Below are 57,671 nucleotides of genomic sequence, written 5' to 3'. Positions count from 1 at the left end.
GCTTCGGTGAGCAGTTCCGTCACGCCCAGTGTCCTGAGGTGTTCCTCAGCCCTCCGCAACAATGCGGAAGCCACGCCCTTGCGAGCATAGTTGGGGGCCGTGTAGATCAGGTCAATCTGGCCGGTGAGTTCATAGGAAATGAACCCTGCGAGCTGGCCGGCCTCCTCTGCCACCAGGGTCTCCAGAGAGTCCAGCCGGTGCTGCCAGGTATCCAGGTTGGGAGTCCGTGATGCCCAGGCATAGCGCTGGGTTTCGTCGTAGGCGGTTGCGGTCAGCTCATGCACCGACTCGGTAAACAGCCGGACAAGCGGGCTGAGATCCTGAATCTGGTATTTACGGATACTGATGTTACTGTCGAGCGGCATTGGCGATTCCATCGGGTATGTTACTGATGAACACAGTACGACAAATCCGCCCCGTGGCAAACCGGGAATTCCATTACAAGCTGGAAGGATGGCCCCCTCAAGGTTCAGGCATTGGACGCTTGATCCGTCAGGGGCCTGCTGGCCGCCAGGGCATCAGAAGTTGACCAGGATCCCGAGGCCGATACCGTCGATGGTTACGTCACGGTCGTCATAGTAGCGCATGTACTCAAGGTTACCCGAGAGGTTGCGGGCGAGCTGGACGTTCACCCCGGCGCCGTAGGAGAAGTCTGACTCGTCGTCGGAGCGCGAGCCTGCCTCCAGTTCCACCCGGGTGAAACCAAGAATGGCATAGGGGGTGACGGGGGTCTCGTTGGCCATATTGATGGTGGCATAACCGCCGAAGAAATTATCCAACTTGACCTCAGTGCCATTGACGGTGTCATCGTTTACGCCGAATCCGGCCCGCGCTTCGGCACCGAAGTACTTGTTAGCCTGGACGCCAACCTTGGCGGAAAGCGTGCCCACGTCTGCGTCCTCCTGGGCATCAATATCGATAAAGGTGTAGTTCACGCCGGTGTAGAGTCCGCCCACACCAGATTTGTAGATGTCCTGTGCAAGGGCTGCAGATGACATTGTGATACCTGCGGCAGCCGCGGTTGCGACGAGAATAGTCTTGCGCGTACCCATGGGCAATCTCCTTTGATTGGAAGGTCAGGGTTGATCGCAATCGGAACCAGGTATGCCCGGGTCCGGTATATGACGGTCAGGTTTCAGCACATCCTGACTGTTCAAATACAGGCTGCACCAACGATCGTGATCCCGCCATCGGGATAGCCGGTGTTTACAAGGACTTTACGCTTATCCCCAAAGCTGGGTGGGGCCTGCCATTATTGGAACAGAAGAACTGAAAGTAGTTCGGGACGTGTTGGAAAGCGAAACAAGGACACGTCGCATTTTCATGAAAATGCAGTGATCTAGTGGGTTATGCCTACTAAAATGTCCTAAATGTCACAAAAAAGATCGAACCTTTTTTCTTTGTTAGCGTCATAACTAATGTGTACGGGCAATTTCACGCCCATTTAAAGAGAGGTAGTTATGAATGCAAAATCCCTGATCGCCGCTACGCTTATCGGTTCCCTGGCTCTTGGTAGTTCGTCACTTGTCCTTGCCGGCCCCGGCAACGGTAACGGTAACGGAGGACAGTCAGTTGACGCCCCCACATCCGCGGTTGTCGATCCGGACCTTACTGAGATCGAAATCAGCGATCTCCGTTATATGAGGGAGGAGGAAAAGCTGGCCCGGGATGTATACCTTACGCTCGATGAACAATGGGGCAAGCAGACCCAGGTATTTGCAAGGATCGCTCTTTCCGAGGAAGACCACACAACAACAGTGGACTATCTGCTCGACAAGTTTGGCGTTGAGGATCCCGTCGTTAACGACACGATCGGCGTATTTACCAATCAGGAGTTGCAGGCCCTTTATGACGAACTCGTCGCCAAGGGCAAGACATCCTTCATTAACGCACTTTATGTCGGTGCACTGATTGAAGAAAAGGATATGCGCGATATTCTCGCGGCCATCGACCAGACCGACGAACGCCCCATTATCATTGCCTACTCCAACCTCCTGGATGGGTCCAAGAGTCATTTGCGGGCCTTTGTCAGGGTGATCGAAGCCCAGGGCCTGACCTACGAAGCCCAACTGCTGGACCCTGAAGAAGTCCGGTTAATCCTTGAAGATAACAGTGCGGTTGAAGAGTAACCGGCCCTGAAAACAGCAAGGGCAGCCTTCCGGGGCTGCCCTTTTTTATGTCTGCGCCGCGGTGATAACAGCGCTGCGTCAGGAAACGTCGGATGTTCCGTTCTACGAAACTGTGTCGTCCGTGCTGCTGGTGAGCACGGCGAGGGTTTTCTGCACATGCTCGGCAACTTCCGCCCCCAGTGGCGTGAGGTAACCGCCATCCTTCTGGGATATCAGGCCTTTGCCATGAAGGCGTTCGGCTGCGGCTACCACAGCCGGGTCGGCAGTGTGTTGATGTACCTTGATGCCTTCCTGCGTAGAGGAAGAGTCAAACAGCGCCAACAGGTTGAGCTCGCTGAGATGGTCCTGGGAAAAGGGCATGGGGTTTTCCTTTTTTGTAACTGGAACAGCGGTCATCCCGGCAGAAAGCCGGGGACGACCCCGGTCTGTGACTTTTCGCAGTGTCGGTCAGATCCGCTGCCTTGTCCAGATAACCGGCCTTATACTGCGACACCCAGGTTCCGGAGGTAGTCGTCGTAGGTACCGCTGAAGTCAGTCACGCCATCTTCGGACAGTTCGATGATGCGAGTGGCCAGGCTGGAGACGAACGCCCGGTCATGGCTTACGAAGATCAGTGTGCCAGGGTAGTGCTCAAGGGCCAGGTTCAGGGCCTCGATAGACTCCATGTCCAGGTGGTTGGTGGGTTCATCCATGACCAGTACGTTGGGCTTCTGGAGAATCAGCTTGCCAAACAGCATGCGGCCCTGCTCTCCGCCAGAAATGACCTGCACCGATTTGCCGATATCATCGTTGGAAAACAGCATACGCCCAAGCGTGCCCCGGACAAGCTGTTCACCACCCTCGGTCCATTGGGACATCCACTCAAACAGGTTGCTGTCGTCAGCGAAGTCGTCGCCGTGCTCCTGGGCAAAGTAGCCAACCTGGGCGGCATCTGCCCATTTCACGGTGCCTTCGAGGGGGGCGAGGTCTCCCACCAGCGTGCGTAGCAGGGTGGTCTTGCCGATACCGTTGGGGCCAATGATGGCCACACGCTCACCGGCTTCGATCTGCAGGTCCAGGTTGCGGAACAGCACCTCGTTGTCAAAGCCCTGGCTGACTTTCTCTGCTACCACGGCCTGGCGGTGCAGCTTGCGGTGCTGCTCGAAGCGGATAAAGGGACTCATGCGGCTCGACGGCCGGATTTCCTCCAGCTGAATCTTGTCGATCTGCCGGGCCCGGCTGGTCGCCTGCTTGGCCTTGGAAGCGTTGGCAGAGAAGCGGCTCACAAAGGTCTGTAACTCGGCGATCTGGGCCTTCTTCTTGGCGTTGTCGGCCTGGATACGCTCCCGGGCCTGGGTGGCGGCGGTCATGTACTCGTCGTAGTTGCCCGGGAACTGGCGTAGTTCGCCGTAGTCCAGGTCGGCCATATGGGTGCAGACACTGTTCAGGAAATGGCGGTCGTGGGAGATGATAATGATCGTGCTGTTGCGGGCGATCAGGATCTGTTCAAGCCAGCCAATGGTGTTGATGTCCAGGTGGTTGGTGGGCTCATCCAGCAGCAGCACGTCCGGGTCAGAGAACAGTGCCTGGGCCAGTAGCACGCGGAGTTTCCAGCCGGGAGCGATCTCGCTCATGGGCCCGTTGTGCTGGTCCAGCGGAATACCCAGGCCAAGCAGGAGTTCCCCGGCCCGGGACTCGGCGGTATAGCCATCGAGTTCCGCGTATTCATTCTCCAGCTCACCCACCGCCATGCCGTCTTCTTCGGACATCTCCGGCTTGCTGTAGATGCGCTCCCGTTCAGCGTGCACCTGCCAGAGCCTTTCATGGCCCATGATGACCGTGTCCAGCACGGTGTAGTCCTCATACGCGAACTGGTCCTGGGGCAGCTTGCCCAGACGCACGTCCGGGGCAAGCATGACCTGGCCACTGGAAGGCTCGAGCTCACCACCGAGGATTTTCATGAAGGTGGACTTGCCACTGCCATTAGCGCCGATCAGGCCATAGCGGTTACCGCCACCGAACTTGACAGAAACGTTCTCGAACAGGGGCTTGGCACCGAATTGCATGGTGAGGTTTGCGGTAGAAATCAAAAGAAACAGTCCTGGAAGGAAGAGGGCGGCCCGGCACAAGGGGCTGACCTGAAAAATTGGGTGCGTAGTGTACAGGTAGTCGCCGACTGTTGATAGCCTGGTAACGGCAATCCGGATTCAGGGGTTTGTACTTATTAAAATAAATTAGGTAACGGGGACTTTATGGGTTACTGTGGGTCGGTAGAAAAGATTTGTTTCGAACTTCAAGAATAAGACGTTTCTCTGGTTATTACTGGTAGTCCACCGTCCTGTTTTCGAGTCTTCATATTTTTTCCGCATATCGCTGACCGGTTATCATTCTGATGAACTGGCTGCAACCAAAATTAATGATTACAGGATATTTCTATATGTCTATTACTACCGGTACTGTCAAGTTCTTCAACGAAGCAAAGGGCTTTGGTTTTATCACTCGTGAAAGTGGCCCGGACGTGTTTGTTCACTTCAGCGCCATCCAGGGCAGCGGCTTTAAAACCCTGGCAGAAGGTCAGCAGGTTGAATTCAACGTCAGCGATGGCCAGAAAGGCCCGCAGGCGGACAATGTAGTCGCTATCTGATATAGCCAACTACATGATCTGAAAAAGGCAGCTTCGGCTGCCTTTTTGCTTTGTGTCTGAAATAGAAGCCGCTGTTCTGGCTCCCGTGCCGTTAGATATCAACAGCCTGCCGGTGTTCTTGACATTCGGGTGTCAGATTTCCTCACCGAAAGCCGAGCGATGGAACGCCACGGCCTCTTCAGCCTCCGCAATACCGGGTTCCTTGAGAACGGGTGCCTCGCCGCCGGCGAGTACTTCCAGAACGGCATGCACACCTCGGCCCAGGGAGGTCAGGTTATAACCGCCCTCCAGAACGCAGGCGATCCGCCCCTGGCAGTGCCGGTCCGCGATGTCCCGGACAATGCTGGCCATCATCCTGAAACCGTCATAGGACACGTTGAAAGCCATATCGTTGCGGTGGGGGTCGAAACCGGCTGAGACCAATACCAGGTCTGGCTTGAAGTAATCAGCGGCAGGTACCAGGAGCTCCCGGAAAACCTTTTCAAAAGCGATGTCGCCCGCCGCCTCCGGCAGGGGAACGTTGATGGTGTAGCCTTCCCCCATACCCTCACCCACGTCCTGTAACAGCCCGGAACCGGGATAGAAGGGTGCCGCGCAGTGGGTGTCGAAGAACAGCACATCGGGGTCTGCCCAGAAGATTTCCTGGGTTCCGTTGCCGTGGTGGGCATCCCAGTCGACGATCAGAATGCGCTCGCAGCCGAGTTTCGCATGGGCATGGGCCGCAGCTATGGCGACGTTATTGAGCAGGCAGAAGCCTCGGGCACGTACCGGCTCGGCATGGTGGCCCGGTGGTCGCACCAGGGCAAACGCACTGTCTGAGTTCCCGGCCATGACACTCTCTACGGCGGCAATGGCATTGCCTGCGGCCGTGGTAGCTGCATGGATGCTGTCCGGTGATACAGCGGTTGTGTCCCTGTCCAGCCAGGCGCGTTGGCCCTCCAGAGAGAAAAGGTGGTCCAGGTAGGAGGTGGTATGAACCCGGGAGAGCTGTTCATAGGTTGCCGGAGCAGCCCCCTGCTCAATTCGCACGCCGGGCACCGGGTAGTTGTCCAGCCAGGCCTTGATTGCGGACAACCGGCCCGGATGCTCAGGATAGCTCCACTTGAACTCCAGGTTCTGAAGAATCGACCGAACACGTTTCTCAACCCGGCTCGGAATGAACGGCAGGTCAACCTGGGGATTGTGTCCCAGCATGACTTCATCATAGAAGACACTGACAGTTCGATCGCCTATCACGGGGTTTTCCCTTCCCATAGGTTGGTTTATCTCCCTTCAGACTAGTCGGCCCATGGCCAAATTGGGAGTAAATCAACGATGAGTGGGAGGTGGGGCTGTGCTGGCTTGCGGCGTTTACTGGCTGGTATCAACAGCGGTGGGGAGGTTGCCGCCCAGCATGTTTTCCACAACAGCGGCGTTATAGAAAGCTTCCACTGTGAGAATCCGGTCGTCCTCAACCCGGAACCAGAGGGCAAGCCTTACATCGCCGATTGGCTCGAAGTGGGTCTGGTAATCGAGGATGGCGAAGACATGCTCGCCGTCAGCGCTGAGCTGGCGGACAATCAGGTCCTTCTGGATGGCCGCCATGCCAAACTGGTAAGCCAGCATGTCATCGCGACTGAGGAAGCGCATATTGGGTCCAACATATTCGAAGCCTTCAGTGGCCAGCAGCTCTTTCGCCTCATCGAATCGCTGGGCGTGTATATGGGCAATAAACTGCGCGACCAGCTCTTTAGGTTTCATGAACGGATTCCCTTTGTCTCAAGCGTTGCTGATGAGTGGCGATATGGCCGGGTTTTACAGGTTGGAGGTGCCAGAAGCGTTGTACCTTGAGACCTTCCCCGGAAAGTGTACAACGAAGGTGAGATTTTCGGTTGCCCGGGAACCTGCGTCAACCCCGGCCCTCGTCACTTTCGTCAAGCGCCGCTGAGCCCGCAGTGGGTTCTGGCGTCACGGGGCTGAAGGGCTCGCCGTGCTCGTCCTGTAACTGATAATCATAGGCCGCCTGAAGACCGGTTTGCTCTTCGCCGGCCTCGTCGGCTTCCTGCTCAATATAGCGGGGATACAGGGGGGAGAACATTGCGACGATGATTCCCGCTGCTGAAAACATTGCAAACGCGAAGGCGTAGCTGAACTCATTCACCAGTATGCCAACCAGTGGAGACCCTGCGGCCTGTCCCAGGGAGATTGCCACAAAGGGCATGACCGGTCCCATGGATAGCCTTCCGGGCAGCAGGCGGATCCCGGTCATGAGATAGAGCCCGGTCAGGCTCATGTACGCCAGGCCGAACACCAGCCCAGAGAATACAGAGATCACCATCTGGTCGGGGCTTGCAGCGAGCAGTGACAGGCTGGCAGCCAACATCACCAGCATCAGTGCGTGGGTGATCGGCGGGTTATTGCGATCGGCAAGGTCCGCCACCACGGCACCGCCGAGGCCAGCAACACCGACTGCGAGCCACAGCCAGCCTGTCATGCTGGCTGGCAGGTTTCCGAGGGTGACCACCAGGTCCGGCGCGAAGACCCAGTAGGCAGCGGAAACAAAGCCCATCACAAAGGCAAACAGCGACAGCCTGAACAGCCGGGACCATTGGGCAAGGGTGATGCCAGGTGGGGGTGCGGCGTTTGCCGGGGTGACCCGCGATACCGAGGGAATGAAATACCAGGTGGCAACGATGCCGATAACAGCAAGGACAGCGAAGGAGGCATAGGCATAGCGCCACGCATCGGCGAGGAAAAGTACGGCCGGCACTGACACTGCCACGCCGATGCTGGTACCGGCGTTCATTACCGAGCTCACCCTGCCATGCAGGGAGCGCTTTACCAGCGCCTGCATGGCCGCCGTGAGAGCAGGCATCATAAGGCCTGTACAGATGCCGCAGGCAAAGACGCCCACCCCAAGGGACACGGCTCCGGACGCCTGGCTTATCAGCGCCAGCCCTGCTGCACCAAAACCACCCGACAGGAGGGCGGTGTTGCGTGAGCCAAGCCGTGTGGCAGCCCGGGGGGCAACCAGGCTGGCCAATACAAAACTGATGAGTGGCAGCGCGCCAATCAGGCCGATCACCTCCGGCGACAGGTCCAGTGCGCCCCTTATCGGCGGAACGAACAAGCCGAAGGCGAAGCGCGCCAGCCCATAGCTAATGGCGATGAGGGCTGCCCCCAGAAGGGCAAACGCTGTGCTTGAAGGAAACTTCATGCTGCTCCCGCCGGTCTTTTGGCGAACTTTCCGGATCAGGGTGTCCCCGCCTGGTCCGGGCGGATGCTGTAATGCGGCTACAGGGTGCACAGGCAGCCACAGCGTTTTCAAGTCAGCGTAGACCGCAATGAAACGAACGGCCAACGTCGACTTTTCACGACTATGACGAGTTTTGGGGGAGGGAAGGTGACCCGAGGCCCGGGCAAACTGCTCCGGGCGCCGGTGTGTGATTCAGGGGTGAAGAGGTCTGTGGCGGGGCGGTTCAGATTCCGTAGAGCGCCTTAAGGTGGGCCATGAACTGCGGCCTGTTCTTGGCAGCATCGGCCTGGACCTTCTGCACTGCCGGCCTTTGGGCCATGCGCTTGAAGTAGTCGTGTAGTCCCGGCACTTCAGCCAGTGGGTCACGGTCAAGGAATGCCTTGCCGACGTTACGCACGATGGGCAGGTTCAGAATCGCTGCAATATCCGCCACAGTAAACTTGTCGCCATAGGCAAACTGGTCAAACGAGGACAGTTTCGGCAGTGCTGCCGCAGCCTTGTCGAGACCGGTCTCCACTTCTTTCAGTACGGCAGGGTGCGGCTGTGTGCCCCCGAGGAGGTTCGGGATCAGGCGGCGGGCCACCAGCTCGAAATACAGTTCGATGAACTGCGACAGTTCCTGGACCTTGGCAACGTCAAACGGTGACTGGGGTATCAGGGAAGGCTCCGGGTAGGTGCGCTCGATGTATTCCAGAATGGGGCGGGATTCACTGATAAAACCTTTCGGTGTTTCCAGTGCCGGCACCTTGCCAAGCGGGCTCTTGTCCAGGTATTCCGGCTTGTACTTCGGGCCGACGCCGGTATAGGAAAGCACTTCCTCAAACTCGACACCTTTCTCCAGAAGGGCAAGCTTGGGCACGTTGTAGTAGTTGCTGGCAGAAAAACCGTGGAGTCGAATCATTGTTGTTCCATTGGTTGGTGGTGGGGCGTTGTTTTTTGGGTCAGTATAGGGGGTACGTCACCGCAAACACCACCCGTAAGTGTCTTTGCGACCAGCTCCAACCACGGGCGGCATAGCCCGGTTTTCCTTTACGGTTATTTATCCGTTCTAAGGTTGATTTGTTTTGACCCGGTGAGGGAGAGTTGCCCACTCTTGCCCTTGTCGACATATTCGATCGTTCCGCCAGACTTCAGAAAAGCAGCAGTCTGCTCTTCAATCATGGCTGTGGTTAACGTGGCCTTTACCGGTTTCTTGCTCATATTGTTCTCCCGATCGACGGTTGGCTTGTTTGCCACCGTCAAACACTCATTATATCGGAAATCGCAACAAATTGCTGGGCTGGTCGCTCGGGCAGTAATCCGTTGTGATGATAACGGGTGTCGGTTACTACGGACGCCGGGCTGGCCGGCATCCTGTGCAAAGTGGAGGCCTTTCCTGTAGGGTGCGCCGTTTTTCCTGAAGGCCTGACCCTATGACTGCTGAGTCCGTTCCCGCAACGGGAGCCAAATCCCGCCTCCTGACCGATAGTGATCCCGTGGTACTCACGCTGACCATCGGTTTTATCCTCCTGTTTGTTGGTGCCTCCGTGGTGGACAGTAACTACGTTGCCGGCCTGATTGGCAACGGTTTCACCTGGACCGCCAAATACCTGGGGTCGTTCTTCCAGGTATTGTTGCTGCTGACCTTCTTTATCGCCATTGGTACGGCTATGAGCCGTGCCGGCGCCGCCCGGCTTGGTGGGCTTGATAAGCCAGAAATCAGCCGCTTCCGCTGGTTATCGATGATCCTGTGCACCTTGCTGGCAGGTGGTGGTGTCTTCTTCGCCGCCGGCGAGCCGGTGTATCACTTTGTGGTATCACCACCTGCCTCCGGCGCTGAAGCCGGCACATCCGCGGCTGTGGCGCCAGCCATGGCCCAGTCGTTCACCCACTGGGGCTTCCTGGCCTGGGCCGTACTTGGGTCGCTGACGGCACTGGTGCTGTCCCGGGCACATTACGGCCAGGGCAAACCACTGCAGCCACGCACGCTGCTGTACCCGGTATTTGGGGAGAGCGTCATCCAGGGGCGTCTGGGTGGCGTAGTGGACGCTTTCTGTGTCATCGCCGTGGTGGCGGGCACCGTGGGACCGATCGGCTTCCTGGCAACACAGATGAGCTTTGGCCTGCATGAACTGTTCGGCGTTACCGATGGCTATGGTACCCAGTTGACCGTACTGGCGGTGCTGGCCGGGGTGTATATGACCTCTGCCATGAGTGGGCTGCACAAGGGTATCCAGCTGCTGAGTCGTTTCAACGTGCTGCTGGCCCTGGCCATCGCAGCAGTGATCCTTGTGTTCGGACCGACCCTGTTCCTGGTGAATACCTATACCCAGTCCATGGGTGAATATATGTCCTCATTCTTTGCCATGGCCACTATGACGTCGGAAACCGCTCCAGCCTGGTGGATGAAGTGGTGGACGGTGTTCTTCTTCGCCTGGTTTATCGGATACACCCCGCTGATGGCGGTGTTTGTCTCCCGGATCTCCCGGGGCCGGACAGTACGGGAGATGATCGTAGCGGTGGCCGTGTTAGCGCCGATAGCGACCACGATATGGTTCACCCTGCTGGGCGGCTCCGGCATCTACCACCAGCTGGCCGGCACCTTTGACCTGACCGAGGCACTGGGCAATTTTCAGTTTGATGTGGCGACCCTGACCGTAGCCCAGGCCCTGCCAGGTGGCACCTGGATGGCCGCTGCCATACTGCTGTTGACCACGATTTTCGTGGCCACCACGGGTGACTCCATGAGTTATTCCATAGCCATGGTTGGCGCCGGGCATGACGAGCCAAACCCCTGGATCCGGGTGTTCTGGGGCGGCGCGATGGCCCTGATGGCGGCAATCCTGTTGTACATGGGCGCCGGCCAGATCGGCGTGCTGCAGCAGTTTATTGTGCTGACCGCGATACCCGTTTCCCTGATCATCCTGCCGTCCCTGTGGACGGGGCCAAAAGCCGCGATGGCGATGGCACGGGAGCAGGGCGTCGCCTGATACCGGTTCAGGCATATCTGGTGCGATCCGGCAAGGCCACCCGTCTTAATTGGGGCCCTGTCGGTTGCCCGGTCAGAAGAAGCTGTTTATTCTTTTGAGAAGGCCCTGATCGGGCTGAATGAAAACGTACGATTTTACGTAACGAGGGGCTCATGGAGGAACTACGAGGATCCTTATTGTACTCGATCAGATACGACCTGGGTGGCTCGATTGTAGAAGAAGGAGTTCTAGACACATGTCTGGCTCGCATGAGGGAGGTGTTTCCTGATCTTCGTCCCAGACTTTCTGACCTTTCCGTTTTCAATTTCAGTTATCTCGCCCGGGCAGATCAGAAATACGTACTCGCAGAGGAAGAGATAATTTTCAAGGGACAGCATTGGCACTTGAGAACGGAGTTGGATCCAGCAGGTACACTTGGTTTCTGGCTGCAAAGCCCAAAGTACGAGGCGAAAGAACCTTGCGAACTAGCCAAAAGACTTCTTGGCTCACATCAGCAGTTCCTTGATGATAAAAACCTTGACTATCTGATCTATCTTTCGCGCAATGGTGAGGTCAGGGGAAGGTTGAGTTCGTTCGAGATTCCGGCAGATCGGGGTGAACTTGATTTTGGTCGTCGAGTGGACCAGATACTCTCACTGATCAGTGACCAGGTCGCCCAACGAAAGCGGTATAAGTTTCATGATTTTCGCCCGATCTTTCTATTAAGCGATGATGCGTTCGCCAGCGAAGAGACCCGAAATGCGTTGGTGTTCCTTGACCAAAACAGCGCCATAAAACAGGGTTGTGGTCTGAATAGCTCTGCAACGGATGAGCCCTTGCGCGGTTCGGAGGGGCGGTATGTTGCTAACACCTGGTCGTTTGTCGTTCGGGAGCAGTGCTGGACGAATGAACTGGAGCAGATGTTTTCCCACGCCCATTCGCACTGGTTCCAGATCCATGGCTCTATCTTCGAAATCAGGGACCTTGAGGCTTATATTGACAGAACGGTAATCAAGCGTCGTGAGCTCAATGTTGCTTATCTGCAAAGCTTCGGGAGATTTCTTGAGGCGCGTAAGAATGAGATGTTCTCCAGTATTTTTGCGGCACAGAATTCAGACTTTATCACCAAGAATGCACAGTATAGAGACGATCTTGAAATATTCATGACTGACTTCGGGATCGATAAACAGATCGGAATTCTGAAGGACTTCGCTGAAAGGATCAGTAATTATATTGTTGAGCAGAACAATTATTTGTCTCTGCTGGAAAGTCGGGCGCTCAACCGAAACACCAAAATGCTGGAAGTGCTTTTCTTGTTGAATACCGCAGCCGGGATTGCAGCATTTGCTCCGTCGATTTTCTCCAGCGACATTCAACCAGAGTTTGTTTTTGACCTTCCGCGTATGCTTGCCCTGCTGATACTGTTTGGATCTTTCATCTTCTACTTTGGGGTTATTTTCCTGGGGAGTCAGCTTAGCCGCCGAGAACAGGTCGCAGTTGCCAAAAAAGACTGGATGAAGATGATTGATGACTAACCGTGTTGCTACTGAAATTCAGTACCTGGAATGCCTAGCTCAGGATCCTGCTGCCTCTTCTGGAGTCTGGGATATCCTGAAGCTGGTTGATCAGGAGTTTGTTCCTCCCCTCTCTGCGCGCGAGGGCACGAAAGATGTGGTTTTCGGGAAAGATTCCAAGGTTATCGCAGAGCCACATCAATATTTTGCGACTATGAGCCAACAACCGGTATTTTTGGCCAGGATTGGGCCGGAAATTGCGGGCTTTCTGTCCTTCAGACGCGATTATCCCTATGACGCGGCCGCTTTCAGGTCATCGGCCTATGTCACCACCATTGCGGTGGCTCCAGCTTTTCGTGGCAGGGGTGTCGCCAACGCCTTGTATGAAGCCATTGAGGATTATGTAAGACAAGCCGAACCCAACGGCATCGTCAGTGTGAGGTCATGGTCTAGCAACTCATCGCATCTTCGTTTGCTGGAAAGTCGCGGTTACGAAACCAGGCTTCAGTTATCAGAGGATCGGGGGCCAGGAGTGGACACGGTTATTGTTGCTAAGGCAGTCTGAACGCTTTTTGTTGAAGCGATCAAGGTACCTGTAGTTGGCTGAACTGGTCTAACCGGCCAGGGGTCTAACTTTAGCTCAGGCAGCACCCACGAATTGACCCTGAGTCGGATGAGCTGATCAAGAGGGACAACCATGAGCTACGCCAGCCAATACAACGCGGACGCACCCAGTCGCGAAGAGATTGACCAGACACCGGGGCCGCTGGTGCTGGAGTTTGGAACCGGTTGGTGCGGTTTCTGCCAGGCCGCCCAGGCCGACATAGCAAAAGCCTTTGAGTCCCACCCGGAAACGCCCCACCTGAAAGTCGAAGACGGCAAAGGCCGCCGGCTGGGGCGGACCTTCGGGGTCAAGCTCTGGCCGACGATCGTCTTTCTGAGGGACGGGCAGGAGGTTGATCGGGTGGTGCGGCCCTCCAGTTACAGTGCTGTTGAGGCCGGGCTCGATCAGATCAGTTGAACGATCAGGGTAGGGGCGCTGGCTGAGACCAGCGCGTTATCCGCCCGGGTAATGCCCGTCACAAACGACTGATCTCATTGGTGCGCAAGAGCTTCACGGTTGCCTGGTCACGCGGCGGCGGAAGGCGCCAGCTCGATGGGCAGTGACTCATCGGCACTCCATTCGTACCAGCTGCCCAGGTAATTCCGCAGTCGGGTAAAGCCTGCCATTTTCAGGGCTGCAAAGGTGTTGGAGGCCCGTGATCCCTTGAAACAGTAAATGATGATGTCATCGTCCTTGTGAATGCCCTTTGCGGCCAGAATGTCGGTGATCTCGCTGGCGGATTTGAAGCTTGGAATGTCACTGTCATCCAGCAGCTCGTACCATTCCAGCCAGCGAGCTGTCGGAATCCGGCCCCGCCGGGGCGAATAGTCGACACCATCGGCGTCGTATGGGGAAGAACCTTCGCAGAACCACTCCCGGGCATCGCGGTTATCCAGCAGGACGACGCTGTCGTCTTCAATAGCGGCGAGCACATCATCCCTGGTGGCGATAATGTCGTTATTCACCATCACCTTGAAGTCGCTTGGCGCTACAGCAACCGTTCGGTTATCGGTGGCCAGGCCCGTTGCCTTCCAGCCGGCCAGGCCCTTGTCCAGGATGGCGGTATTATCATGCCCCAGATGATTGAGCAGCCACCAGCCGCGACAGGAACTCCCGAAGCGAGTGGTCAGGCCATCTTCGTAGAGCACCGCTTTCTGCCCCGGCCGGAGGCCGACGCCGGAAAGTATGTCCTCGAATTTCTGGTAGGTAGCACTGAGTTCATCCTCTGAGGTGGTTGTCAGATGGTAAAAGATATCCGGTACGTTGACGGCCCCCGGAATGTGTTCTGCGGCGTAATCGGCGGTATCCCGGACATCGATCAGAAGGATATCGTCGTTATTGTCGAGTGTGGCTTTGAGTTCAGTGGCGGTTAGTACGATGGATTCGGTCATGGTTCACTCCTGGAAGTCTGTCTGAGCCCGGGCAGGAAAGCATGTCGGACAGTCTGAATGCCTTGCTGACGGACAGTGCAGGTTCAGGTCTGCAATGGGTATGCCATTGACCGCCCGTCGGGAGAGACCCTGACGAAACATGGCCAGGCCCCTGGCCGACGCGGGGTGTGATGGGTGAGCGCCGTCAGCGGGACTTGTGCAGATCCGGGACGATCGCAATGACACTGTCAGACATTGTTCGCCACTTGAGCAAATCCCGGAATCTTGTATCCGTATAAGCAAAGTTTTAAATTGGCCTTAGAACAAAAAGAGCGAACGACATGAATGCGCATTGTCTGGCTGCATGCACACTGTGGCTGATGCACTGATGAGGCGGGAAGAAGAGCTGATCGCCCTGCTCGGGCAACTGCCCGTTGCCTGCATGCTACTGCGCGAGGCCGACCATACCGTGGTGGCCGTCAACCCGGCGTTCGAGGCGTTGTTCGGCTGGAGTGCTTCCCGCATGATCGGTCGTTCCTACGCTGAGCTGCCTTTATGGTCCAGTTCGCGGCAACGCGAGGATTTTCGCCGGCAACTGTTAACCAGCGGCCGCATTCAGCAACATGAAACCCACTTCCAATGCGGCGATGGCCAGACCAGACCCTGCCTGGCCTATGTCGAGCAGGTCCGCATCGGTGACCAGTTGTACCAACTGGCCACGGCCCACGACATGTCCGAGCGGAGCAACGCCAACCAGGAACTGAAGCAGAGCGAAGCCAAGTTTGCTGCCCTGTTCATTGACTCCCCCGAACCCTATGTACTGTTTTCCAAACGTACTGCAAAGATAATCGAGATCAACCACCGGTTTACCCAGGTGTTCGGCTACCAGTCACAGGATGTGATCGACAGGAATGCCAACGAATTCGGGTTCTGGCGGTATCCGGAAAAACGTCCGGCGGTCATCGACAAACTGATGCGCGAGGGTTGCCTGCGCAATGAGCCGGTTGACCTTGTCGCCAAGGATGGTCGCGTGCTGAACTGTGAGGTTTCCAGCAACTTCATCCTGGTCGGCGAGGAGTGGTGCACCCTGTCCAGCTTCAAGGATGTCACCGAGCAGAGAAGAATCGAGGCGCGCGTCAAGCATCAGGCTTATCACGATGCGCTGACGGATCTCCCCAACCGCCTGCTGCTACACGACCGACTGCAACAGTACCTGGCCCTCAGTGAGCGCCATGGCCTGAGTTGCGCGCTACTCTTCTTCGACCTGGACCATTTCAAGCGCGTCAACGACTCCCTCGGTCACGGCTGTGGCGATGCGGTCCTGCAGGAGGTAAGTCGCCGCCTGCAGGAGCGGGTGCGCAGGGCTGATACAGTCGCCCGCCTGGGCGGCGACGAATTCGTCATCCTGCTTACCGGCCTGTCCGGCAAGCCGGAACAGATTGCCGAGCAGGCGCGGGTCAGCGCGGCCGAACTGCTCGAGGTTGTGTCCGCCCCCATGCAAATCGAGGGTTACGGACTGCAACTGAGCTGCAGCATCGGTATTGCCCTGTCCTCAGAGCATGGCAACACTCCGGAAGACCTGCTAAAGCATGCCGATACCGCGCTGTATGGGGTGAAGGCCAGCGGACGCAACAACATCGCCTTTTTTGAGCCGCAGATGCAGGTGGCCGTCAGCCAGCGTCTGCAACTGGAAACCGAGTTGCGCAACGCGCTGCTGGAGGGGGAATTCCTGTTGCACTACCAGCCGCAGGTCGACGCCTGCACGCAGCGTATAACAGGCGCCGAGGCCTTGTTGCGCTGGCAGCACCCCGAAATGGGAATGATCGGTCCAGGCACCTTCATGCCTGTGCTCGAAGAGAGCGGCATGATCCTCGAAGCCGGCCACTGGGTCCTTGAGCAGGCCTGCGACTTCATAGCCCGGCTTCTCGACCAGCGGTTGATCGCCGCTGACCAGTTCTGCCTCTGTGTCAACATAAGCCCCCGGCAGTTTCGCCAGGCCAGCTTTGTTGCCCAGGTGGCAGCAGCCATTGCCCAAAAGCAGATACCCGTGCAGTGCCTGAAACTGGAAATCACCGAAAGCATCATGATCCACAACATATCCGACACGGTGGAGAAGATGAACGAGTTGCGGGACATGGGCATCCGTTTCGCGATTGACGATTTCGGGACCGGCTACTCATCGCTGAGCTATCTCAAGCGATTACCGGTAGACCTGCTCAAGATCGACCAGTCATTCATCGACGACTGTACCCATGATGGTAATGATGCCGAGATCGTCCGCGCTATTATCGCCATGGCCCGCAGCCTGAAGATGGAGCTGATTGCCGAGGGCGTGGAAACCGCTGAACAGCTGGCTTTTCTGAAGCAGCATGGGTGCCGAACCTATCAGGGTTACTACTTCAGCCGGGCTGTCAGCGAAGAAGCCTTCTGTGCACTGCTTGGTCCACCCGCGACCCGTTGATCGACCCCGAAGTAACCTGGGACGTTCGACTATTTTTCCAGGTGCCTGTCCCAAATACCCCAAATACACCGTTCGGTGTTCCGCCCAGACCGCGCCATTGGTCGCGGACGACGATTGACATATTTGATCGATTCATTCGCGCCACACGTATTCGTTACCGTGTTGTTCTTCATCAACTCATAGCCGAGCGGAACTCAAGTGAGAAAATTTACAGGCCTACTGCTGGCCATTTGCGCACCTGCATTCTTTATTCAAACCGCATTAGCACAGGAAGAAAAAACGGCGTTGGTGCCATTACCCTCGCTCGACGATTTCACGCGGGGTGAGGACGGCTGGGGCTTCGGCCTGGGCCTGGGTGTTGAATACGAATCTGCCTACGAAGGGTCGGATGAGTTCGACTTCGAAGTCAGTCCCGCTGGCGCGGTACAATGGCGCAAGGGCGATGATATCTTCTTCTGGGCCGGAGAAGTGTTGGGGTGGCGTGGTCTTCGGTCTGATACCTGGCTATTGCAGGCATCAGTAGGCTTCGAAGAGGGACGCGAAGAAGGCGATTCTGATGACGGTCGGCTGGACGGACTTGGCGATACAGACGAGGGCGTTGAATTCGTGCTGCAGGCACGTCGTGCGTTCGATGCTGACTGGCGTTATTGGTTGGATGGTCGAATTGTGACCGGTGAGACTGGAAACCTGGGTATTGTGGGGGTGGGTCGTCGCTTCGGTGAGCGGAACGATGGAACCGGCTCTGAACTTTCAATCGCGGCGGTATTTCACGATAGCGATCTCGCCAATGAACAGTTTGGCGTAGACCCAACCCAGGCTGCGGCATCAGGACTGGACGAGACTGAACTAAGCGGGGGCTTCCGCTCGATTGGCGTCAATTACAATTATCGTGCTTACATCAACGATAACTGGCAGATCTTCGGCGAAGCGCTCTATGAGCGCTATAGCAGCGATATTGCAGATAGCCCGATCACACGCAACAACTATGAAGCCGAAGTAGGTGTCGGGTTCATTTACGTCTTCTAGGCTGCTGAACGCCCTCGCTGGAGCATATGGATTCTGTAGCGAGGGTACCGGAGGACAAGCAATCGGGACGACGAAGCAATCGCGACGAGAAAATAAGTCTGTCCCGGTTTTCTACTATTCGTATTCGCAGCACCCTGGCGGATTCCAGCCTGTTGGCGAAACCGTTGAGGCAATCCCGTAACACTGTCTGCGCTGCGCCGGGCTACCTTAATCATTCGCCAGCCATCCACACACCCGCCGACCTGGCTGGACAAAACTGCCTGATGTTCAATCTCCACGACCGGCCGCGGGTATGGGAGTTGGGCGACGAAGAGGTTGTAGTGAGCGGCAATTACCGTACCGACAGCAGTCTGGCCATTCGCCAGAGCCTGCTCAACGGCGCGGGCGTGGGTTTGGTGCCGCGCTTTCTGGTGCAACAGGAACTGGATAACGGGGCACTGGTGGCCTTACTGCCTGAATACCCACCCAAGCCCTACACCCTGTTCGCGTTGTTTCCCCCGGGGCGCAAACAGCCCACCAAAGTGCGACTTTTGCTGGAACACCTTGATGAGCACCTCGGTGATGAACCGTATTGGGAATGAGCCGTTGCGATGACTCGGTGACCGCGCTTGCGTGATTGTTTCCATTTTGGAAAAAGTATTCTTCAATGCTCACTATTTTTCGATGGATAACTGTTCCCTAGAGTGATCAGCAACACGTCACGACTATGGGAGTCATCACTATGAATATTCACCAAGCCCTGGACTGGCGCTACGCCGTCCGCGAATTTTCGCCGGAAAAACTCGATACCCGTACCGTAGAAACACTCCTGGATGCGGCCCGGAAAAGTGCGTCGTCATACGGTTTGCAGCCCTACAAGCTCCTTGTGGTGGAGAGCAGGGCGGTGAGGCAAGCATTGCTGGCGCACTCTTTTGGCCAGAAAAAGGTGTTGGACTGCTCGCACCTGATCATTTTTGCAGCGCAGACAGAGATTGGCGACCACACCGTCGATCGCTACGTGGACCAGTTCGAGAAGGCTCGCGGTGTGCCTGCAAGCGACATCGCGGGCTATGTGGAGCATATGAAACAGGCGCTGGCGGGTAAAACGCCGGCCGAGAAACAAGCCTGGGCGCACCAGCAAGCCTACATTGCACTGGGCACCCTACTGACCGCTGCCGCCACCATGCAGATCGACAGCTGCCCCATGACCGGATTCGACCACAAAGCGTACGATGAGGTACTGGGACTGGCGAAGCTTGGACTGGAAAGTACCGCTATCGTAGCACTGGGTTATCGCAGTGTCTGGGATACCGCAGCCCGGTTACCAAAGGTCCGGTTTGATTATGAGGAAATTGTGCTGACCATTCAGGGGTAGGTTACCGTACCAAAACGAGCGCCAGCTTCAGATACCTGGCGCTCGTAAATGGCTCACGCTTTCCCCGGCGTGATGGCCTGATTTTTAACCGCCCTTTTGAGCAGAGGTTAAGTTACCTGTAGCAGCCTGGATGGGGGTGTGGTGCCGCAATGCCTGTCTATATCGATTCTGTTGAAGAGGCTTTTGGCGGATCGCGGCCATATCCCGTCGCCAATGACGATATTGAGCAGTACAGGAAATTGCCCGATAGTTACCGGCAGGCCAACCACTGGAAAGGAATTCCATGCCCCGTCCCCGAGAGCAGCTCGTCGCGGTCAGCGACACTCCCTACTATCACGTAGTTTCACGCTGCGTCCGCAGAACCTTCCTGTGCGGTTATGACCGGGAAACCGGCACGGATTACGAGCACCGGCGCCAGTGGATTGAAGAGCGAGCCAGGTTGCTGTCCTCCCTGTTCGCCATTGATCTGTGCGCCTACGCAGTCATGTCCAACCACTACCACCTGGTGGTCAAGCTGTGCCCTGAGCAGAGTGAAGCCTGGACGGACGACGACGTACTGGAACGTTGGTGCAGCCTATATAAAGGCCCGCTCATCGTTCAGCGTTACCTGAAAGGGGAGCGCCTGATGGAGGCCGAACGCCGGTTTCTCGAACGCACGGTCAGCGTCTACAGAACCCGCCTCACAGACCTGAGCTGGTTCATGAAGTGCCTGAACGAACCCATCGCTCGCGAAGCCAACCGGGAAGACGGCTGTACCGGCCATTTCTGGGAATCACGTTTTAAGTCACAAGCACTCCTGACCGAGCAGGCCTTACTCAGCTGCATGGCCTACGTAGATCTGAATCCAGTGAGAGCCGCCATGGCCGAAACACCGGAATCCTCGGACCACACCAGCATCAAGGAAAGGCTGGCACCGCAGATTAATCTTGCGCAGGCGATCCAGAACCAGTTGGACTCCGGCTACCTGCGCCAGTTTCCGGTTTCCCTGAAGCCGCTACTGAACTTTGAGGGCAGCGAGCGGAATGGTGTTCAGCGAGGGATTCTGTTCAGCTTGAGAGACTACCTGGAACTGGTGGACTACACAGGCCGCCTCATCCATCCCGCCAAAAGGGGCACTATCCCAGCGCATACCCCACCGATTCTGGCCCGCCTGGGCCTCACACCCGATGAATGGTTGCAAGAAGCCTGTGAATTCGAGGCCCGCTACGCCCGGAACCAGAGGGCAGAGCAGGGCAGGCGACGACGAGCGGCATAACGAACCCACCCTCCAAGGCAAAATGTCGAGACTGGTCACAACCAGGGCGGTTGCGTGGATTCAATTCGGAAATTTATGCCTGATTTTGGCGAGACTGTTCAAAACATAGGCAAAGCTGCTGGGCAGTGTGTGATCACGACTGAGGTGGCAGTCTCGGCACGCGGTTCATTGGTTTTCTTCCTTGGCAGTGCCTGTCCATGGTTTTTTCCGCAGCGTGTGATCACGACTGGAGCGGCAGCCTCGGCACGCGGTTTATTGGTTTTCTTTCTTAGCAGTGCCTGTCCTTGTTTTCCGTTTCTTAGTAGTGCCTGTCCTAGATAGCTGCCGTCCCGGTTCTTACGGTTCTTGAAAGTCTGGCTAGGAGTCTGCGCGGCAGGAGCCACCTTCTGGCATAATACGTAAAAATTCTTCAGCACCGGAGAATCCGATGGGAACCACCTTCCGCCCCTATTCACCTGATCAGGAACTGCTTCTTCCCCCGAGCCTGAACGAGTGGCTGCCCGAAGGGCATCTGGCCTATTTCATCAGTGACGTGGTCGAGGAACTGGATCTGAGTGCCTTCTACGCCCGGTATGAAGGGAGCGGTCGGCGCAACTCGCCTTTCGATCCGCGGATGATGTTGAAGGTGTTGATCTATGCGTACGCGACCGGCGTGTTTTCATCACGAAAGATCGCCCGGAAGTTGGAAGAAGATGTCGCCCTTCGGGTCCTGGCGGCTGGCAATTTCCCCAGACACCGCACTATCTGCGATTTTCGCAAGCAACACCTGGCTGCGTTCAAGGCCGTATTTATTCAGGTGGTCCGGATCGCCCAGGAAGCGGAATTGGTTACTCTCGGTACGCTGGCGATTGATGGCACCAAGGTCCGGGCCAACGCCAGTAAGCACAAGGCCATGAGCTATGACCGCATGCGGGAGGAAGAAGCCCGTCTGTCAAAAGAGGTTGATGAGCTTTGTGGCCAGGCTCGCCGTGTGGATGAATCGGAAGACCAACAGTTTGGCCCGGATCAGCGGGGCGACGAGTTACCCGAAGAGCTTCAGCACCGTCAGGGGCGGCTGGACAAGATCCGGGCAGCGAAGGAGAAACTGGAAGCGGATCAAAAAACGCAAGATGAGGCCAAAGGCCGGCATCCAGACGATGATCGCCGCTCACCCAAGGGTGGCCGGAACTTCAAGAGAGATTATGGAGTTCCGGAGGACAAGGCCCAGAGTAACTTTACCGACCCCCAAAGCCGGATCATGAAAACGAATGATGGGTTCCAGCAATGCTATAACGGCCAACTGGCCGTGGATGGCGAGTTCCAGATCATCGTGGGCAACCGCCAGGGTAACAACCCCAGTGATAACGGCTGTCTGGTGCCGCTGCTGGGCGAGGTAAAAGAAACTCTGGGAAGTTACCCGGGCCAATGTCTGGCTGATGCGGGTTATCGCAAAGAGGAAGACTTGCAGGCATTGGAGACAAAAGGCATAGATGGCTACGTCTCGCTGCGCCGGGAAGGCAAAAAAACCGGAGATATAAACGCGAGCCGGTACCCGGCGACGGCCCGCATGGAGGAGAAGCTTACCACGGCGGAGGGGCGAGCAGTCTACGCTCAGCGCAAGCACATGGTTGAGGCGGTGAATGGCTGGATCAAGAATGTCCTGGGCTTCCGGCAGTTCGGCTTGCGGGGCCTTCAGGCGGTGCAGGGTGAATGGGATCTTGTCTGTCTGTCGCTCAATCTCAGGCGCATGAGTTCACTGATGAGGCTGGCATAAGTCGCTGAGGCAGCCTTTGGCTCACGGTAGGTACAGCTGGGGCCCTGCGATGCCCCTTTTAACCGGTTAACTGGCTGGATCGAAAGCGATGATGGAGCCGATCCGATATCGCGAACACTCCTTCCGGCCAGACAATGATCCGGTCTGGCGGAAACGAGGGCTCAAAACGTTTCTGCCGCGCAGACTCCTAGGCTTGGACACCATTGACCTGTTATTGTTATCCAGCTATAGGAATCTGGATCTCATGGACCCATTCTGGCTGTATCGTGGCTATTAAAAGGATCATGTTCGTGAATCATAGAGGTCTCGTTTTTCACTGGACAAACTTTGCTTATATTTTTTTCCTTTTATTTCTGGTTTTTGCTTGGGCATCTGGCGTTGATCGCCCTGATAATCGACTCATACTTATCCTGATCCCATCCGTTATCGTTGGTCCATTCATGGTAACAAAATACTTTATGGTGAAGGAGCACTATGCCGCGCCATTTGGCTCAGGAGAGCTGTTCGTCATGTATGTGGTCGCCTCATTTCTAGTGCTAACCTTCGGCTCACTTACTGCCGGTATTGTGGGAAATATTCTGGATGTATCTCCCTTGGATAGCCGATCGCGAAGCATGATTGGCGGCATCAGTGTTTTAGCTTTGCTGGGTTGGGTTTTTTATCCGAGCAGAGGGTGGGAGCGGTGTTTGGAAAACGAGAGGGACATCCGGGAAGCATATTATTCATATTCGGCAGGGGATCCAGGACAAGCCGAACCGCAACCGGCAGAAGAGCTCGAGAGGCATCAAGAGCCCCAGCAGCCCCCGGTTAATGAGGCGCCTCAGCGCCAAACGCCCCGGCAGGCCCCGAAGCACCCGGCGCCTAAACCTGGAGAATCCCGCGAATCTATAGAATTGTCTAGTCGTCGTAGTCAGAAGGAATCCCAGACGGCTCATACCGGCACACCGAGCGGCCCCGCTCCTTTCGACACCGGTAGCGGTCCTGCGACTCAGTCGGTTCGCGTTCCTCCCTATTTTTTCACGGTGCTTGTTAGTGACCTAAAGTTTCCTAGCAAGCACCTGTCACGATCAAGTCGTGACATCTTGGATCTGTTCAATGGTGCTGCTGAATCGTACTTCCGCGAGGTTATCGTGCGGTTAACGTCGTATCGGCGAGCATTTTGTCGCGATGCTGATCAGGATTATTCGGACCTATGCAATATGGTTCTTCTGCCGTTTTATGTCACGGTGGGAGCTGAGGCCTGCCGCCGAATTGGGGTGCCGGCCTCATATGCGGCGCAGACGTTACTACAGTTATTCCAGCACCACTGTGAGCACTTTGTTAAAAGGTATGGGAATGCAGTTGATGAACGTGCCATTGCATCGCTACTCGCTGCAACAGAGGGCATGCTTTCTATGGCGCCTCATGTGGGCGACAACGAAGCTACTCTCTCCTGTCTGAGGATGGAGATGAGGGAAGTTGTCTTTCAGGTAATCAGTGGGATAAGGGGTCGCTAGAGCAAGGCACGACGAACTGACCACTACAAGGAAGCAACAGAGACATTGTCGATGAAGTGCCCGCTCTTTCTCAAGATAGTCCCGCTAACCGAGGTAGATAAACGTAATCAACCGTCCAGAGGATAGGGCTTTCGCTTGGCCTGAACTTGCATCGCAATCGTTGAGTGCCTGTCTTTAGATTATTTTCTGGGGGTATTACACTGATCCCCTAATGACCGCCCCGAAGTCTCCTCTACTGTTCACTTGCCCGGGGCTGGTCTCGGCCTTAGTTCGGAAAACTGACCAGTAACTGGCGGAAATGGCGAAATTCTGCGCATTCTGGTCTGTTTCAGCTTTTGAGGCATCTGGACTAATGTTGCAGTGACGATGGTTGCACGTTTTCTTTTTAAGAGTGCCTGTCCAAAGTTATCTTATTCCTGGCGATCCAGCAGACCTCAATGAAATGGACCATTCTGATCTGTAATTGGAAGCTGGCATTGAATCACTTTATTATCGAATTCGGTGACCGCCTGGACGGCCACCTGTAATGGGGCGGGCAGTCACACAAATTTATTTACAGGCCCATATTTTTAGCGATTCGCGCTGTTCCAAGGCGTTTTTATAAGTCTAGAGTAGAGGTTTGTTTTTTCTTCTAAAGGCTTTCTCATCTTGATCTCACCTGCTGCATCAAAGCCATACTTGAATAATTTTACCGAGGTGCGCCTTCTTTCACCGCTTACTTCGATCCATTCAATTTGGATTACGAAATCTAATAGCTTTAATTCTTTGTATTGGGGATCTTCGTCACCGTTCTTCAAAATATTTTCATGAATAGGTGTGTCAAACTCAACCCTATAATGAACCGAAGATTCTGACGATATAACTGGGGTGCTCGTACCTATCGCGTCAATCTTTTTTGCAATATTGCTCCTAGGGTTGCCTTCGTTGTTCTGAAGTATTCCATTCAAAGAGGTGATTAATATATCTTTGTTTCCGCCGTTCACTATTGTAAACTCGGGCCGTAAGTTAGGATAATATGAGTCAAGACGGATAAGAAACAACTTTCTTGAATGTCGGAACGCAGACCAATATAGATTAAATAGGCCAAGTAGTAACGCTGCTAATGAGATGTAAAAAACGTAGTCTTTCAAAAAAGGTCCGCCTTTTTACTCTCTAAAGATTAAAAAAAGATAAAGACGCAAGTGATCGTATCCATGATCGAACTAAGCTGAATTGCGACCTATTTTGTGTGGTCCTCATCTCTTTACAAAGCCCGGTCAGAAAACCGACCGGGCTCCTCGCACTACGTCATCTGTCTACCAACCCCTCAACCACACTTGGAGTCGCCACAAGAAAGACAAGTAGCACACCCATCCATCATAACCACAGCCTGGGTATGACACTTGTTACACAGTGTGGCATTGGCCGGATATTCGCTAACGGATTCATCATTGGAAGGCGTCTTCTGAGCCGTCTCAAACTCAGCCCGCTTCTCCGCCAGGATGCGCTTGGTCACCTCGCTCATCTCTTCACTTTCGATGAGACCAATGGCCTTCAGGTGCCGCTCGATGACAGCGCCGATCTCGGCCACCAGCGACGGCATGAACACGCCGCCTTTCTTGAAGTAGCCGCCGTTGGGGTCATAGACCGAGCGCAGTTCTTCCACCAGGAAGGTAACATCGCCGCCCTTGCGGAATACGGCGGATATAACCCGGGTGAGGGCGATGACCCACTGGAAGTGCTCCATGGACTTGGAGTTGATGAACACTTCATAAGGCTGCCGGCTTTCGTGGTCGGTGCCTTCGTTGAGGATGATGTCGTTGATGGTGATGTACATCGCGTGCTCGGCCACCGGCGGCTTGATCTTGTAGGTGGTGCCCAGCAGGAAGTCCGGCCGTTCGATGTTTTCGTTCATCTTGACCGGGTTGGGGCCCTGTTGCTCGGGGGCCGGTGCCTGGGTCTCCGGGTCTGCTTTCTTGACCCGGTAGCCGACGATCTTGTTGGTAATCTTTGCAGTCATGGTCATAAGTTCCTGTCAGTTCCCGGATCAGTATTTGCCGTAAGTGCCTTCTTTGAGGGCGTCGAAGAGGTTGGCGGCGGTGTGGATCTCGCCGTCGTACTCGATCTGCTCGTTGCCCTTGAAGGTTACCTTGCTGCCGTCGTCCAGGGTGAACTCATACAGCGTGTTTTCCAGGTCGGATTCCTTCACCAGTACGCCCTGGAAGGCTTCCGGGTTGAAGCGGAAGGTGGTGCAGCCCTTCAGGCCCTGCTCATAGGCGTACATGTAGATGTTCTTGAAGTCCGGGTACGCGAAGTCTGTGGGCACGTTGGCGGTCTTGGAGATGGACGAGTCCACCCATTTCTGGGCCGCCGCCTGGATATCCACGTGCTGGGTCGGTGTAACGTCGTCCGACGTGGTGAAGTACTCCGGCAGCTTCTTGTCGGCGTCGTCAGAGAACGGCATGGCGCCGGCGTTGATCAGGTGGCGGTAGGCCAGCAGCTCGAAGCTGAATACATCCACCTTCTCCTTGGTCTTGCGACCCTCCCGGATGATGTTGCGGGAGTAGTGGTGGGAGAAGCTCGGCTCGATGCCGTTACTGGCATTGTTGGCCAGTGACAGGCTGATGGTGCCGGTGGGTGCGATGGAGGTGTGGTGAGTGAAGCGGCCACCTTTCTCGGCCAGTTTCTCCACCAGCTCCGGCTCTACCTCGGCAATGCGCTTCATGTAGTTACTGTATTTGGCGTGGAGGATACGCCCTTTAACCTTGTCGCCCACCTTGTAGCCGTCGTCCGCCAGCTGCGGGCGCCAGGCCATCATTTTGGGGGTGATTTCAAACTCTTCGTCCATGATGGGCGCCGGGCCTTTCTCTTCAGCCAGGGCCAGGGACTGGCGCCAGCCTTCCACGGCCATTTCACGGACCACTTCCTCGGTGAACTGTACGGACTCGTCAGAACCGTAGGGCATGCGCAGCATGGCCAGGGTAGAGCCCAGGCCCAGGATGCCCATGCCGTGACGGCGCTTGTTCATGATTTCGTGGCGCTGTTCCTTCAGGGGCAGGCCGTTGATTTCCACCACGTTGTCCAGCATGCGGGTGAAGATGGCCACCACCTGACGGTACTTCTCGTAGTTGAAGCTGGCCTTGTCGGTGAAGGGGTTCTCCACGAACTTGGTCAGGTTGACCGAGCCCAGCAGGCAGCTGCCATACGGGGGCAGGGGCTGCTCGCCGCAGGGGTTGGTGGCGCGGATTTCCTCGCAGAACCAGTTGTTGTTCATCTGGTTCACCTTGTCGATGAGGATGAAGCCCGGCTCGGCGTAGTCGTAGGTGGAGGTCATGATGGTGTCCCAGATGAACTGGGCCTTCACCGTACGGTAGATGCGGCAGGCCACCTTGCCTTCGTCGTTGGTGACGTAGCCTTCCTGCACCGGGAAGTCACGGTAGACGAACTGGCTGGCGTCGTTCAGGTCCAGGCCTTCGTCTTCGGCTTCCTTGGCGGTCACCGGGAACGACAGGTGCCAGTCGTCGCCATTCTTCACGGCTTCGATAAAGTCTTCGGTGATCAGCAGGGACAGGTTGAACTGGCGCAGACGGCCATCTTCACGCTTGGCCTGGATAAACTCGATCACGTCCGGGTGGTGCACGTCGAAGGTGGCCATCTGCGCGCCACGGCGACCACCGGCGGAGGACACGGTGAAACACATGCGATCGAAGATATCCATGAACGACAGCGGGCCGGAGGTGGTCGCACCGGCACCCGCCACGTAGGCGCCCCGGGGGCGCAGGGTGGAGAACTCATAGCCGATACCGCAGCCGGCCTTGAGGGTCAGGCCGGCTTCGTGGTTCTTCTCCAGGATATCGTTCATGGAATCCTGGATGGTGCCTGAGACGGTACAGTTAATGGTGGAAGTGGCCGGCTTGTGGGCCTCGGCACCGGCGTTGGAGGTGATCCGGCCGGCGGGGATGGCACCGTTCTGAAGGGCCCAGATGAACTCCTTCATGTAGTGGTCACGCTTGCCCTTGGCCTCCACTTCCGACAGGGCTTTGGCAACCCGTTTGTAGGTCTCGTCAATGGTGCGGTCTACAGGTTCGCCGGTCTTGGTTTTCAGCTGGTACTTGCTGTTCCAGATGTCCAGTGAGGCATCCTGCATCGGAATATCTGTGGTTACTACCTGTAGTTTCGCGCTCATCTCCACCCTCGGTTATGCCTGATTTTTTATGGTCCGAACGCCGCGTAAACGGCGCTCACTGCGGGTTTGGCGACCCTGTCGGGGGTTTGAGCCAAACACTATATCTAGTTGGGATGTGCGGGAGTATAGACACTATATAGTGTTGTGTGAAGAAAGGAGGGGCTATTAAAAGGGGCTTGCTGGTGCAAAAAAATTATCACTAAAACGGTTGCAACGGCGGCAAGCCAGACGGGGCAAGGGTTCGGGTATTTATGGTCTGCAAAGCGACAGATGTTTCGGTTTGTGAAGCAGGGCACTGTTGCTGGTCAGGCCCTGCTCACATTGTCCAAGGGGTGAGCAGCGGTCAGCCCAGCAGCAGGCTGTCGTCTTCCACTTCCAGGCCGCGCTGTTTCTCGAACAGGTCCAGAAGGTCTTTCACCTCGAGCCCCTTCCGCTCCGGTCCGGCAATGTCGAAAACCACCTGGCCCTGGTGCAGCATGACCGTACGGTCGCCCACTTCCAGCGCCTGTTTCATGCTGTGGGTGACCATCAATGCCGTGAGTTTCTGCTCGGCGATGATGTCCTGGGTGAGTTCCAGCACGAAGGCAGCGGTTTTCGGGTCCAGGGCGGCGGTGTGCTCATCCAGCAGCAGGATGGAGGAGGGCGTCAGACTGGCCATCAGCAGGCTGACGGCCTGGCGCTGGCCTCCGGACAGCAGGCCCATCTTGTCACCCAGGCGGCTTTCCAGGCCCAGGTTAAGCTTGGCGAGGGCCGCCCGGAAGCGTTCCATGTAGCTGCGCTTGACGGCGCTGGTGAGCCCCCGGCGTTGGCCCCGCTTGATGGCCAGGGCCAGGTTTTCCTCGATGGACAGGCCTTCACAGGTGCCCGCCAGCGGGTCCTGGAAAACCCGGGCTACCCGGCGCGCCCGTTTGTGGGTGGGCAGCCGGGTCACGTCCTGGCCGTCCACTTCGATACGGCCGGAATCGACAATCACTTCCCCCGCCAGGGCGTTGAGGAAGGTGGACTTGCCGGCGCCGTTACTGCCGATCACCGTGACGAATTCGCCCTGGTTTACGGTCAGGCTCATGCCCCGCAGGGCCGGGTTCTCCAGCGGCGTGCCCTTGCCGAAGGTGAGCTTGAGGTTGTCTGCACTGATCATGTCTCGCTCCTTCAGGCCTTGTTGCGGGTCATTCTGGCCTGCACCCTGGTGCGGAAACCGGGCAGGACGATCGCCAGGGTCACCAGTATGGCGGTTATCAGGTTCAGGTCCTGGGCGCCCAGCCCGAGCACATCGGCGTTGAGGGCGAAGGCAATGGCCAGGCGATAGATAATCGCGCCCACCACACAGGCCAGCAGGGCTCTCAGCACCGAGGTCGGGCTGATAACGGCTTCACCACCGATGAGGGAGGCCAGGCCGATAACAATGACACCCACACCCATGGTCACGTCTGCCGCGCCCTGGCTCTGGGCGACCAGGGCACCGGCCAGTCCGACGAGGCCATTGGAGAGGGCCACGCCCAGCACCACCATGGCACCCGTGGCGATACCCTGGGCCCGGGCCATGCGGGGATTGGCGCCGGTGGCACGCATGGACAGGCCAATCTCCGATTTCATGAACCGCCACAGCAACACCAGTACGATGGCGGTGACCACGACAAACAGCAAAACCGGCGCCAGGAAATAGTACTCCGGCGGCAACAGGCTGTCCCACCAGGTGACGACAGTGTCCTGCATCAGCAGTGGCACGTTGGGACCGCCCATGACCCGCAGGTTCACAGAGTACAGGGCGATCATGGTGAGGATGGACGCCAGCAGGTTGAGAATGCCCAGCTTGACGTTCAGCAGGGCCGTGACTGCACCTGCAGCCATACCGGCAACAATGGCCATGCCGGTGGCAAGCCAGGGATTCCAGCCAGCGATGATCAGCACGGCGGCCACAGCGGCACCCAGGGGGAAGCTGCCATCGACGGTCAGGTCAGGGAAGTCCAATACCCGGAATGAGATATAGATGCCGAAGGCCACAAGGCCGTATATGAGGCCGGTCTCGACAGCACCGAAAAAAGCAATCTGACTAAGCATGAGAGGGCGTTCGCAAGGCTGGAGCAGGCCCGGCACAATGGCCGGGCCTGCCGGGTGTTCAGTCGTTGCCGACTACTTTGGAGGCTTCGGAGATGAGCTCATCACTGAGGGTGATGCCCATTTTCTCTGCGGCGGCCGGGTTCACGTAGAGTTCCAGCTTGTCCAGGGTTTCCACCGGCATATCGGCCGTGGCGGCACCTTCCAGGATGCGCGCGACCATGGCGCCGGTCTGGCGGCCCAGGTCATAGTAGTTGAAGCCCATGGCGGCAACGGCGCCGCGCTCAACCGTGGCGGTATCGGCCGCGAATACCGGAATCTTTGCGCGCTCGCCCACAGAAATCACTGCTTCTGCGGCACTGATAACGGTGTTGTCCGTCGTCAGGTAGATGGCGTCCACCTTGTCCGAAAGGGAGCGTGCGGCACCCAGCACTTCGGAGGTCTTGGTGGCAGCGGCCTTCTCCAGTTTCAGGCCACGGGCCTCCAGGCGCTCTTCCAGTAGTTCCACCAGGGCGACGGCATTGGCCTCGCCCGGGTTGTAGACGGTACCAACGGTCTTGGCGTCCGGTACGACACGCAGGACCATGTCCAGGTGCCGGTCCAGGGGCAGCATGTCGCTTACACCGGTGATGTTTGCGCCAGGAGCTTCAAGACTCTTTACCAGCTTGGCAGCGACCGGGTCAGTTACGGCGGAGAACACCACCGGGATGTTGCGGGTAGCGGCCGCTGCAGTCTGGGCAGACGGCGTGGCAATGGCGACGATGACGTCCGGCTGGTCACCCACAAACTTGCGGGCAATCTGGCTGGCGATGGCGGAGTTGCCCTGGGCGCTTTCGTGCATCAGCTCCAGGTTGTCACCTTCGTTGTAGCCACGCTCAGCCAGCTCGTCCTTGACGCCCTGGTGCACGGCATCAAGGGCCGGGTGTTCCACAATCTGGGTGATGGCAACGGTTTTGGTTTCATCCGCCTGGGCCAGGCCGAAGCCGGTCAGCAGGAGGGTACTTGCCAGGATGCGCAGAAAAGTCTTGGCCATGAGCCGTCTCTCCGGATATTTGGCGTGTTGGGTAGGCCCGGTATGGCCGGGCCAGCTGCAAAAAAGGAGGCGGGGAGTTTACCACATGGTGCCGGCTTTTGCGCCATCAATAACACCAGCCAGTGGCTGGTCCGGAGCTGCAGTCCGGTCGTAAAAGTATGGGTATTGCCGCAAATTTGTTGTTAACGGCTTTGACGGGGTCCATGGTCTTGCCATAGTCTTCAGATACCGGCAGCAGATACGTCGGAAATTCCAAGGATAACAACAAACAGGCGCAGTTCCGCAACGGCGGCGCCTGATACAGCCAGAGGTCTTCGGGAAGACGCATGAGTACACAACAAAAACTACCGCTCAACTTGATTTACCATTGGGAAACCGCCCGCGCTGAAAACGTTTACATGACCCAGCCTTTCACCGACGGCAAGGTGGTGGATTACACTTGGCGTCGTGCAGTGGGCGAGGCCAGGCGCATGGCCACCTATATCAAGTCGCTGAACCTGCCAGAGAAAAGCCGTATCGGCATCGTTTCCAAGAACTGCGCCCACTGGATCATGTCGGATTGGGCGATCTGGATGGCCGGGCATATATCCGTACCCCTGTACCCGACCCTGAACGCGGATACCGTCAGCTATATCATCGAGCATGCCGAAATCGAGGTAATGTTTGTCGGCAAGCTGGACGACTGGGAATCCATGAAACCCGGTGTGCCGGATTCGGTGAGGTGTATCAGTTACCCCCTTAGCCCGCCCACCAGCTTCGAAACCTGGGACGATATTGTGTCCCAGAATCCGCCCATGGAAGAGAACACCGCTCGTGAGGCGGATGAGCTGGCCACTATCGTGTATACCTCCGGCAGTACCGGCCGACCCAAGGGCGTTATGCTGAGTTTCCATAACCTGGCCTATGCGGCTTCGGGCGCCGCGGACCGGCTGGAGGTCACCAGTGAAGACCGCTACCTGTCCTACCTGCCCCTGGCCCACGTTTTCGAGCGCTATGTGGGCGAGCTGGTCTCCATGAACAAAGGGTTCCACCTGTATTTCGCCAACACCCTGGACACCTTTGTGGAAGACCTCCAGCGTTGCAGGCCGACCCTGTTCATCGCCGTACCGCGGATCTGGACCAAGTTCCAGCACGGTGTGTTCGAGAAGATGCCCAAGGAGAAACTGGACAAGCTGCTGAGGATTCCGCTGCTGAACCGCCTGATCAAGAAGAAGGTGCTTACCGGCCTGGGGCTGCAGCATGTGCGTTACGCCGGCTCCGGCTCCGCGCCCCTGTCCCACGACATCCTTGAGTGGTACCGGAACCTCGGCCTCGAGCTTCTCGAAGGCTATGGCATGTCCGAAAACATCGCCTACTCCCACACCACCCAGCCTGGCCGTGCCCGTACCGGATATGTGGGTGAGGCATTACCCGGTGTGGAGTGCAAGATTGGTGAAAACGGCGAGGTGCTGGTGAAAAGCCCCACCACCATGATGGGCTACTACAAGGACGAGGAAAAAACGAAGGAGGCCTTTACCGAGGATGGCTTCCTGCGCACCGGTGACGTGGGCGAGATTGACGAACTTGGTCGCCTGAAACTCACCGGTCGCCTGAAGGAAATCTTCAAGACCAGCAAGGGCAAGTACGTGGCGCCGGCCCCCATCGAGAACAAACTGATGCGGGATGACCACATCGAAGCCGTCTGCGTATCCGGTGAGAACCAGGTATCTCCGTTCTGCCTGGTGATGCTGTCTGAAGCCGCCCAGGCGAAGCGGGAAGATCCGGCTTTCCGCAAGAAGCTTGAGAAAGACTTTGTCGAGCTGCTCAAGGACGTCAACCAGACCCTCGATCCCCACGAGCACCTGCGCTTTATGGTCGTGGTCAAGGAGCCCTGGACCATCGAAAACGACTTCCTGACACCGACCATGAAGCTCAAGCGCAACGTGGTGGAAGACGCCTACCGGAGCCAGGTGGAAAACTGGTATGCCCAGGACAAGACCATTATCTGGGAATAACGATGCCGGTTGGCCGCCCGATGGCTTTCCATTAATCTTTGCGGTAAGTAATACTGAAACCGGCCCCAGGGCCGGTTTCGTCGTTTGAGTCCCTTTTCAGCCTGCACCGGAGAAGTTGATGAGCCGCCTGTCCGATTTCCAGCAACGCATCCATCGGGTGATTCCGCTTACTGACGCCATGGCAGCGGAGCTGGTGGCCTACGATGGTCAGAGCCTGCTGGTACGCGCGCCCCTGGCACCGAACAGCAACCACCAGGGCACCGGCTTCGGTGGCTCGGTCTATTCCATCGCCGTGCTGGCTGCCTGGGGCCTGATCGAGCTGGTCGTGGAAGACGCCGGGGTGGATGGCCACGTGGTTATCCAGAGCGGCCAGATGGACTACAACCAACCGGTGGATGGTGACTTCTACGCCCTGTGCCAGCTGCCGGGCGAACAGGAGCAGCAGCGCTTCCTGTCTATGCTGCAGCGCAAGGGGCGGGGCCGGCTGGCGCTGACCTCACGGGTGTATTGCGGAGAGCCCACCACGGCACCTGAATCCGAACCGGTTGCCACCTTCGAGGGCCGGTTTGTGGTCCGGGCTGCCAGCGCGTAACAGGTTTATTGCTGGCTGTAGGCCCGGGCAGATCCGATTGAACGGCTCATCAGGATGATGGGCACGATGCCGGCCAGTACGATGATCAGGGCGGGCAGGGCGCTGATGCCCAGCAATTCGTCCGAGGCGTACTGGTACACGTGGGTGGCCAGGGTGTCGAAGTTAAAAGGCCGCAGGATCAGTGTGGCCGGAAGTTCTTTCATGCAATCCACGAACACCACGAGGGCTGCCGTCAGCATGGTGCCACGCAGCATGGGCAGGTGTACCTGTAGCAGTGTCGCCGTGGTGCTGCGACCGAGGGACCGGGCGGCCATGTCCATGCTGGGGGTAATCTTCTGCAGGCCGCTCTCCAGGCTGCCGGCGGATACGGCCAGGAAGCGAACCGTATAGGCGAACACCAGGGCAAAGGCCGTGCCGCTGAACAGCAGCCCGGTACTGATGCCGAACCAGTCCCGCATCCAGGAGTCCAGCTGGTTATCAAATGCCGCCATGGGAACAATGACCCCCACCGCCAGGACCGCCCCGGGCATCGCATAACCGAGACTCGACAGCCGCATCATCACCTGCATGGGCTTGGTGTCATGCAGCCGGCGGCTGTACGCGAGGATCAGACCAATCGTCAGCGTGGTGAAGGCAGCGGCCCCGGACAGGAACAGGCTGTTGAAGGTGTTTTCCAGGAAGTCACCGGTCCAGCTCTGGTCAAAGTAGATCACCGCGTAGCGACCCAGAACCACTGCCGGAACAATAAAGCCGAGGATGATGGGGGCAGCGCAAACCGCAACACAGATCCACTGACGGGGCCGGCTCATGGAAAAGCGCTGGATGGGCGCGCGATTGTCGCGGCCGGCGTATTGCTGCTGCCTGCGGCGTGAGTAGCGCTCCAGGGTCACCAGGATGACCACGAACGTCAGCATGATCATGGCGATCTGGGCGGCGCCGCCGAGGTTGCCAAGGTTCATCCAGGTGTCGAACAGGCCGGCGGTGAGGGTCTGCACCGCGAAGAAGTCTACGGTACCGAAGTCATTCAGGGTTTCCATCAGCACCAGGGAAAGGCCAACGGCCACCGCAGGGCGTGCAATGGGCAAAACCACCCGGAAAAACGTGCTCAGGGCCGAGTGGCCCAGACTGCGGCTGACCGAAAACAGTGAGGGCGACTGCTCAAGGAACGCCGCCCGGGCGAGCAGGTAGACATAGGGGTAGAGTACCAGCCCCAGCATCAGGGTGGCGCCCCACAGGCTGCGAATGTCCGGAAACCAGTAGTCCCGGGCATCGGTCCAGCCGAACCAGTCTCTCAGAGCGCCCTGGACAGGCCCGGCGTACTGGAGAATGTCGGTGTACACATAGGCAATGACGTAGGCCGGCACCGCAAAGGGCAGCAGCAGCGCCCATTCGAACATCCTGCGGCCAGGAAAATTGCACATGGTGACGGCCCATGCGGTCGCCAGGCCGATACTGAGGGTGATGGCCGAGACGCCCACCATCAGCAGCAGGGTAGTCCACACGTACCGCGGCAGCGTGGTCTCCAGCAGGTGGGGCCAGATATTCTCGTCAGGGAACAGTGCCAGCCACGCCACGGAAAAGACCGGGAGGGCAACGATGGCGGTAATGAGGGCGGCAGAAGTCAGCCAGCGCTTGGAGGTACGGCCAGGTGTCAGCGGTGATGGGGTTACCGGTTCCTCGAAGACGTCGGCCTGGTTCATGCTGATCCTGTTCGGTGGAAAAGGGCAGAAGTGTAACCAACAGCACCCCGAACAAACAATGCCAGCGGGTCATGGAACCCGCTGGCACAGGGTTTTATTGACCGGGATCAGAGATTGTCGTAGTCAACCCGGTCAACCATCCGTACCGCCTCGTTGGCGTTTTCGGCGATGGTCTGCAGTGACAGGGTGTCAGCATTAAGCTCACCCCATTCCGCGACGATGCCAGTGGGCGATACGTCGGGGTTGGCCGGGAACTCGTTGTTGGCTTCGGCGTAGATCTGCTGGGCCTCGTCGCTGGACAGGTATTCCATCAGTTTGATGGCGTTGTCGCGGTTAGGCGCACTTTGGGTCAGGGCAATACCGCTGATATTGATGTGGGTGCCCCGGCCTTCGGCATTGGGGAATACGATGCGTACCTGCTCCGCAATGGGACGCTGCTCTTCATCCTGCAGCATGACGCCGTAGTAGTAGCTGTTACCGATGGCGACGTCACAGACGCCTTCTGCAACGGCACGGATCTGGTCACGGTCGCCACCCTGGGGTTTACGGGCCAGGTTGTTCTTGACGCCTTCCAGCCACTCTTCGGCTTGTTCAGCGCCGTGATGGGCGATCATCGAGGAGATCAGCGCGATGTTATACGGATGCTTGCCACTGCGGGTACAGATGCGACCTTCCCATTTCGGGTCTGCCAGTTCCTCGTAAGTGGTGATCTCGCCTTCCTCAACCCGGTCAAGGGAGGTGAAAATCATGCGGCCACGGGTGGTCAGGGCGAACCACTTGCCCTCGGGGTGGCGCAGGTTCTCCGGGATGTTCGCTTCCAGGGTTTCGTTATCCACGGCGGCGGTCAGGTCACGATCTACCAGTTCGGAGATGCGCGAGATATCGACGGTCATCACTACGTCTGCAGGGCTGTTACGACCCTCACGCTCAAGGCGTTCCGCCAGGCCGTTCTTGGCGAAAACCACGTTGGTCTCGATGCCGGTGTCCTTTGTGAACGCGTCCAGCAGGGGCTTGAGCAGAAATTCCTGGCGGTAGGAGTAGATGTTGACTTCGCCGCTGGCGGCAGCAGGCAGGGGAGCGAGGGTAACGGCGCAGGCGGCAACGGCCGCGGCAAGTTTCATCTTCATATGTTGAATCCCGTTGCTAATCTGGTGAAAAACAAAAACCATTCTCATTTGTTGTTGCGGCGCTGTCAACAGGTTCACATTCTTTTAACACTGAAAATTATTGTTACGAATCAGTGCTATGTTTTAAGTCAATTTTTCTGGTTAAGTGTGATGCATATTCAACAAACTTCAGGCAGGCGCCAGAGAGCCATGACACAGCCGGATCGACGTGAACATATCCGTACCGCACTCAATGCCAGGGTGAGTGTTGTCCATGACACCCTTGGCACGCGTCACTTCGCCACCCGCGATATCTCTGATGGCGGTGTATTCGTGGTAGTAGAGGAAGACGACTTCAGGCCCGAATTGGGGGATGTGGTGACGGTGCAGGTTCAGGGATTGCCCGTGCCGGCCCCGGAACTGCGCATGGTGGTGGTGCGGCTGACGGTAGACGGGTTCGGGTTGCAGTTCGCTGACCACTGATCCGCCGAACGCCACCTTTAATCGGACACCTCTCTCTTCCGTAGCCGGGTTGTGATGCTTGTCACGGTATTACGCTATATTGCAGAAGGACAATAAAAGTAACCAAACGTAGTTGTCTGGTAACGGTTTTCCATCCGGTTGTAATGGACTAGCGACAGAGAGGTGGCGACAATGGATGTTGTCGAGAAACAGGCAGGTCAGAGGTGGAAGGTGGGTGTAACCCAGAAAAAGGTTAACGCGCAGGACCTTGAGGTCGGGATGTTTGTCTCGGACCTTGACCGCCCATGGCACCTGACGCCCTTTCCGATCCAGGGTTTCTACATTCGCTCGCAGGACGATATCCGTGCGCTGATTTCCCACTGTCGCTGGGTCATGGTGGATGTGGCCGAGGGTCGGGACAGCCTGGAATATGACCAGGCCGGCGCGCCCAGCTTTGCCCGCCGCACCAGTCGCAAGGTGCGACAGCAGGATATCCTCGAACTGCCGCCTATTCAGCTGAAAAACCCGGTTCGCCACCAGCCCACACGTTCGCTACAGCGCGAGTTGCGCGCCAGCCGTAACCTGCTCCGGTCAGCGGAGGACGCAATCCGGAAGGTAGCGGGCAGCCTTGATAATGATATGGTGCCTGATCTGCGCCCGGTCTCGAAGGTTGCCCGCCAGATGACCGCCAGTGTGCTGCGTAACCCGGATGCCCTGCTTTGGCTGGCCCGGGTACGCGAGCAGGACGACCATAGCTATCGCCACTCCCTCAAGGCCGCGGTATGGGCGCTGGTGCTGGGTCGCCACCTGGGCCTGGATGAGCCGTTGCTGACCACCCTGGCCACCGGATGCCTGCTGGCCCATATCGGCAAGGCTGAGTTGCCCCGGGCGTTACTGTTCAACGAGCATCAGCTGGATGCTGACCAGTACCAGCAGTACCGGACCTACGTCGAACTTGGCGCACGGCGACTGGAAGAAGCGGGTCTATCCCGCGCAGTGGTCGCGGTGGTGCGAGGTCACCGGGAACGCCACAATGGCTCGGGCTTTCCGGCGGGGGTTCGGGGTGACCGCATCCCGCTACTGGCCAAGATCGCTGGTCTGGTGGATTATTACGAGACCCTGATTGCACCCCGTGAAGGCTATCAGCCACTGTCTCCTGCCCAGGCGGTAAGCCAGCTGTTTGAATTGCGCAATGTGGAGTTCCAGGAAGACCTGGTGGAACAGTTTATCCAGTCCATCGGCATCTATCCCATCGGGACCCTGGTCCAGCTGACCAATGGCCAGCGAGGGGTTGTGGTGTCGCATTCACCCAAACGCAGGCTGATGCCCAAGGTCATGGTCATGACCGATGTTGGCCAGCAACCCCTGAAAGCGGCAAAGATGGTTAACCTTGCCACCTGCAACGAGGGACGCCCCGTGGAGCAGAGCCTGAGGGTGGAAGGTTGCCTGCCCAACGGTACCGACGGCCTCGACCCGGCCAGGTACGATATTACCGGCGTCGAGAGCCGCTGGAACCTGCGTCGACTGGTAGGCGCCTGACCTCCCGCCCGGCCGTTCCGGCCGGGCCTGTTCCTGGAACCCCGTTACCCACTGGCGGCAGTTGTTAGCGGGCTACCCTTGAATTTTCCCCGGTTTGGCTCAAGATATAGCGCTTTCTTAAACTCACCTCCCCGCCGGTATTTTTGATGACAGTCCAAGCCAACCAGGAAGCGCCAGCTACCTGGGCCCTTGAAATCGAAGGTTTGAAGAAACGTTACGGCAGCGGGTTTGAAGCCCTGAAAGGCATCGACCTGCGTGTGCGTGAAGGGGATTTCTTTGCCCTGCTGGGCCCGAACGGGGCTGGCAAGTCCACCACCCTGGGGATTGTGTGTTCGCTGGTGAACAAGTCGGCCGGCAAGGTGCGGGTGTTCGGTCACGACATCGACACTGACCTGGCTGGCGCCAAGCTGAACCTGGGTGTCGTGCCCCAGGAGTTCAACTTCAACCAGTTCGAGAAGGTGTTTGACATCGTTACTACCCAGGCCGGGTATTACGGAATTCCACTGCGCAAGGCGCGGGCGTCTGCAGAGCGTTATCTCAGAAAGCTTGGCCTGTGGGACAAGAAGGACACGCCTGCCCGGATGCTCTCCGGGGGTATGAAGCGCCGGCTGATGATCGCACGGGCGCTGGTCCATGAGCCAAGGTTGTTGATCCTGGACGAACCGACTGCCGGCGTGGATATCGAGTTGCGCCGGTCGATGTGGGCCTTCCTGGAAGAAATGAACCGCAACGGCACCACGATTATCCTGACCACCCATTACCTGGAAGAGGCGGAAGCCCTGTGCCGCAACATCGCCATTATTGATCATGGCGAGATTCTGCGACACACCAGCAAGAAAGAGTTGCTGACCCAGTTGCACGTGGAAACCTTTATCCTCGACACCGACCAGTCCCTGGCCACTGCCCCGGTGCTTGAGGGCTTCGAGACCCGCCTTGATGGCGAGGGGGCTGTCGAGGTTGACGTGGAAAAGAGTCAGGGGCTCAACGGCGTGTTTGCCCAGCTTGATCAACAGGGCATCCGGGTACTGAGTATGAGGACCAAGTCCAACCGGCTTGAGGAGCTGTTCCTGCGTATGGTGGAAGACAACGCCCGTCAGGGGGAGGTGACCCCGTGACAGCCAGTGCAATCCTGACCGCATTCCTGACCATTGTTGTCCGGGAAATCCGCCGGTTTACCCGGATCTGGCCGCAGACCCTGTTGCCGCCGGCAGTGACCATGACGTTGTACTTCATCATTTTCGGCAATCTGATCGGCTCACGGATTGGGTCGATGGGTGGCTTTGACTATATGTCATTCATCGTGCCTGGCCTGATCATGATGTCTGTTATTACAAGCACCTACGCCAATGTCGTGTCATCTTTCTTTAGCATGAAGTTCCAGCGCAGCATTGAGGAACTGCTGGTGTCACCGACACCGAACTGGACGATCCTCGCCGGCTATGTGGTCGGTGGCATGGCCCGGGGACTGGGTATCGGCCTGATTGTTACCCTGTTGTCGCTGGCGTTTACCCGGTTGCAGATCCATAACCTGCCGATGATGGTGCTGACCGTGTTTCTTACCTCGGCACTGTTTGCGCTGGGGGGCTTTATCAACGCCATGCTGGCGACCAAGTTCGATGACATTTCCATCGTACCAACCTTCGTGCTCACGCCGCTGACCTACCTTGGTGGCGTATTCTATTCCATCGAGCTGCTGCCGGAGTTCTGGCAGGGCGTGTCGATGATCAATCCGATCCTGTACATGGTGAATGCCTTCCGCTACGGCATTCTGGGTGTATCGGATGTGAATCCCTATGTGGCACTGGGCATGATCCTGGTGTTTATCGTCATTCTGTCCGTGGTGTCCCTGCGCATGCTGCAACGGGGCAAGGGCATACGTCACTGAGGAGTTGTCATGGCCCTTGACCATGCCCCCCTGGGCAAGTCCAGTGAGTACCCTGATCGCTATGCACCGGAGCTGCTGTTCCCGGTGCCGCGGGATGATAACCGTCGCCGTATCGGGTTGGAGGACGGCCGGTGGCCCTGGTTCGGCGATGACCTGTGGCAGGCATGGGAGCTGTCCTGGCTGCGCCCTGGTGGTGTACCGGTGGTGGCGTGGGGTGAGTTCCGCGTGCCGGCCGCGTCGCCGTCGCTGATCGAATCCAAGTCCCTGAAGCTCTACCTGAACTCCCTGAACCAGGAGGTTTTCTCCAGCCATGACCAGGTGAGGGAGACCATCGAGCGAGACCTCTCCAGTGCCTGTGGTGCCCAGGTGGCGGTGAGCCTCTATAGCGTTGACCGGGGCATGACAGCAGAAGGGCGTCCCCCGGGGGCGATCCTGATTGATGACGAGCCTGTCAGTAGCGTGGGCTATGACTATTGCCCCGAGGTATTGAAGGCGAGCGGCGAAACGGTAACCGAGAGTCTTTGCTCCCATTTGCTGAAGAGCAACTGCCCGGTGACCGGTCAGCCCGACTGGGGGTCTCTGCTGGTGGAGTACACCGGCCCCGCTATTGACCGCTCAGCGTTGCTGCAATATGTGGTGGGTTTTCGCCAGAAGCAGGATTTCCATGAGCACTGTGTGGAAACCGTCTTTACCGACCTGATGCAGCGGTGTCAGCCAGAGCACCTTGTGGTGAGCGCCAGGTATACCCGCCGTGGCGGGCTGGACATCAACCCCTGGCGCAGTACCGATCCGGGTGAGGCACCGCGAATGAGGCTGGTGCGGCAGTAAACTGAGGGGGTGTTCTGGCAAGTCGGGCAGTTCAGGTCTGCTCGGACTCCTCTTCAACCCGCAGCCGTTCAGCGGCCTCCTCAAGGGCTTGCAGTATGGCCTTGCGGTCGTTGTCCGCAATCTTGCCGGAATCCAGGTACATGGCAAAGCCTGCGTGTTCATGCTCCAGGAAGCTGCGGTTGGGGCCAAGGTCGCGGCGGAAGTCGATGACCTCATAGATGGCCACCGGGCGACCGAAGCCCTTCACGGTAATTTCCCCCTTGTCCCGGCACATGATCCGCTCCTTGATCAGCGAGAAGGTTTCGTAGGAAACCAGGATCTGCCCAGGCTCCGCCAGTTGCTCCAGCCGGCTGGCCAGGTTTACTTCCTTGCCGATGATGGTGTAGTCCATACGGTTTTCGGCGCCGAAGTTGCCCACGGTAACAAACCCGGAACTGATGCCCATACGAATTTCCAGCGGGGTGCGGATACCCTGGCTGCGCCAGCGCTGACGCATGATTTTCATATGATTGCGCATGTCGACGGCCATGGATACGCAGGCCAGGGCATCTTCCTTCTGGCCCCGGGATGACGGGTCACCAAAGAAGATCATGATGGAGTCACCCACAAATTTGTCGATGGTGCCGCCATATCGCAGGGCGACTTCTGACATTTCGTTGAAGTAGTTGTTGAGCAATTCGGTGAGGGCTTCCGGTTCCATTTCCTCGGACAGGTCGGTAAAGCCCTTTATGTCAGAGAAGAAAACGCTCAGCTTCTTGCGGCGGGTTTCCAGCCGCACGTCCCGTTCACCGGTAAAGATGGACTGCCAGACCTGGGGTGACAGGTACTTCGAGAGCTTGTCCGACAGGGCAATGGACTGCTCCCGCTGCTTCTGGATCTGGGTCTTGGCGGCCAGCAGGATGCGGGCCTGCTGGTGGGTGTAGAAGGCGGTTACGCAGATGTAGAGCCCGGTACCCGCAAGTGAGACCAGGCTGGTCAGCAGGGGCGTGGTGAAGTCCTCGGTGACGCCCAGCAGGCCCACCACCAGGCCGGCGGCCGCAACCAGCAACAGGGTACCGTAGAACCAGAGGTATAGGCCGCCAACAATCAGGCAGCTGAACATAAGCATCAGCGCCATGGCCAGGGAGGGCACGGGTGTCAGGCCGGTGAGGCCGATGACCAGGCCACCGGAGATGCACTCTACCAGTAACAGGTACTGACGGATGCGGGGCTGGCGGTCGGCACCCAGCTTGCGGCTGAGGAACAGGATTGTGTGGGGCCAGAAGACACCGGCGGCCAGTAACCAAAGCAGGGACTCGGGAAAAATGCCATCCACAACGCCGGCAACGATGATGCCGCAGAAGGCCGCGGCACCGAGCACCCGGCCGTTGAAATCCGGTAGTGGCGGGATCGCCTGAGGCGCGTCTTCCGGCGTAGAATCCGCGCGGGACTTGCGGCTGGTATCCGGCGTGCTTACAAACCCTGACATGCTTCGTCCCTGTGGAAGACGGATCGTGATCGTGGATTCCGGTGCCGGCCGGGGTGGCGCGGCAGTCTTGTTATTTTCGCTGGTGACGGTTACGGTTCCAGCGGAAGTGTCCTGAATCCAGCCGATGAGATTACCAGTAACGGCGAGGGCGGACAATCCGGTGCGGTTTCACACAGCGGGAGATAACAGCTGACTATGCACAGCATAACCGAGGCTCTGCTCAATCGTAGTTCTGAACCCCGCCTGAAAGCACCGGCGCCGCCGCAGGACGTGCTGGACCTGGCGCTGGCCTGTGCTGCCAGGGCGCCGGACCACGCCCTGCTGCGACCCTGGCGCTACCTGGTTATTGAAGGGGAGGGCCTGGAGCGCCTGGGCGAACTTTTCGAGGCCAGCGCCCCGGCAGGTGCCAGCGACGCCCAACGGCAAAAACTGCGCAAGGCGCCGCTGCGCGCGCCCATGGTTCTGGTGGCCATTGCCTCCCCGGTATCACACCCAAAGGTGCCTGAGTATGAGCAGGAGTATGCCTGCGCAGCCAGCGCCGCCTACCTGGTGCTGGCACTGCAGGCCGAAGGTTACGGCGCCATGTGGCGCTCGGGTGAAGTGTCGGATAACGACCAGGTGTGTAAAGGGCTGGGCCTGGGGGACAGGGAGTCCATCGTGGGCTTCATTTATGTGGGTACTGTTGACTCGGAAAAGCCGCCGGTGCCCCGGCCGGAAATCAGTGAATTTACGTCCCGCTGGCCCCAATAGCTTGCAGGGGCCCGCCTGTCTGCGGCAAGGGAAAGGGGTTGCCGCTCCTGCTACCATCGATCTCCTGCATTGCCTCTCCGTATTGGCTGTATACCGTTAAGTCAATGAAATAAAATAATAAAATAGATTTCCCATAACTCTGGCACTGTCATTGCTTCTTACTCTGCAAAGACCCCTGACCGGCAACAAGCGGCAGGGTAGTGCAGTTACTGGAGGCATTATGGCAATCACCTTCGACAAGGCCCTGGGTATCCATGAGCACGCACTGGCCGCTCGCAGTCAGCGGGCCCAGGTGCTGGCGAATAACCTGGCCAACGCCGACACCCCGGGCTACAAGGCCCGTGATGTGGACTTTCAGTCCATGCTGAAGCAGGCAACCGAGGCGTCACAGGGAGAGGGAATGGCCCGTACCCATCCCTCCCACATGGACGTTTCCGGTTCCGGGGGCAGTCCCGAGCTGCTCTATCGCACGCCGCACCAACCCTCCCTTGACGGTAACACCGTAGACGCCCAGCAGGAACAGACCCGGTTCATGCGCAACGCCATGGACTTCCAGGCCAGTTTCGAGTTTTTGAGCAGCAAGTTTTCCGGCCTGAGCAAGGCCATCAAAGGCGAATAAGCCGGCCACCGGAAACAGAGGAGAAATCGCATGTCCCTGGGAAACATCTTTGATATCGCCGGCTCCGGCATGACCGCTCAGCAACTGCGGTTGAACACGACAGCATCGAACATTGCCAACGCCGAGACGGCCAGTTCCAGCGTCGATCAAACCTATCGCGCCCGTAAGCCGGTGTTTGCCGCTATCCAGCAACAGCTGCTCAACCCGGACCAGTCAAGCGGCCACTTCCGTTTTGGCCAGGAGCAGGGCACCGGCGTTACCGTTGAAGGCATCGTTGAAAGCCAGGAAGAGCTGCAAATGCGTTACGAGCCGCATCACCCCGCTGCCAATGAGGAGGGGTACGTTTTCTACCCCAACGTGAACGTGGTGGAGGAAATGGCTGACATGATGTCGTCGTCCCGCAGCTTCCAGATGAACGTGGATGTGATGAACGCCGCCAAGACCATGATGCAGCGCGTGCTCACCCTTGGGCAGCAGTAACAGGCCAGTGATTCTTGTTCGGGGAAATGACCAATGAGCATTGTAAATAACACCACCTCAACGGCCGACGTGCTTGCGGAATACCGTACCAGGCAGGAGAGCAAGGGTGCCGGTAGTGAGGAGTTGGGCAAGAACGAGTTCATGGAACTGATGATTGCCCAGCTCAAGAACCAGAACCCGCTGGAGCCCAAGGGCAACGGCGAATTCATTGCCGACCTGGCCCAGTTCAGTTCGCTGGAGGAAATGCAGAACCTGAGTTCAACGGTTGGTGACGTTGTCGGCGAATTCCGTTCCTCCCAGGCCCTGCAGGCGTCAGCCATGGTAGGCAAGAGTGTGCTGGCGCCAGCCAACTTCGGCACCCTGGGACAGGACGGTGAGATGAAAGGTGTGGTGAGCGTGCCATCCAGCACCGGTGGCCTGAGAATCAATATCGAAAATTCCGCCGGCGAGATGGTACGCCAGCTTGACCTGGGCCAGGCCTCTGCCGGCCAACAGGCCTTCACCTGGGATGGTGAAGACGGCAACGGCAATCCCTTGCCGCCCGGTCGCTACTACGTCACCGCCCAGGGCAGTTACCCCCAGGGCACAGAACAGCTGCTGACCCTGATGAGCGCAAACGTGGACAGTGTGTCACTGGGCCAGGGCGGCAGCATTACGCTTAACCTTGCCGGCATGGGGTCGATTCCCCTGTCGGACGTACAACAAGTCAACTGAGTGAGGTTGAACCATGGCATTTAATATCGGACTCAGCGGGCTTCGTGCCTCACAGGTTGACCTGGACGTTACCGGCAACAACATTGCCAACGCCAGCACAGTCGGTTTCAAGGGCAGCAAGGCCCAGTTCGGCGACCTTTACTCCAGCGGCTTCCTGAGTTCCGGCAAGATGTCGGTGGGCAGCGGCGTGAAGGTTCAGGACATCAAACAGAGCTTCGCCCAGGGTTCGATTAGCGGCACCCAGAATGGCCTGGATATGGCGATTGATGGCGATGGCTTCTTCGTGCTGAGCAACAACGGCCAGGTACAGTACTCCCGCGCGGGCCAGTTCAGCATCGACAAGGATGGCTTTGTGGTGAACAGCCAGTCCATGAAAGTGCAGGGTTACCAGGCCGACGGCGATGGTAATCTCAGTGGTGTTCGCGGGGACCTGCAGATAGATACAGACAACCTGGCGCCAAGGCGGACCACCCGGTTTGATTCCGAGGTGAACCTGGATTCCCGTGAGTCTGTGCTGGAAGTGATCCGGCAGTCCTATGAAGTGAATGCGCTTGACCCTTCGGACGCTACCAACCCGGCTGAAGAAGATACCCTGACCTTTACCTACGACGATAATCGCACCAGCGAACTTACGTTTAACGGTGACCAGCAAGCACGGGAGATCGCTGAACAGCTCAATGAGCTTCCCGGGGTAACGGCGTCAGCGCGCACGACTTATGATATTGACCCGGCCCTGATTCAGCCGGATACCAATTTCCGCATCCAGGGCACTGACTTCAGCATTCCCGGCGCACCGGACGTGGCCGACGCGGGGGAAGCGCTGAGCTGGCTACAGGACGCAATCAATGCTTCTCCACTGAATACCATCAATGCGACCAACCAGGGTGGGCAGCTGAGGCTGATTGACAGTCGTGGTAATGACCTGGATATCTCGCGGGTGGATGATGATGGCAACCTTGATCAGGATGGCTCCGGTGCCGCGATCCTTGATGAAAGCGTTCGTGGGCAGGTTAACGAGCTGGTCCTGGACAGGACCGTAACGGTCAGTTCCGCCAATGGCACGGACGGACTCCTGGCTACGGCAGATCCTTCTGTGACCCGAACCAATACGTTCAATCCGGAAGACCAGCGCACCTACAACCATGCTACGTCTTCGACCATCTACGATAGTCTGGGTAATCCTCATACCATGACCCAGTACTTTGTGAAGGAGCCGGTTACCGGTGGTGAAAGTGTCTGGGCAATGTATATCCAGATTGATGGTGAAGACGTCGGGGACCCCCCTTTCACAACCGGGGAGCCGACCCGGGCCCGCTATGAACTGGAGTTCAACAGCGACGGCAGTATCGCATCGGTGGATGGTGATCCTGACGGGCAGGTGCTGATCTCCAACTGGACACCGAAAGATCAGTCAGGCCAGCCCAATGGTTCGGACGGTCCGCTGCCCATCGCCAACGGCGGCCAGCTGCCGATTGCCGATCCCCCCGTGTCCTCGAACTTTGCCATTAACATGAACGAGACTACGCAGTACGGCTCTTCGTTTGGTGTCGTTGATCAGCGGCAGAACGGTTATACCACTGGCCGCCTGTCAGGCCTGGATGTATCCGGAGAAGGGGTTATCTTTGCCCGTTATTCCAATGGTCAGTCCCAGAACCTGGGGCAGGTTTCACTGGCGACCTTTGCCAATGCTGACGGCCTGTCGCCGGTCGGAGATACCAACTGGGTGGAAACCTTCGAGTCTGGCCAGCCGATTTTCGGCGCGCCGAGTACGGGTACTCTGGGTTCGATTTCCGCAAGTTCGGTGGAGGAGTCCAACGTGGACCTGTCGCAGGAACTGGTGAACCTGATTATTGCCCAGCGTAACTACCAGGCCAATGCCAAGACCATTGAGACTTCGGATGCGGTGACTCAGACCATTATCAACCTTCGTTAACTCAGTGGATGATTGAGGCGATACGCTAACTGGGCTTGTCTGATACGTATGGTGGAGGGCCCCGGGGGTCAGGGGCTCTTTCTTCGCCGCAATTCACGGCCCGTCCCTGGGCCGGCCTTGCTCCGCGCCATCCATGGCGCTGCTACGAAAGAGCCCCTGACCCCCGGGACCTTATGAACCCCGTGCTGGCCTGATGATCCCAGCGGGATCTTCAGGCGATTGTTTCACGGCTGGTTGTTGCCGCTGTTTTAGTAGTGTTATCACAGCAGACCATAGAGACGGAGTGTGGTGGTCCTTTTTCGCAACAGCGCCAGGGATGGCGCGGAGCAAGGCCGGTCCAGGGATGGACCGTGAATTGCGGTGGAGAAAAAGGACCACCATGCTCCGGCTCGGCACCGAGCTTTGGTCCCGTACAACAATTCCCTTTCCCCGCCAAAAACGCCAACTAAGTTTTTGGCACGACTCCTGCAAGAACCAGGAAAACGACGAATGAACGTCAGATTTCCGGCAGGAGTTTTCCCATGGATAAATCCATCTACATCGGCATGTCCGGAGCCAAGCAGAACATGATGGCGCAGCAGGCCCATGCCAATAACCTTGCCAACGTCAACACTACCGGCTTCAAGAAAGACTTCGCCCAGGCCCGCAGCATGCCCGTTTTCGGCGAACACCATCCTACCCGCGCCTACGCCATGACCGAACGCCCCGGCACCGACTTCAGCGCCGGACCGCTGCAGCAGACCGGTCGCAATCTCGATGTCGCAATGGATGGTGAAGGCTGGCTGGCCGTCCAGAACAACCAGGGCGAAGAAGTCTTCACCCGTTCCGGCAGCCTGCAGGTGGATGTTAACGGAATGATTCGGCTTGGCTCCGGTGAAATGGTTCTTGGCAACGGTGGCCCGGTGGCATTGCCTCCCTATGAGCAACTCCTGATCGGCGCTGACGGCACTGTCTCCATCCAGCCTGTGGGTGGTCCGCCGGACCAGTTGGTGGAAATCGACCGCCTGAAACTCGTCAATCCCCCATCAGACGCCCTGATGAAAGGGGAGGACGGCTTTATCCGTCGCAAGCCTGACCAGGCTATCGATGGACCGGAGCAGCCTGATGCAAACATGCGGGTGGCGTCGGGCTTCCTGGAAAGCTCCAACGTCAATGCCGTTGAAGAAATGATCGCCAACCTGGAGCTGTCTCGGCAGTTTGAAATGCAGGTAAAGGTCATGCAGACCGCTGACGAGAATTCCGAGGTTACGGCACGACTGTTGCAAAACCTCTGATAACGACACGTACAACGGCCCCGTTGCCCGAAAAGCGGCAAACCCTCGCCGCCCGGTGGCCGGCCTGAAAGGAGTACCGACATGCATCCAGCACTTTGGGTCAGTAAAACCGGTCTGAGCGCCCAGGATACGAAGATGACCACCATCTCCAACAACCTGGCGAACGTTAACACCACCGGCTTCAAGCGCGACAACGCCGTGTTCCAGGACTTGCTGTACCAGGTGAACCGGCAGCCAGGTGGCCTCAATGCCCAGAATGCCGAGCTTCCGTCAGGCCTTCAGCTGGGTACCGGTGTGCGGGTAGTGGGAACCACCAAGCAATTTACCCAGGGCAACCTGCAGGTAACCGAACAGCCGCTGGACCTGGCGGTCGATGGCCGTGGCTTTTTCCAGATCCAGATGCCGGATGGCGAGATTGCCTACACCCGGGATGGCCAGTTCCAGCTCAACTCCGACGGTGATGTGGTCACCCCGGACGGTTATCTGCTGGAGCCCAACATCAATATCCCCGAGAACGCCACCAGTGTGACCATTGGCAAGGACGGCACCGTGTCTGCGGTGGTCGAGAACCAGGCCGATCCGGTGAACCTGGGCGAAATTCCCCTGGTGGACTTCATTAACCCCCAGGGCCTTCAGGCCATGGGTGGCAACCTGTTCCGGGAAACCGCCGCCAGTGGTGATCCACAGGAAGGGGAGGCCGGCATCGGTGGGCTGGGCTCTATCCAGCAGGGGATGACCGAGGCCTCCAACGTGGAGGTGGTGGAAGAACTGGTCAACATGATCACCACCCAGCGGGCCTATGAAATGAACTCCAAGGTGGTGTCAGCTTCTGACCAGATGCTGCAGTTCATCACCAATAATATTGGTTAATGGTTGACAGGTTAATGAGCATGACAGTCCATCCCAACAAGTCTGCCAGCAGCACCGCCCGGAGCGCCCTCGGGGCGGCGCTGGTCATGGTGCTGGCCCTGCTGCAGGGCTGTCAGTCCATGACCCGGGAGCGCCCGGTGCCCAATGACCCGGCCTATGCCCCGGTGCGCGCCGAGGCGATGGTTCGCCGGGAGCCCCATACCGGCAGCATCTATCAGAACTCCCGCAACTACAGCCTGTACGGTGACAGTACGGCGCTGAACGTGGGCGACATCCTGACCGTCACCCTGCAGGAGTCCACCAGCGCCTCCAAGAATGCGGAGAGCAGCATTACCAAGGACACCGAGATTGGCCTCGGCACCCCGTCCTTCTTCGGGCGTAACTTCGAACGCCTGGGGGGCAGTGTGAACAGCGAGCGTGATTTCGAAGGCCAGGCAGAGGCGGACCAGAGCAACAGCCTGGCAGGCAGTATTACCGTGACGGTCACGGAAGTGCTGCCTAACGGCGTACTGCATATCCGGGGTGAAAAATGGCTGTCGCTGACTAACGGCGACGAATATATCCGCGTCAGTGGGCTGGTCCGTCCCCAGGACATTTCCCCGGACAATACTGTCTCTTCCCAGCGCATTGCCGATGCAAGGCTGGCCTACGGCGGTACCGGCGACTTTGACCAGGCCAACCAGCCAGGCTGGCTGACCCGATTCTTCAACAGTGAGTGGTGGCCCCTGTGAGTGCTGTCAGAATACTTGCAACCTTCCTGATGTTCGCCCTGGTATCCGGCCCGGTGTTGGCGGATCGGCTAAAGGATCTGACCCGGGTGAAGGGCGTGCGTGACAACCAGCTCGTGGGTTACGGCCTGGTAGTGGGCCTCGACGGCACTGGCGATTCAGCGCCTTTTACCAGCCAGACCTTCCGCAACATGATGAACCGGTTCGGCATCACTATTCCCGAGGGCGTGAACCCGGATACCGACAACGTGGCGGCGGTCAGCGTCCACGCCACCCTGCCGGCATTCGCCAAGAACGGGCAGACCCTGGATATAACCGTGTCTTCCCTGGGCAACGCTGACAGCCTGCGCGGCGGCACCCTGTTGATGACCCCGCTGAAGGGTGCTGATGACCAGGTCTACGCGATGGCGCAGGGCAGCCTCGTGGTGGGTGGTTTCGGTGCCCAGGGCCAGGACGGTTCCCGGATTACCGTGAATGTCCCCAGTGTCGGGCGTATCCCCAACGGGGCAACCATCGAGCGGGAAGTCACCAGCCCCTTCACCGAGGGCGACACCATTACCCTTAACCTGCTGAGGGCGGATTTCACTACGGCGCGCCGGGTGGTGGAGACCATCAATGGCTTCCTGGGTGAGGGCATGGCCTACGCCCACGATGCCACGTCGATTTCGGTTAAGGCGCCCCGCGACCCCTCCCAGCGGGTGAGCTTCCTGTCGATCCTGGAAAACCTGGACGTGGATCCGGCGCAGGAAGCGGCCAAGGTGGTCATTAACAGTCGCACCGGTACCATCGTGGTGGGCCAGAATGTGGAAGTAAGTCCGGCAGCCGTCACCCACGGCAACCTGACGGTCACTATCCAGGAAAACCTGCAAGTGGACCAACCGAACCCCTTTGCCGGTGGTGAAACAGTGGTCACGCCCAACACCCAGATTGCCGTTACCGAAGACCCGGCCCGGATGTTCCAGTTCGGCCCGGCCACCACCCTGAACGAAATCGTGCAGGCCGTGAACCAGGTAGGCGCGGCGCCGGGTGACGTGATGGCGGTGCTTGAAGCCCTGAAGCAGGCAGGCGCGTTGCGTGCCGAGCTGATTGTCATATAGGTGATCTGATGCAGCAGTCCGGAATCCAGCAGGCACAGTTCTACACCGAGTTCAGCGGCCTGAACGCCCTGAAGACACAGGCCCGTACGGATCGCAAGGCAGCGCTGGAAGAGGTGGCCCGACAGTTTGAAGGCCTGTTCCTCAACCAGATGCTCAAGAGTATGCGCTCGGCCAATGATGTGCTGTCACAGGGCAACTATCTGCAGAGCAACGAGTCGGGGTTCTACCAGGACATGTTCGACAGTCAGTTGAGTCTGTCCATGGGCAAGGACCAGGGCTTCGGGCTGGCGGATGCATTGGTCCGGCAGCTCAGTCGGCAGATTCCGGGCATCGATGACCAGGGCAATGCCATGCAGGGGGCCCGTCGCACCCTGGCGGATTATGACCGCAGCCTTCCGCCCCTTTCTCCAAAGCTGCCCGAACGGGTGGATGAGGTCAGGGCGCTGGCCGAACAGCCCCTGAATGAAAGCCCGGCCGAGGTCAGCGAGGAGCAGGTCCGGAACCCGGTCACGACGGGCGACCAGCCCATGCCGGACCGCTTTGAAAGCCCTGAACACTTTGTCCGCACGCTGCTGCCGCTGGCAGAGGATGTGGCAGCAGAGTCGGGTATTGACCCGCGGTTGATGGTGGCCCAGGCCGCCCTCGAGACCGGCTGGGGCAAGCACATGATCCGTGGCAATGACGGAGCTCACAGCTACAACCTGTTCGGTATCAAGGCGGACAGCCGCTGGCAGGGCGAATCGGTGAACATCGCCACCACTGAGTTCCGCGAAGGCGTGGCCATGAAGGAGCGCTGGGATTTCCGTCGCTATCCGGATTACCGGGAGAGCTTCCGGGATTACGTCAGCTTCCTGCAGGACAACCCTCGTTACCGGGCTGTCTGGGAAGTGGCCGATCAGCCGGAGGTCTTTGCCGAGCGTCTGCAGGAGGCCGGTTATGCCACTGACCCGGCCTATGGCCGCAAGATCCGAAATATCATGGAAGGGGAGCCCTTCGAGGCGGCCCTGAACCAGTTCCCGACCCTGTCCATGGTCGGTGAGGAGTAATCGCCATGGCAGGTCTGATTGGTATCGGTCTGAGTGGGGTTCTGGGTCATCAGTCTGCCCTGAACACCACCGGCAACAACATCACCAACGCCAATACCCCGGGCTACAGCCGGCAGGAAGTGCAGTTCGAGTCCAGCCCCACCCGCTACACCGGCAACGGGTCGGTGGGCACGGGTGTAGATATTTCCAATATTCGCAGGCTGGCGGACCAGTACCTGGTGGATCAGGTGCGCTCCGATACCGCCCTGTACAACGAGCAGGAAACCCTCCGCAAGGAACTGTCTCGCCTGGATGACCTGCTCGGTGGCCAGGACACCGGGCTGTCCCAGACCCTGAACAACTTCTTTGCGGCCATGCAGAACGCCGCCGAAGACCCGGGTTCACTGCCCCAGCGTCAGTTGGTGCTAAGTGAGGCCCAGAGTGTGGTTAACCGGTTCCAGGCGCTGCACGAGGAATTCATCCAGCAGCGGGAACTGGTCAAAACCCAGCAGACCCAGAATGTGGCGGATGCGAACACGCTGCTGAATACGGTGGCTCAGCTGAACCTGGCCATTTCCGAATCTCCCGGTGTGGCCCAGGGGCGCCTGCCTAATGACCTGGTAGACCAGCGGGATGAGGCCATCCGCAAGCTATCCGAGATTCTCCAGGTCCGGGTGAACCAGGTTGGCGGTGGTCAGCTGAACGTTTCCCTGGCCAATGGGCAGGCGCTGGTTGTGGGAGCGGATGCCTCCCAGTTGGGCACCCGTCGTAACGCGGATGATCCGACGCGGTTGGAGTTCACCCTGACAAACGGGAACCGTACCCAGGTAATTGATGACCAGATAACCGGCGGCAAGCTGGGTGGTCTGCGCCGGTTCGAAAGCGAAGGCCTGGCGCCGGCCTTCGATGAACTGGGCCGGGTGGCCATTGCGCTGCAGGAATCCGTCAATCATCAGCACAAGATCGGTATGGACCTTGAAGGTGACCTGGGCGGTTTATTCTTCAGCGAAGTGAATAGCCGTGAGAAGCAACTGGCCCGGGCCATTGCCAGTGGGGACAACCAGCCGCCACAGAATTCCGTGGTGGGGGTGGATATCACCAACCCCTCTGAGTTGCCGGCAGGCTCCTGGACCCTGTTGTTTACCGAGGAGAACGGCCGCAGCTACGAGTTGATTGACCAGAAGAGCGGCAAGGTGGTGAACCAGGGTCGGCTGCCGGATGAACTGCCGGCCGAAATTACCATGCCTGGTTTCAACATATTCGTGGAGTCCGGCGACTTCAGCAAGGGGGACAGCTTCCAGATCCAGCCGACCCGTTTTGAAGCGGCCAACATAGACCTCAAGGTTGAGCGGGAAGAAGACCTGGCCTTCGCGAGTCCGGTGCGTGCGCAAGCGGATAGTGGTAATAGTGGCGATGCCAGGATCAACCAGGGGCTGATGTTTGATGTCCGCAATCCGCTCACCAACGCCCCCCTGTCCGAGTTCAGCCAGCGGGGCCAGTTATCGCCGGAACTGGAAATCTATTTCACCAGCGATACCGAGTATGTGATCCGGGACCCGGCGAATCCGGGCACGCCGCTTGAAACAGGTACCTACCAGCCGGGCATCAGCAACAAGCTGTTCACAGAAGATCCGTCGGACCCGGACTACCGCGGGTTTCAGTTCGAAATCAGCGGTAACCCGAAAACCGGGGACAGCTTCACCATTGGTTATAACACTAACGGCACTGCAGATAATCGTAACGCCGAACTGATCGCAGCGCTGGCCACCAAAAACACCATGAACAACGGCAGCCAGAGCTTCACCGAAGGCTATGCAGGACTGGTGGAGCAGGTCGGGGTGAAAACCCGACAGGCCCAGCTGGACAGCGACTCCGGCCGGACCCTGCTGGATCAGTCCGTAAACCAGCGGGAAGCGGTATCCGGCGTCAACCTGGACGAGGAGGCCGGCAAGCTTATCCAGTACCAGGCTGCCTATAACGCCTCCGCCCGGGTGATGGGCGTGGCCCAGGAACTGTTCGATACACTGCTTGGCACCTTCCGATAGGCCAGGGTTGAGGTGATGTAACATGATCAGAATTTCATCGCAGCAGATCTTTACTGGCGGCATCAACCGCTTGCAGGACCTGAATGTCAACCTGAACCAGACCCAGGAACAGGTATCCACCGGCAAGCGTGTCAACCGGCCCTCGGATGATCCGGTAGCGGCCGCCCGTATCCTCAAGCTGGACCAGGAAGTGGGTCGCATCGAGACCTACCAGCGCAATGTGGGGCTGGCGGAAAACCGACTGCAGCTCGAGGAAAGCTCTCTGGACAGCATGGTGGATATCATCCAGCGGGTACGTGAGCTGACGGTTCAGGCGGGTAACGGCTCGCTGACCGCGAACGACCGCCAGTCCATTTCTGCGGAGCTGAAACAGCGCCTGCAGGAACTGGCTTCCCAGGCCAATACCCAGGACAGTGCCGGCTCCTACATCTTTAGCGGCTTCCAGGGGGAGACCCCCGCCTTTGCAAAGAACATCAATGGCGACTGGGTATACCAGGGCGATGAGGGGCAGCGGAAGCTGGAAATTGATGATGGCGTAAACGTAGCCATCAGCGACCATGGCAAGGACCTGTTTGTGAACGTGCCTGCCGGGGGGCCAACGTTCTTCACCGAAGTAGGGCCGAATGTCGGGTCCGGGGCGCGGATCAGTAGTGGTGTGGTGCTGGATCCCGAACAGGTGGCCGGTGCTTCGCCCACGGATTACCTGGTGACAATTGAACAGGACGCATCACAGACGTCGGGGTTTCGTTACGATATCCGTGACAAGAACGACCCAGCGGGCCCCGTGTTGGAGTCCGGTGAATATGTCAGTGGCGGGAGCATTCGCTACCAGGGAATGCAGTTCGAGGTTTCCGGAGCCGGGGATGGCGACGAGTTCCTTATCAACACCAGTGAAAAGCAATCGATATTCCGCACTATCGAGAAGCTGATCTATGGCCTTGATAATCTACCGAAGCAGCCGGAGGCAGGCGCGATCACCAGCTTTGCGCCCGCAGTTGGTGATGTACTTGAAATCAATCAGGCTGTTTTTACGTTTGATGGCAGTGAAGACCTGGCGGATCTCGCCGCGCTGATTAATGACTCGGACGATGAGTCACTTGCAGGGATAGAAGCGAGGGTTGAGAGCGGTGAACTCAAGCTGATCTCATCGGGTAAAGAGATCAGTATTGATGCCACTGGAATGGCCGCAGGGGAGCTGCAAACGTCCGGTGCCCGTTTTGACAATATCAACGTGGGCCCGTTGGTTGCTGACCCGGTCGCTGAGGCCAACTTCCTCAGCACCCAGGCCACCTATGACCAGCTGATCGGTGATTCGCTGGCGAACCTGGACAACGCCCAGGAGTCCATCCTGCGCACCCAGACCGAGATCGGCGGGCGGATGAACCAGCTGGAGTCCACGGGCAAGTTCCTGGAAAACTCGTCCCTGTACGCGAAAGACCTGCGCTCCCAGTTGCAGGACGTGGATTACGCCGAGGCCATCAGTAACCTCTCGTTCCAGAGTTTTGTGCTGCAGGCGGCCCAGCAATCCTTCGCCCAGACCTCCCAGCTGTCACTCTTTGACCGATTGTAGGACAGCTTTGCTATTCCGCCGTTTGCTTTCGCAACCGGCGTCAGTATAATCCGGGCTCTCGACAACCGGGCAACCTGTGTGGCGGCGTGGTGAAATTGGTAGACACGACGGATTCAAAATCCGTTGGGGTAAAACCCGTGGCGGTTCGAGTCCGCCCGCCGCTACCATTCCTCATTGGCCCGGTGTATTCAGAATTCCGGCCTTCTCGGGCCGGCCCCGAGTCGACCTGTCCATGAAAGTCTCTGATTTCCATTTTGATTTGCCCGCTGAGCTGATTGCCCGTTATCCGATGGCGGAGCGCAGCGCATCCCGCTTGCTTTGCCTTGATGGCGTGTCCGGCGCACTGGCCCACCGCCAGTTCCGCGATCTGCCTGACCTGCTGGAGCCCGACGACCTGCTGGTGTTCAACGACACCCGGGTTATTCCCGCCCGCCTGTTCGGTACCAAGGACACCGGCGGACGGGTGGAGGTTCTGGTGGAGCGGGTTGAGTCCACCGATACCGTACTGGCCCATGTGCGTGCTTCCAAGGCGCTGAAACCCGGTCAGCGGGTAGTGCTGGAAGATGGCTCCGCACTGGTGATGCTTGACCGGGAGGACGCCCTGTTCAGGCTGAAGACCGAATCCGGCGAGGCCATGCTGGATCTGCTCGAACGGGCAGGGCACATGCCCCTGCCCCCCTATGTGGACCGCCCCGACGAAAGCACTGACAGAGAGCGCTACCAGACTGTCTATGCCCGGGAGGCCGGCGCCGTAGCCGCTCCCACGGCTGGTTTGCACTTCGATCAGTCGATCTTTGATCGCCTCGCCGCAAAAGGTATCCAGACGGCGTTCGTTACCCTGCACGTAGGTGCAGGCACTTTCCAGCCGGTGCGCGTGGAGAAGGTGGAAGACCACGTGATGCACAGTGAGGTGGCTACGGTCCCGGAAGCAACGGTCGAGGCCATCAGGGCGGCCAGGCAGCGTGGTGGACGGGTTATCGCCGTTGGCACTACCTCGGTACGTTCCCTGGAGTCCGCCAGTCGGGGTGGGGTGGTGCGCCCGTTCCAGGGTGAGACCGATATCTTCATCCGGCCCGGGTACCGGTTCCAGACCGTCGACGGGATGATCACCAACTTCCATCTGCCGGAATCCACCCTGATCATGCTGGTGAGTGCCTTCGCTGACTATCATCACACCATGTCGGCCTATCGGGTGGCAGTGGCCGAAAGCTATCGCTTCTTCAGCTACGGTGATGCGATGTTTATTACCGGTCAGGAGCCCAGTCTCGGGGCGCTAGCCGGACCAGGAGCCTGAAAATGCGCGACAACTGTTTCCTGTCATTTGAAAAACTCGGTGAAGACGGCAAGGCCCGTCGGGGCCGCCTGACCTTTCCCCGGGGTGTGGTTGAAACCCCGGCATTCATGCCTGTGGGTACCTACGGCACCGTAAAGGGTATGCTGCCCCGGGATATCGAAGCGACCGGCGCCCAGATCATTCTCGGCAACACCTTCCACCTGATGCTGCGGCCGGGCACTGAAGTGATCAAGGCCCACGGCGACCTCCATGACTTTACCCAGTGGCAGGGGCCCATCCTCACGGATTCCGGGGGCTTCCAGGTATTCAGCCTTGGAGACATGCGCAAGATCACTGAGCAGGGTGTGAGCTTCCGTTCGCCGGTGGATGGTTCGCCGGTGGAGCTGAACCCGGAGATTGCGATGCAGGTCCAGCGGGACCTGGGCTCGGACATTGTGATGATCTTTGACGAGTGCACTCCCTACCCGGCCACCGAGAAGCAGGCCCGGGAGTCCATGGAAATGTCCCTGCGCTGGGCGGCCCGTAGCAAGGTAGCGCATGGCGAAAGCCCGTCCGCACTGTTCGGCATTATCCAGGGCGGCATGTACAACGACCTGCGGCAGCGGTCCCTGGAGGGCCTCGTCGACATCGGCTTTGACGGCTATGCCATCGGCGGCCTGTCAGTAGGGGAGCCCAAA

General features: G+C 58.1%; 54 protein-coding genes and 1 tRNA gene (2 of these 55 cut by a window edge). 35 read left to right on the top strand and 20 right to left on the bottom strand.

Annotated features, from left to right (window positions below; translation table 11 throughout):
- Together BM036_RS00790 and BM036_RS00785 are read right to left on the bottom strand one after the other, a co-directional pair.
- On the bottom strand, positions 1–365 hold the 5' portion of the coding sequence (locus BM036_RS00790) for a GNAT family N-acetyltransferase (protein WP_091848328.1). The gene continues 115 nt to the left of window position 1, outside the view; only the first 365 of its 480 coding nucleotides appear in the window; the start codon lies at positions 363–365; the stop codon falls past the left edge of the window.
- 153 nt (positions 366–518) lie between these two features.
- A complete protein-coding gene (locus BM036_RS00785) occupies positions 519–1,052 on the bottom strand; it encodes an outer membrane beta-barrel protein (RefSeq protein ID WP_091848327.1) in 534 nt (177 codons plus the stop codon).
- 408 nt (positions 1,053–1,460) lie between these two features.
- Between BM036_RS00785 and BM036_RS00780 the strand changes: the two genes are divergently transcribed.
- Positions 1,461–2,129 carry a DUF2202 domain-containing protein gene (locus BM036_RS00780; protein ID WP_091848326.1) on the top strand — a complete coding sequence of 223 codons (669 nt, stop codon included), beginning with the start codon at positions 1,461–1,463 and terminating at the stop codon, positions 2,127–2,129.
- A gap of 102 nt (positions 2,130–2,231) precedes the next feature.
- Here BM036_RS00780 and BM036_RS00775 read toward each other — a convergent pair whose 3' ends face one another.
- Positions 2,232–2,489, bottom strand: a complete 258-nt coding sequence (locus BM036_RS00775; RefSeq protein WP_091848325.1) for a TIGR02647 family protein — start codon at positions 2,487–2,489, stop codon at positions 2,232–2,234.
- A 119-nt stretch (positions 2,490–2,608) separates the two neighbouring features.
- A complete protein-coding gene (locus BM036_RS00770; RefSeq protein WP_091848324.1) occupies positions 2,609–4,198 on the bottom strand; it encodes an ABC-F family ATPase in 1,590 nt (529 codons plus the stop codon).
- Positions 4,199–4,545: 347 nt separating this feature from the next.
- Here BM036_RS00770 and BM036_RS00765 point away from each other — a divergent pair, with 347 nt between their 5' ends.
- Positions 4,546–4,752 (top strand): cold-shock protein, encoded by a 207-nt coding sequence (locus BM036_RS00765; RefSeq protein WP_091848323.1) that lies wholly within the window; start codon positions 4,546–4,548, stop codon positions 4,750–4,752.
- Between the two features lie 132 nt (positions 4,753–4,884).
- On the opposite strand, the gene BM036_RS00760 is transcribed toward BM036_RS00765, so the two are convergent.
- The 5 genes from BM036_RS00760 to BM036_RS20035 form a co-directional block, all read right to left on the bottom strand.
- Positions 4,885–5,988 (bottom strand): histone deacetylase family protein, encoded by a 1,104-nt coding sequence (locus BM036_RS00760; protein WP_091848665.1) that lies wholly within the window; start codon positions 5,986–5,988, stop codon positions 4,885–4,887.
- Between the two features lie 114 nt (positions 5,989–6,102).
- A complete protein-coding gene (locus BM036_RS00755; protein ID WP_091848322.1) occupies positions 6,103–6,492 on the bottom strand; it encodes a nuclear transport factor 2 family protein in 390 nt (129 codons plus the stop codon).
- A gap of 148 nt (positions 6,493–6,640) precedes the next feature.
- On the bottom strand, positions 6,641–7,948 hold the full coding sequence (locus BM036_RS00750; protein ID WP_091848321.1) for an MFS transporter: 1,308 nt from the start codon (positions 7,946–7,948) through the stop codon (positions 6,641–6,643).
- A 262-nt stretch (positions 7,949–8,210) separates the two neighbouring features.
- Complete coding sequence (locus BM036_RS00745; protein WP_091848320.1) at positions 8,211–8,888, bottom strand: glutathione S-transferase family protein; 678 nt, start codon at positions 8,886–8,888, stop codon at positions 8,211–8,213.
- A gap of 134 nt (positions 8,889–9,022) precedes the next feature.
- Positions 9,023–9,187: a hypothetical protein gene (locus BM036_RS20035; protein WP_177185955.1), complete on the bottom strand. Its 165-nt coding sequence runs from the start codon at positions 9,185–9,187 to the stop codon at positions 9,023–9,025.
- Between the two features lie 212 nt (positions 9,188–9,399).
- Here BM036_RS20035 and BM036_RS00740 point away from each other — a divergent pair, with 212 nt between their 5' ends.
- The 4 genes from BM036_RS00740 to BM036_RS00725 all read left to right on the top strand — a co-directional run bounded on the left by BM036_RS00740 (position 9,400) and on the right by BM036_RS00725 (position 13,470).
- On the top strand, positions 9,400–10,956 hold the full coding sequence (locus BM036_RS00740; RefSeq protein ID WP_091848319.1) for a BCCT family transporter: 1,557 nt from the start codon (positions 9,400–9,402) through the stop codon (positions 10,954–10,956).
- Between the two features lie 152 nt (positions 10,957–11,108).
- Positions 11,109–12,470, top strand: coding sequence for a hypothetical protein (locus BM036_RS00735; protein WP_143066550.1), 1,362 nt, complete (start codon positions 11,109–11,111; stop codon positions 12,468–12,470).
- Positions 12,463–13,014, top strand: coding sequence for a GNAT family N-acetyltransferase (locus tag BM036_RS00730; protein WP_091848317.1), 552 nt, complete (start codon positions 12,463–12,465; stop codon positions 13,012–13,014). The genes BM036_RS00735 and BM036_RS00730 overlap by 8 nt, the downstream gene beginning before the upstream one ends.
- 132 nt (positions 13,015–13,146) lie before the next feature.
- Complete coding sequence (locus tag BM036_RS00725) at positions 13,147–13,470, top strand: thioredoxin family protein (RefSeq protein WP_091848316.1); 324 nt, start codon at positions 13,147–13,149, stop codon at positions 13,468–13,470.
- A 107-nt stretch (positions 13,471–13,577) separates the two neighbouring features.
- On the opposite strand, the gene BM036_RS00720 is transcribed toward BM036_RS00725, so the two are convergent.
- The gene (locus BM036_RS00720) at positions 13,578–14,444 is read right to left on the bottom strand and encodes a sulfurtransferase (RefSeq protein ID WP_091848315.1); all 867 of its coding nucleotides are present in this window, start codon (positions 14,442–14,444) and stop codon (positions 13,578–13,580) included.
- 367 nt (positions 14,445–14,811) lie between these two features.
- Here BM036_RS00720 and BM036_RS00715 point away from each other — a divergent pair, with 367 nt between their 5' ends.
- The 5 genes from BM036_RS00715 to BM036_RS00695 all read left to right on the top strand — a co-directional run bounded on the left by BM036_RS00715 (position 14,812) and on the right by BM036_RS00695 (position 20,519).
- Positions 14,812–16,884 (top strand): putative bifunctional diguanylate cyclase/phosphodiesterase, encoded by a 2,073-nt coding sequence (locus BM036_RS00715; protein WP_177185954.1) that lies wholly within the window; start codon positions 14,812–14,814, stop codon positions 16,882–16,884.
- Positions 16,885–17,082: 198 nt separating this feature from the next.
- The gene (locus BM036_RS00710) at positions 17,083–17,910 is read left to right on the top strand and encodes a MipA/OmpV family protein (RefSeq protein WP_091848313.1); all 828 of its coding nucleotides are present in this window, start codon (positions 17,083–17,085) and stop codon (positions 17,908–17,910) included.
- A 26-nt stretch (positions 17,911–17,936) separates the two neighbouring features.
- The gene (locus tag BM036_RS00705; RefSeq protein WP_245742387.1) at positions 17,937–18,491 is read left to right on the top strand and encodes a substrate binding domain-containing protein; all 555 of its coding nucleotides are present in this window, start codon (positions 17,937–17,939) and stop codon (positions 18,489–18,491) included.
- A 140-nt stretch (positions 18,492–18,631) separates the two neighbouring features.
- Positions 18,632–19,264: an NAD(P)H-dependent oxidoreductase gene (locus tag BM036_RS00700; protein ID WP_091848312.1), complete on the top strand. Its 633-nt coding sequence runs from the start codon at positions 18,632–18,634 to the stop codon at positions 19,262–19,264.
- Between the two features lie 283 nt (positions 19,265–19,547).
- Positions 19,548–20,519 carry a transposase gene (locus BM036_RS00695; RefSeq protein WP_091848311.1) on the top strand — a complete coding sequence of 324 codons (972 nt, stop codon included), beginning with the start codon at positions 19,548–19,550 and terminating at the stop codon, positions 20,517–20,519.
- A gap of 98 nt (positions 20,520–20,617) precedes the next feature.
- On the opposite strand, the gene BM036_RS19765 is transcribed toward BM036_RS00695, so the two are convergent.
- Positions 20,618–20,935, bottom strand: a complete 318-nt coding sequence (locus BM036_RS19765) for a hypothetical protein (RefSeq protein ID WP_143066549.1) — start codon at positions 20,933–20,935, stop codon at positions 20,618–20,620.
- An 11-nt stretch (positions 20,936–20,946) separates the two neighbouring features.
- On the opposite strand from BM036_RS19765, the gene BM036_RS00690 reads away from it, so the two are divergent.
- Positions 20,947–22,272 (top strand): IS1182 family transposase, encoded by a 1,326-nt coding sequence (locus tag BM036_RS00690; RefSeq protein ID WP_053113971.1) that lies wholly within the window; start codon positions 20,947–20,949, stop codon positions 22,270–22,272.
- 290 nt (positions 22,273–22,562) lie between these two features.
- On the top strand, positions 22,563–23,768 hold the full coding sequence (locus BM036_RS00680) for a hypothetical protein (RefSeq protein ID WP_143066548.1): 1,206 nt from the start codon (positions 22,563–22,565) through the stop codon (positions 23,766–23,768).
- Positions 23,769–24,337: 569 nt separating this feature from the next.
- Here the strand turns inward: BM036_RS00680 and BM036_RS00675 are convergent.
- From BM036_RS00675 to BM036_RS00650, 6 genes are all read right to left on the bottom strand, one after another.
- Entirely contained in the window at positions 24,338–24,751 is a 414-nt protein-coding gene (locus BM036_RS00675) for a hypothetical protein (protein ID WP_143066547.1), read from the bottom strand.
- Positions 24,752–25,074: 323 nt separating this feature from the next.
- Positions 25,075–25,767, bottom strand: coding sequence for a TSCPD domain-containing protein (locus BM036_RS00670; RefSeq protein WP_091848664.1), 693 nt, complete (start codon positions 25,765–25,767; stop codon positions 25,075–25,077).
- A 27-nt stretch (positions 25,768–25,794) separates the two neighbouring features.
- Positions 25,795–27,933, bottom strand: a complete 2,139-nt coding sequence (locus BM036_RS00665) for an adenosylcobalamin-dependent ribonucleoside-diphosphate reductase (protein ID WP_091848307.1) — start codon at positions 27,931–27,933, stop codon at positions 25,795–25,797.
- Positions 27,934–28,276: 343 nt separating this feature from the next.
- The gene (locus tag BM036_RS00660) at positions 28,277–29,071 is read right to left on the bottom strand and encodes an ABC transporter ATP-binding protein (RefSeq protein ID WP_091848306.1); all 795 of its coding nucleotides are present in this window, start codon (positions 29,069–29,071) and stop codon (positions 28,277–28,279) included.
- A gap of 11 nt (positions 29,072–29,082) precedes the next feature.
- Positions 29,083–29,991 (bottom strand): ABC transporter permease, encoded by a 909-nt coding sequence (locus tag BM036_RS00655; protein WP_091848305.1) that lies wholly within the window; start codon positions 29,989–29,991, stop codon positions 29,083–29,085.
- A gap of 58 nt (positions 29,992–30,049) precedes the next feature.
- On the bottom strand, positions 30,050–31,021 hold the full coding sequence (locus BM036_RS00650; protein WP_091848304.1) for an ABC transporter substrate-binding protein: 972 nt from the start codon (positions 31,019–31,021) through the stop codon (positions 30,050–30,052).
- A 326-nt stretch (positions 31,022–31,347) separates the two neighbouring features.
- On the opposite strand from BM036_RS00650, the gene BM036_RS00645 reads away from it, so the two are divergent.
- Together BM036_RS00645 and BM036_RS00640 are read left to right on the top strand one after the other, a co-directional pair.
- Entirely contained in the window at positions 31,348–33,015 is a 1,668-nt protein-coding gene (locus tag BM036_RS00645) for an AMP-binding protein (protein WP_091848303.1), read from the top strand.
- Between the two features lie 118 nt (positions 33,016–33,133).
- Complete coding sequence (locus tag BM036_RS00640) at positions 33,134–33,607, top strand: thioesterase domain-containing protein (protein ID WP_091848302.1); 474 nt, start codon at positions 33,134–33,136, stop codon at positions 33,605–33,607.
- A 5-nt stretch (positions 33,608–33,612) separates the two neighbouring features.
- On the opposite strand, the gene BM036_RS00635 is transcribed toward BM036_RS00640, so the two are convergent.
- Complete coding sequence (locus tag BM036_RS00635) at positions 33,613–35,307, bottom strand: ABC transporter permease (protein WP_091848301.1); 1,695 nt, start codon at positions 35,305–35,307, stop codon at positions 33,613–33,615.
- Between the two features lie 107 nt (positions 35,308–35,414).
- Positions 35,415–36,434: a Fe(3+) ABC transporter substrate-binding protein gene (locus BM036_RS00630; RefSeq protein ID WP_091848300.1), complete on the bottom strand. Its 1,020-nt coding sequence runs from the start codon at positions 36,432–36,434 to the stop codon at positions 35,415–35,417.
- A 189-nt stretch (positions 36,435–36,623) separates the two neighbouring features.
- Here BM036_RS00630 and BM036_RS00625 point away from each other — a divergent pair, with 189 nt between their 5' ends.
- The 5 genes from BM036_RS00625 (at position 36,624) to queF (ending at position 41,127) form a co-directional block, all read left to right on the top strand.
- Positions 36,624–36,896, top strand: a complete 273-nt coding sequence (locus BM036_RS00625) for a PilZ domain-containing protein (protein WP_091848299.1) — start codon at positions 36,624–36,626, stop codon at positions 36,894–36,896.
- Positions 36,897–37,067: 171 nt separating this feature from the next.
- A complete protein-coding gene (locus BM036_RS00620; protein ID WP_245742385.1) occupies positions 37,068–38,414 on the top strand; it encodes an HD-GYP domain-containing protein in 1,347 nt (448 codons plus the stop codon).
- Positions 38,415–38,560: 146 nt separating this feature from the next.
- Positions 38,561–39,529, top strand: coding sequence for an ABC transporter ATP-binding protein (locus BM036_RS00615; RefSeq protein WP_091848298.1), 969 nt, complete (start codon positions 38,561–38,563; stop codon positions 39,527–39,529).
- On the top strand, positions 39,526–40,299 hold the full coding sequence (locus BM036_RS00610; RefSeq protein WP_091848297.1) for an ABC transporter permease: 774 nt from the start codon (positions 39,526–39,528) through the stop codon (positions 40,297–40,299). Before BM036_RS00615 ends, BM036_RS00610 begins: the two co-directional genes overlap by 4 nt.
- 9 nt (positions 40,300–40,308) lie before the next feature.
- On the top strand, positions 40,309–41,127 hold the full coding sequence (queF, locus tag BM036_RS00605; RefSeq protein ID WP_091848296.1) for an NADPH-dependent 7-cyano-7-deazaguanine reductase QueF: 819 nt from the start codon (positions 40,309–40,311) through the stop codon (positions 41,125–41,127).
- Between the two features lie 31 nt (positions 41,128–41,158).
- Here queF and BM036_RS00600 read toward each other — a convergent pair whose 3' ends face one another.
- A complete protein-coding gene (locus BM036_RS00600) occupies positions 41,159–42,595 on the bottom strand; it encodes an adenylate/guanylate cyclase domain-containing protein (RefSeq protein WP_091848295.1) in 1,437 nt (478 codons plus the stop codon).
- A 195-nt stretch (positions 42,596–42,790) separates the two neighbouring features.
- Between BM036_RS00600 and BM036_RS00595 the strand changes: the two genes are divergently transcribed.
- From BM036_RS00595 to tgt, 15 genes are all read left to right on the top strand, one after another.
- Positions 42,791–43,345 carry a nitroreductase family protein gene (locus BM036_RS00595; RefSeq protein ID WP_091848294.1) on the top strand — a complete coding sequence of 185 codons (555 nt, stop codon included), beginning with the start codon at positions 42,791–42,793 and terminating at the stop codon, positions 43,343–43,345.
- A gap of 220 nt (positions 43,346–43,565) precedes the next feature.
- Complete coding sequence (gene flgB / locus BM036_RS00590) at positions 43,566–43,964, top strand: flagellar basal body rod protein FlgB (RefSeq protein ID WP_091848293.1); 399 nt, start codon at positions 43,566–43,568, stop codon at positions 43,962–43,964.
- 30 nt (positions 43,965–43,994) lie between these two features.
- The gene (gene flgC / locus BM036_RS00585) at positions 43,995–44,444 is read left to right on the top strand and encodes a flagellar basal body rod protein FlgC (protein WP_091848292.1); all 450 of its coding nucleotides are present in this window, start codon (positions 43,995–43,997) and stop codon (positions 44,442–44,444) included.
- A 33-nt stretch (positions 44,445–44,477) separates the two neighbouring features.
- On the top strand, positions 44,478–45,158 hold the full coding sequence (locus tag BM036_RS00580) for a flagellar hook assembly protein FlgD (RefSeq protein ID WP_091848291.1): 681 nt from the start codon (positions 44,478–44,480) through the stop codon (positions 45,156–45,158).
- A 13-nt stretch (positions 45,159–45,171) separates the two neighbouring features.
- Complete coding sequence (locus BM036_RS00575; RefSeq protein WP_091848290.1) at positions 45,172–47,091, top strand: flagellar hook protein FlgE; 1,920 nt, start codon at positions 45,172–45,174, stop codon at positions 47,089–47,091.
- A 521-nt stretch (positions 47,092–47,612) separates the two neighbouring features.
- The gene (locus BM036_RS00570) at positions 47,613–48,365 is read left to right on the top strand and encodes a flagellar basal body rod protein FlgF (protein ID WP_091848289.1); all 753 of its coding nucleotides are present in this window, start codon (positions 47,613–47,615) and stop codon (positions 48,363–48,365) included.
- An 81-nt stretch (positions 48,366–48,446) separates the two neighbouring features.
- A complete protein-coding gene (gene flgG / locus BM036_RS00565; RefSeq protein ID WP_091848288.1) occupies positions 48,447–49,235 on the top strand; it encodes a flagellar basal-body rod protein FlgG in 789 nt (262 codons plus the stop codon).
- Positions 49,236–49,321: 86 nt separating this feature from the next.
- The gene (gene flgH, locus BM036_RS00560; protein ID WP_413774423.1) at positions 49,322–49,966 is read left to right on the top strand and encodes a flagellar basal body L-ring protein FlgH; all 645 of its coding nucleotides are present in this window, start codon (positions 49,322–49,324) and stop codon (positions 49,964–49,966) included.
- Positions 49,967–49,995: 29 nt separating this feature from the next.
- Entirely contained in the window at positions 49,996–51,060 is a 1,065-nt protein-coding gene (locus BM036_RS00555; protein WP_091848662.1) for a flagellar basal body P-ring protein FlgI, read from the top strand.
- An 8-nt stretch (positions 51,061–51,068) separates the two neighbouring features.
- Positions 51,069–52,106, top strand: a complete 1,038-nt coding sequence (flgJ, locus tag BM036_RS00550; RefSeq protein ID WP_091848286.1) for a flagellar assembly peptidoglycan hydrolase FlgJ — start codon at positions 51,069–51,071, stop codon at positions 52,104–52,106.
- Between the two features lie 5 nt (positions 52,107–52,111).
- Entirely contained in the window at positions 52,112–54,130 is a 2,019-nt protein-coding gene (gene flgK, locus BM036_RS00545) for a flagellar hook-associated protein FlgK (protein ID WP_091848285.1), read from the top strand.
- 22 nt (positions 54,131–54,152) lie between these two features.
- Positions 54,153–55,700, top strand: coding sequence for a flagellar hook-associated protein FlgL (gene flgL, locus BM036_RS00540; protein ID WP_091848284.1), 1,548 nt, complete (start codon positions 54,153–54,155; stop codon positions 55,698–55,700).
- Between the two features lie 80 nt (positions 55,701–55,780).
- Positions 55,781–55,867: transfer RNA gene (locus tag BM036_RS00535), tRNA-Leu, on the top strand.
- A 65-nt stretch (positions 55,868–55,932) separates the two neighbouring features.
- Complete coding sequence (gene queA, locus BM036_RS00530; RefSeq protein WP_091848283.1) at positions 55,933–56,994, top strand: tRNA preQ1(34) S-adenosylmethionine ribosyltransferase-isomerase QueA; 1,062 nt, start codon at positions 55,933–55,935, stop codon at positions 56,992–56,994.
- A gap of 20 nt (positions 56,995–57,014) precedes the next feature.
- Positions 57,015–57,671, top strand: partial view of a tRNA guanosine(34) transglycosylase Tgt gene (gene tgt / locus BM036_RS00525; RefSeq protein WP_177185972.1) — the 5' portion only. 465 nt of this gene lie beyond the right edge of the window; 657 of the gene's 1,122 nt are visible here — the first part of the coding sequence; its start codon is at positions 57,015–57,017; its stop codon lies off the right edge, out of view.

This window comes from Marinobacter segnicrescens (genome assembly GCF_900111555.1).
Lineage (GTDB): Bacteria > Pseudomonadota > Gammaproteobacteria > Pseudomonadales > Oleiphilaceae > Marinobacter > Marinobacter segnicrescens.
The sequence above is the reverse complement of the archived record's forward strand: the minus strand, read 5'-3'. Positions and strand labels throughout refer to the sequence as shown.

Coding starts and splice junctions, on each gene's coding strand:
- BM036_RS00720 (WP_091848315.1), bottom strand. CDS start 14,444: ATGACCGAATCCATCGTACTAACCGCCACTGAACTCAAAGCCACACTC.
- BM036_RS00715 (WP_177185954.1), top strand. CDS start 14,812: ATGAGGCGGGAAGAAGAGCTGATCGCCCTGCTCGGGCAACTGCCCGTT.
- BM036_RS00595 (WP_091848294.1), top strand. CDS start 42,791: ATGCACAGCATAACCGAGGCTCTGCTCAATCGTAGTTCTGAACCCCGC.
- BM036_RS00640 (WP_091848302.1), top strand. CDS start 33,134: ATGAGCCGCCTGTCCGATTTCCAGCAACGCATCCATCGGGTGATTCCG.
- BM036_RS00635 (WP_091848301.1), bottom strand. CDS start 35,307: ATGAACCAGGCCGACGTCTTCGAGGAACCGGTAACCCCATCACCGCTG.
- flgC (WP_091848292.1), top strand. CDS start 43,995: ATGTCCCTGGGAAACATCTTTGATATCGCCGGCTCCGGCATGACCGCT.
- BM036_RS00645 (WP_091848303.1), top strand. CDS start 31,348: ATGAGTACACAACAAAAACTACCGCTCAACTTGATTTACCATTGGGAA.
- BM036_RS00655 (WP_091848305.1), bottom strand. CDS start 29,991: ATGCTTAGTCAGATTGCTTTTTTCGGTGCTGTCGAGACCGGCCTCATA.
- BM036_RS00555 (WP_091848662.1), top strand. CDS start 49,996: ATGTTCGCCCTGGTATCCGGCCCGGTGTTGGCGGATCGGCTAAAGGAT.
- BM036_RS00630 (WP_091848300.1), bottom strand. CDS start 36,434: ATGAAGATGAAACTTGCCGCGGCCGTTGCCGCCTGCGCCGTTACCCTC.
- BM036_RS00575 (WP_091848290.1), top strand. CDS start 45,172: ATGGCATTTAATATCGGACTCAGCGGGCTTCGTGCCTCACAGGTTGAC.
- BM036_RS00775 (WP_091848325.1), bottom strand. CDS start 2,489: ATGCCCTTTTCCCAGGACCATCTCAGCGAGCTCAACCTGTTGGCGCTG.
- BM036_RS00765 (WP_091848323.1), top strand. CDS start 4,546: ATGTCTATTACTACCGGTACTGTCAAGTTCTTCAACGAAGCAAAGGGC.
- queF (WP_091848296.1), top strand. CDS start 40,309: ATGGCCCTTGACCATGCCCCCCTGGGCAAGTCCAGTGAGTACCCTGAT.
- BM036_RS00650 (WP_091848304.1), bottom strand. CDS start 31,021: ATGGCCAAGACTTTTCTGCGCATCCTGGCAAGTACCCTCCTGCTGACC.
- flgH (WP_413774423.1), top strand. CDS start 49,322: ATGGTGCTGGCCCTGCTGCAGGGCTGTCAGTCCATGACCCGGGAGCGC.
- BM036_RS00730 (WP_091848317.1), top strand. CDS start 12,463: ATGACTAACCGTGTTGCTACTGAAATTCAGTACCTGGAATGCCTAGCT.
- flgB (WP_091848293.1), top strand. CDS start 43,566: ATGGCAATCACCTTCGACAAGGCCCTGGGTATCCATGAGCACGCACTG.
- BM036_RS00690 (WP_053113971.1), top strand. CDS start 20,947: ATGGGAACCACCTTCCGCCCCTATTCACCTGATCAGGAACTGCTTCTT.
- flgG (WP_091848288.1), top strand. CDS start 48,447: ATGCATCCAGCACTTTGGGTCAGTAAAACCGGTCTGAGCGCCCAGGAT.
- BM036_RS00580 (WP_091848291.1), top strand. CDS start 44,478: ATGAGCATTGTAAATAACACCACCTCAACGGCCGACGTGCTTGCGGAA.
- flgJ (WP_091848286.1), top strand. CDS start 51,069: ATGCAGCAGTCCGGAATCCAGCAGGCACAGTTCTACACCGAGTTCAGC.
- BM036_RS00660 (WP_091848306.1), bottom strand. CDS start 29,071: ATGATCAGTGCAGACAACCTCAAGCTCACCTTCGGCAAGGGCACGCCG.
- BM036_RS00755 (WP_091848322.1), bottom strand. CDS start 6,492: ATGAAACCTAAAGAGCTGGTCGCGCAGTTTATTGCCCATATACACGCC.
- BM036_RS00695 (WP_091848311.1), top strand. CDS start 19,548: ATGCCCCGTCCCCGAGAGCAGCTCGTCGCGGTCAGCGACACTCCCTAC.
- BM036_RS00670 (WP_091848664.1), bottom strand. CDS start 25,767: ATGACTGCAAAGATTACCAACAAGATCGTCGGCTACCGGGTCAAGAAA.
- BM036_RS00665 (WP_091848307.1), bottom strand. CDS start 27,933: ATGAGCGCGAAACTACAGGTAGTAACCACAGATATTCCGATGCAGGAT.
- BM036_RS00740 (WP_091848319.1), top strand. CDS start 9,400: ATGACTGCTGAGTCCGTTCCCGCAACGGGAGCCAAATCCCGCCTCCTG.
- BM036_RS00705 (WP_245742387.1), top strand. CDS start 17,937: ATGGATTCTGTAGCGAGGGTACCGGAGGACAAGCAATCGGGACGACGA.
- BM036_RS00735 (WP_143066550.1), top strand. CDS start 11,109: ATGGAGGAACTACGAGGATCCTTATTGTACTCGATCAGATACGACCTG.
- queA (WP_091848283.1), top strand. CDS start 55,933: ATGAAAGTCTCTGATTTCCATTTTGATTTGCCCGCTGAGCTGATTGCC.
- BM036_RS00570 (WP_091848289.1), top strand. CDS start 47,613: ATGGATAAATCCATCTACATCGGCATGTCCGGAGCCAAGCAGAACATG.
- flgK (WP_091848285.1), top strand. CDS start 52,112: ATGGCAGGTCTGATTGGTATCGGTCTGAGTGGGGTTCTGGGTCATCAG.
- BM036_RS00600 (WP_091848295.1), bottom strand. CDS start 42,595: ATGTCAGGGTTTGTAAGCACGCCGGATACCAGCCGCAAGTCCCGCGCG.
- BM036_RS00750 (WP_091848321.1), bottom strand. CDS start 7,948: ATGAAGTTTCCTTCAAGCACAGCGTTTGCCCTTCTGGGGGCAGCCCTC.
- BM036_RS00725 (WP_091848316.1), top strand. CDS start 13,147: ATGAGCTACGCCAGCCAATACAACGCGGACGCACCCAGTCGCGAAGAG.
- BM036_RS20035 (WP_177185955.1), bottom strand. CDS start 9,187: ATGAGCAAGAAACCGGTAAAGGCCACGTTAACCACAGCCATGATTGAA.
- BM036_RS00785 (WP_091848327.1), bottom strand. CDS start 1,052: ATGGGTACGCGCAAGACTATTCTCGTCGCAACCGCGGCTGCCGCAGGT.
- BM036_RS00745 (WP_091848320.1), bottom strand. CDS start 8,888: ATGATTCGACTCCACGGTTTTTCTGCCAGCAACTACTACAACGTGCCC.
- BM036_RS00615 (WP_091848298.1), top strand. CDS start 38,561: ATGACAGTCCAAGCCAACCAGGAAGCGCCAGCTACCTGGGCCCTTGAA.
- BM036_RS00780 (WP_091848326.1), top strand. CDS start 1,461: ATGAATGCAAAATCCCTGATCGCCGCTACGCTTATCGGTTCCCTGGCT.
- flgL (WP_091848284.1), top strand. CDS start 54,153: ATGATCAGAATTTCATCGCAGCAGATCTTTACTGGCGGCATCAACCGC.
- BM036_RS00620 (WP_245742385.1), top strand. CDS start 37,068: ATGGATGTTGTCGAGAAACAGGCAGGTCAGAGGTGGAAGGTGGGTGTA.
- BM036_RS00625 (WP_091848299.1), top strand. CDS start 36,624: ATGACACAGCCGGATCGACGTGAACATATCCGTACCGCACTCAATGCC.
- BM036_RS00700 (WP_091848312.1), top strand. CDS start 18,632: ATGAATATTCACCAAGCCCTGGACTGGCGCTACGCCGTCCGCGAATTT.